Here is a 54,479-nt window from a genome sequence, read left to right as displayed (position 1 = left end):
GTGTTTCCCGGCGTCGCCATTCTGATCTCCGTACTCGGGCTGAACCTGATCGGCGAAGGCCTCAACGACGCGCTCAATCCGCGCCTGTCGCGGGAGGGCCGCTGATGATGACCGCCCCGCCCGCCGTCTCGATCAAGAATCTGCGAATCGCGCTGCCCAAGGGCGCCGAGCGTCCGTTCGCGGTCGACAGCGTCTCGCTGGATTTGCGGCCCGGCAAGATCGTCTGCGTCGTCGGCGAGTCCGGCTCCGGCAAGTCGATGTGCGCGCATGCGCTGATGGGCCTGCTGCCTGATACGGTCACCGTCACCTCCGGCGAGATCCAGTTCGAAGGCCGCGACCTGCTCAAGCTCGATGACGACGGCTGGCGCGATCTGCGCGGCCGCCGCCTCGCGATGATTTTTCAGGAGCCGATGACCGCGCTCAATCCGTTGATGCGGATCGGCGACCAGATGGCGGAGATGTTCGAGGCCCACGGCCTGCTGACGCCGAAGGAGCGGCGCGCCAAGGCCCTGTCGCTGGCGCGCGAGGTCGGCCTGCCCGACCCCGAGCGCATTGTCCGCGCCTATCCACACCAGCTCTCGGGCGGCCAGCGCCAGCGCGCCATGATCGCCATGGCGCTCGCGCTCGAGCCTGCGGTGCTGGTCGCGGACGAGCCGACCACTGCGCTCGACGTCACCACGCAGGCGCAGATCCTGAAACTAATCCGCAACCTCCAGCGCAACCGCAACATGGCGGTGATGTTCATTACCCATGATTTCGGCGTGGTCGCCGACATCGCCGACCAGGTCGTGGTGCTCCGGCATGGCAAGGTCGTCGAGGAAGGCCCCGCTAGCTCCGTCTTCAACAATCCGCAACACGACTACACCAAGGCGCTGCTCGCCGCCGTGCCGTCGATGGACCCGCCGGCGCGTGAGCCGCTCGACGACCAGGCCAGGGCCGTCGAGGTAATCGGGCTGAACAAGACCTATGTCACCTCGGGCGGCTGGTTTCGCGAGGACCGCCGCGTCGATGCCGCGCGCGAAGTCAACTTCAACATCCTCAAAGGCGAGACGCTCGGCCTCGTCGGTGAATCCGGCTCCGGCAAATCGTCGGTGGCGCGCCTGGTGATGCGACTGATCGAAGCCGACCACGGCACGGTGCGGATCGGCGAGACCGATCTCACGCAGCTCTCGGGCAAGGCGCTCCGCGCCGAGCGCCATCGCATCCAGATGATCTTCCAGGATCCGTTCGCCTCGCTCAATCCGCGCCGCAAGGTCGGGCACATCATCGCCGACGGTCCGATCGCAGCCGGCATCGACCCGAAAGTGGCGTTCGACCGCGCCCGCGATCTGCTCAAGATGGTGGGCCTAGATGCCGGCGCGCTCGACCGCTACCCGCATGAATTCTCCGGCGGCCAGCGTCAGCGCATCGGCATCGCGCGCGCGCTCGCGCTCGAACCGGAGATCATCGTCGCGGATGAGGCCGTCTCCGCGCTCGACGTCTCCGTGCAGGCGCAGGTGCTGCGACTGCTCGAAGACCTCAAGGCGCGCCTTGGCCTCTCGATGCTGTTCATCACCCACGATTTGCGCGTCGCCGCGCAGATCTGCGATCGCATCGCGGTGATGCAGCGCGGCGCCATCGTCGAGCTGAAGCCGACCGCGCAACTGTTCGCCGCACCGGAGCACGCCTATACGCGCGAGCTGCTGGCGGCGGTGCCCGGGCGGAACGAACGCGCGCCGGCGGCGTGAGTCGGCCGATCCCGGTTGCTACCTGGCCGGAGGGTTGGTGTTTTTCCAGGTGGGGACTGAGTTGGTCACGCCGACCGATGGCTGATTGGACGTTCCGATCGACGGCGCCGTGACGGTTCCGACGGTCTGTCCGGAGCTTCCATAAGTTGTGCCTTGCGTTGTTGGCGCTCCGGAAAGACCGCCCGTGTTGCTTTGGGTGCCCGCCGCAGACGTCTGCGCGCCTGCAGCGAATGGCGATGCCGCAAATCCAACCGCGATAAGTACCGCAATCGAGCGTCTCGTTCTTGTCATGGCTGATCCTTTCGGGCGCGGTGTCTCAGTCGCGTCGGCCGTTCGCTCGTCGAACCACCCGTGCACTGAGCAATCCTACAACTCCACGCGCGCGAAAATGTGCCGCAAGACGATCACACTGCAGGGCCTGGCGCTCCATCACGATGGCGCGACGAGCAGCTCTGGTCGAACAGGGGCGCACTCCCCGCCCCTTAACTCGCTGCCGCGCCGCGGTGCCGGGACACAAGCAGCGCGCGCCGGCAACGTCAGGCCAGCTCATGGCTAAGGTATTCCGCTCCTCTTCGTGCAACGGAGCAGTCACGGGCTTTTTATCCCTCGTGACCGACCGCACAGATGCGAAACAGAGGCCGACACCCCAGATTCGCATGGAATGATTTCCATCATCTGATGATGGATTTCCGATCCATTGGAGCCGATATGGGCCAGGTTATTCAGTTTGTCTCGAAATCCGACCGCGAGCGCATTCGCCTCATTCAGGAGGCTCGCGCGATCTACGACAGCATTTTTCCGCCAGCTGATCCGAGCGAGCGGCAGGACAAGGCGACGATCGGCCGCGCGGCCAGCGGCGACGCAGGAAATCTGGCGTGATCAAGATCATCGCGGTGCTCTGCAGCCTCTCCTCTCCGACAAATTGTCACGAGCAGATCGTCACCACCTCGGACTTTGCCAACGTCTCGATGCAGTCCTGCATGATGGGCGCGCCGCAGCTCGCTGAATGGATGAACCAGCATCCGGCTGAACGCCTGGCTGGATGGCGCTGCGTGTTCGGTCAACAGACCGGCAGGGGCGCCTGAGGCCACAGGCCGCCTGATCGGGGGCGGCGCCATCCAGTTGAACCGTGACGAGCATGCATCGCCAGGCTAGAATGGCGGCGCTGCTTGGCAGAGGGGGACGCCGGATGGAGGTCGCCAGCCTCGTTCTTCCCGTGTTCGCAATCATCGTCACCGGCTGGCTTGCCGGCGAAGTCGGATATCTCTCCCGCTCGCTTGCGGACGCGCTGGTGCATTTTGCCTACAACGTGGCGATGCCGGCGCTGCTGATCGTCACGATCGCCCAGGAGCCGGCGCGCAACCTGCTGGAATGGCGCTTCCTGCTCGCATTCGGCGGCGGCTCCCTGCTCTGCTTCGCGCTGGTGTTCCTGGCGGTCCGCGCAGGCGGCAAGCACGATCTCGCCAGCAGCACGATCCATGGCATGGCGGCGGCCATGACCAATACCGGCTTCGTGGCGCTCCCGATCCTGCACGCGATCTACGGCCAGCCCGCCGTCTTGCCCGCCGCGGTAGCGACCGTGTTCGTCGCCGGCGTGATGTTTCCGCTCACGGTCATCCTGCTGGAAAGGGACGTGCGCGGCCCTGCGCATTCGGCCGGACTGGTGAAGCAGATCCTGCTCAATCCGATGGTCCTGTCGACGCTGATCGGTCTCGTCTGGGCGATCACAGGCTTGCCGATTCCGGCGCCGGTCGCGGCCTATCTGAACATCATTGCCGCCGCGCTCACGCCCTGCGCGCTGTTTGCCATCGGGCTTGGCCTGTCGCTCGATGGTCTGCGATCCAACCTGAAGGCATCGTTCGCGCTCGCGACCGTGAAGCTGGTGGTGATGCCGCTGATCGTCTACGGACTTTGCGTGGTCACTGGTCTCAATCCGCTCTACACGGTCGCCGCCGTCATATGCGCGGCCGTGCCGACGGCGAAGACCGTCTATGTGCTGGCGCACGAACACAAGGTCGAGGAGAAGCTGGTCGCGGCCACCGTCTCGGTCACGACGATGCTGTCGGTCGCGACATTGCTGGTCGCGCTCTACCTGCTCTCCGACCTCGCACCCGGCACGCGTTGACGGTCACCGGCGCGCCTGGCGACGTGTCCTCTATCTCGTGGTGTTGCTCCAGGTCGGCACCGCATTGGTCACGCCGACCGACGGCCAATTGTACGATCCGATCGAGGGCGCTGTGACAGTCCCGACCGTCTGTCCGGACGATCCGTAGGAGGCCCTGGGCTGCGCGACCGGCAATGCGGCGGCGCCATAGGTCGGGGCCACCACGCCCGTGCTGTAGTGATGCCGGCTCGGCCGGGCCTTCTTCGCTTCGGCTGCGAAGGGCGCGGCAAGCAGTCCGATGGTGATGAGTGCGGCAATGGCGGGTTTGATGCTTGTCATGACTGTTCCCTTCATTGGCTGCGAGCCCATTGTGGCAGGTGTTCATTCAACGCAAAATTTCCATAGGCACCCGTTCATAACTTCGTGCACGCCCGAATGGGCAACGCCGCCGTGGCTATCGTCGCTTCGGGCGACACGCCTTGCGGCCATGTCGCTCCTTGACTGTCGCGACAGAGTGCATCAGCTCCTTGAAGGCGACTATCGCCGGATCGTCAGCGAGCGCGTGGTCGGACCGCGACTCCAGATGCTCGACCACGGCCAGCAGCGCGTCCGCGATCTGTCCGATCTGCTTGCCGTAACCGGCGACATCCGACAGCACGTCCTTCTCGACATCTGGCGCCGAGGATTGCCCCACCGTGATGTTGACGAGGCCGAACTGGCCGCCGGTGGGACTGAAGAACGACGGATAAATGGACTGGACGACATCCCCCGACAGGGGCAGCTTGAACACAGGCATGCGATTTCGCCTCGCTGATGCTCGACCGGCACGGACACACTATCACGAGCACCCGCCTTCGGATGGACCCGAATCAGCGCTAGTGGATTGCCTTCGGTGACTTCCCTGGACGCAAACAGCATGACCGGCCCCGAACTGAAGCAGCTCCGCAACGACCTTTCCGACGCGCTCGAGCGCAAGCTCACCGCGGCCGACATGGCCAGGCTTTGCGGACTGCCGGCGCAGGGCGGCGCCGATACCATCCGGCGCTGGGAGGTTCGTGGACCGACGCCGTCCGCGACCAAGGTGCTGCGCGTGCTCGCGATGGCGAGCGAGCGCTATCCGATCATGGAGAAGTTCGACGTCTTCGATCGCCACGACGTCCGCGAGGAGGACCGGCCCGCAAGGCGCGCGGCCTTCCGCGCGCAGATGCGCGATGAGGTTCGGCGGCGGCTTGGTTAACGACGGACGTGCGCAAGTTACCCGAGACGTGCGACGTTAAGCCTTCCTTCACCACTTCTTAAGCCGACATTAAGCACGAAAATCATTTACAGCCCAATAAGTTAGGTTGGCTGTCGTTGTGCCATGCATGTGACAGCATTTTCGTCAAAAGCGAGCTATCTGCAAAACCAACGACGGCGCGGACAGCGCGCCTGCCGGGGACCAAAGTGCTGGAGTTCAAGACGATGAAGAAGATTTTGTTTGCGACCGTTGCCCTGCTCGTGGTGGGCGCTGCCGCGCCGGCCGTCGGCGCCGATCTCGGCAACCGCAACTATTACAAGGCACCCGCGCCGGCCTATGCCGCGCCGATCTACAACTGGACGGGCTTCTATATCGGCGGCCATGTCGGCGGCGCGTTCTCCAGCGACAACAATTTCAACGGCCTCTCCACCGGCAACAACGGCAACGGCCGTTTCCTCGGCGGCGTGCAGGTCGGTGCGGACTGGCAGTTCAACCCGAACTTCGTGGTCGGCGTCGAAGGCCAGTATTCCTGGCTTTCCGGCAGCGTCGGCGCTGTGTTTCCGGGCGGCATCGCCTACAGCAACGACCAGCGTGGCCTCGGCTCGATCACCGGCCGCGTCGGCTACACCTGGGGTCCGGGCCTGCTCTACGTGAAGGGCGGCTACGCCTATTCCGACAACAACGAGAAGGTGACCGTCGGTGGCGTGCCGACCGCCTTCCTCATCACCGGCGATCACCGCAACGGCTACACCGTCGGCGCGGGCCTCGAATACATGTTCGCCCCGAACTGGTCGGCCAAGGCCGAGTACCAGTACTACAATTTCGGCGACGCGAGCTTCACCGGCGGTCCACTGGCGGGCACCGGCAGCTTCACCACCGACGACCACACCATCAAGGCGGGCGTCAACTACCGCTTCAACTGGGCCAACTCGTCGGTCGCGCGCTACTGATCGCGCCTCAAAAATCTCTTCATCATCAAGGGCCGGCAACTTTGCCGGCCCTTTCTTTTTTCGCTGTGCGGAACCAGCGCAACCGATTGTGCAACTTGCGATTTTTTAACCCGACCCAGGGATACTCCGCGGCGAAAATATAAAGATCACGCGTGGGGGAATTTCGATGGCGATCCGTCTGGGTGCTGGCCGTGTCCTTGGCCGTCTCAAGCCTCGTTTCAAGATGCCAAGGTGGGGCGTGCGCGGCAGCCTGTTCGCCGCCTTCGCATTGATCGCGGGCATGGGCCTCGTGATCGCAGCCGGCGCCGGCTTCGTCTTCAATCACCTCGGCGCGACCATGATGGATCTGAGCGGCCGCGACATCCCGCGCCTCTCCGCCAGCCTGCAGCTCGCCTCGCAAAGCGCGACGCTCGCGGCGCAAGGCCCGGGCCTGCTGGCATCGCCCTCCGACGAGGCGCTGAAGGAACGCACCAAGAGCGTGAAGGACATCCAACAGCTCGCCATGGCCAAGCTCGGCGAGATCATCGAGCTCGGCGCCGACAAGCAGATCGCAACCGCGCTGCGCGACACCGCCAAGAGCATCGACGAGGCGACCCAGAGCCTGGTGTCGGCCGCGCGCGAGCGGCTCGAGACCGGCGCGTTGCATGACAAGCAGTATGAGGCGCTGCGCAAGGCGCAGCTCACCTTCGTCGGCGCGGCCGGTCCTGCGATGCTGGACGCACAGACGCGCCTGAACGCGATCCTCGGCGCGGCGGAAGTTTCCGCCGATGATGCGACTGAGGCCGCCCGCACCGTCTCCCAGGTCGCGACAATCTCCGCCAACGGCAATCTGATGGCCGCCGACATGATGGCGGCGCTGTCGGCCAACAACAGCGACACGCTGGAGGCGATCGAGAAGGAGTTCAAGGCGACGCGCGACCGCGTCAAGTCGAACCTCGAGGACCTCCCGAACATGCCCTCGATGCAGACGGTGCGCGACGCCGTGCAGAAGCTGTTCGCCTTCGGCGAGGGCAAGACCGGCGTGTTCAAGATCCGCCAGAAGGAGCTCGACGCCATCGACTACGGCCAGACCATTCTGGACGAGACTCGCAAGCTCAATGTCGGTCTCGGCATCAGCGTGCAGCAGCTCGTCGACGGCGTGCAGAAGGAGACCAACGCGTCGACCTTCCAGGCGCGCCAGGAGATCTCGCTCGCCACCACCGCGATGCTGGCGCTGGGCGCGCTGATGCTGGTCGGCTCGGCGCTGTTCGTCTGGCTCTATGTCGGCCGCAACATCCTGCGGCGGATCGGCGCGCTGCATCAGTCGATGCAGCTGCTCGCGAACGGCGACCTCGAGACCGAGATCTACCGCTCGAAGCACCACAATGACGAAATCTCGGTGATGGCGAACACGCTGCAGGTGTTTCGCGAGAGCATGATCGAGGCCCGCGCGATGTCGAGCGAGCAGGACAAGGACCGTGTCGCCAAGGCCGAGCGTGCCGGGCGCATGGAAGCGAAGATCGCCGAGTTCGAGGGTGCGGTACGCAACGCGCTCGACAATCTCGCGCAGTCGGCCAATTCGATGCAGTCCACCGCGCAGAGCATGTCGAACACCGCCGACCAGTCCAACGCGCTGGTAAACGCGGTCGCCTCCGCTGCCGAGGAGACCTCGGTCAACGTGCAGACCGTGTCATCAGGCACCGAGCAGCTGTCGTCCTCGATCGAGGAGATCAGCAAGCAGGTCGTCACCTCGGCCGCGATCGCCAGGAAGGCGGTCGACGAGGCCGGCGCCACCGACACCACGGTGCAGAGCCTCGCCGACAGTGCGAGCCGCATCAGCGTCGTGGTCGACCTGATCCAGACCATCGCCTCGCAAACCAACCTGCTCGCGCTCAACGCCACCATCGAGGCGGCGCGCGCGGGCGAAGCCGGCCGCGGCTTCGCGGTGGTCGCCTCCGAGGTGAAGAGCCTCGCGAACCAGACCGCCAAGGCGACGGAAGAGATCCGCACCCAGATCGCCAGCATGCAGCAGGTCACCACCTCGGCGGTGGGCGCCATCCAGGGCATCGGCCGGATCATCGGCGAGATCAACGACGTGACCACGACGATCGCCGCCGCGGTCGAGGAACAGGGCGCAGCCACCCGGGAAATCGCCCGCAACATCCAGCATGCCGCCGGCGGCACCAGCGAGGTCTCCAGCAACATCATCGGCGTCTCCACGGCTTCGGCCGAAGCCGGCGCGGCGGCGAGCGAAGTGCTGGGCGCCTCCGACGCGCTCCGCCGCGAAGCCGACATGCTGCGCGGAGAGATCGACGCGTTCCTCAACAATATGCGGGCGGCGTAAGCCGCCGGCCCGTGGCCCGGATGGAGCGCCGCGTAATCCGGGCTACGGAAAACTGCAGGTATGACCGCCATGCGGAGACCACGGCCCGGCCTTTTTCGGCTGGCGCCCCGCGCCCGGCGGGTTTAAGCCGGTAGCATGAACCCGAAAACCGACACCGTGCAGTCCTCGGCCGAGGCCCTGCGCTATCCCTGGGAACAGCATCCCGGCCCCGAAGAGGTCGTCGAGGTGCGTCCCGGTGTGTTGTGGGCGCGGCTGAAACTGCCGTTCCGCCTCAACCACGTGAACATCTACCTGCTCGCCGACGGCGACGGCTATGCCATGGTCGATGCCGGCTTCGGCAATGAAGAGACGATCGAGGCCTGGACCAAACTGTTCGAGGGGCCGCTGAAGGGCGTCAACATCACGCGCCTGATCGTCACGCATTCGCACCCCGATCACGTCGGCCTCGCGGGCTGGATCGTCGAGCGGTTCAACTGCCCGCTGGTGATGTCGCAGGTCGAATATCTGCAATCGGTCTACCACCAGAACCGCGGCACCGAGGAGCGGCGCGAAGCCCAACGGCTGTTCTTCCGCCGCCACGGCATGGACGAGTCGCTCACCGAAAAGCTGCTCGGCCGCGGCCAGGACTATCTCAAGCGCGTCTCGGTGCTGCCGCCGTCCTACCGCCGCATCTCGCACGGCGACGAGATCGTGATCGGCACCCGCCGCTTCAAGGTCATCACCGGCGGCGGGCACGCGCTCGACCAGGTGATGCTGTATTGCGCCGGCGACAAGCTGTTCCTCTCCGCCGACCAGGTGCTGAGCAAGATCTCGCCCAATGTCAGCGTCTGGGCGGTCGAGCCCGACCAGAACTCGCTCGGCGAATATCTGGCCTCGCTCGCGAGCCTCACCACCACCCTGCCCTACGATCTGCTGGTGCTGCCCGGCCACGGCGTGCCGTTCTATGGTCTGAAGACCCGCATCAAGCAGCTCGCCGACCATCACGAGGAGCGCTGCCGCCTGATCGCGGAAGCCTGCAGCGAGGTGCCACAGACTTCGCGCGCCCTGGTGCCTGTCGTGTTCAACAAGCACGTGCTGGACGAGCATCAGATGGGCTTTGCCGCCGGCGAGCTCGTTGCCCACGTCAACTACATGATCGTCGAGGGCCGTCTGACGGCGGAGACGAAAGACGGCGTGCTGCAGTTCCGGACGACGTGAGCCACGGCGTCATGGCCGGGCTTGTCCCGGCCATGACGAGTTTGTGGAAGCGGCTCACTTCATATTGGCGATCGCGTGCAGCGCCGCGATGTAGCCGAACGGGCCAAGCCCGCAGATCACACCGGTCGCCACGAACGAGATCTTCGAATGCCGGTGATATTCGTCGCGGGCGTGGATGTTGGAGATGTGGACTTCCAGCACCGGGCCTTCGAAGGTCTTGATCGCGTCCATGATCGATACCGAGGTGAAGGAAAGACCGGCCGGATTGATGATGATCGCATCGGCATCCTGCCGCGCCGACTGGATCAGATCGACCAGCACGCCTTCATGGTTGGACTGGTGGAAGGCGAGCTTGAGCCCGAGCTTGGCAGCCGCTTCCTCGCAGCTCGCATTGACCTCCGCGAGCGTGGTGGTGCCGTAGATGTGCGGCTCGCGGATGCCGAGCATGTTGAGGTTGGGACCGTTGAGGATCATCACGCGCTTCATGGACAGGTCTTTCCAAAAGTTAGCCACCGAACCACTTGGCCGGGCCGGTGACGAGAACGGGAAACAGCGTCAGCAAGGCTAGCACGACGAGCTGCGCGATCATGAAGGGCCAGACGCCGCGGATCAGATCATCCATCGAGACGCGGGCAACGCCGCAGACGACGTTGAGCACGACGCCGACCGGCGGCGTGATCAGGCCGATCGCATTGTTGATGATGAAGAGCACGCCGAAATAGACCGGGTCGATGCCGGCCTGCTTGACGATCGGCATCAGGATCGGCGTCAGGATCAGGATCGTCGGCGTCATGTCCAGCGCGGTGCCGACGATGACGACGATGATCATCAGAATGAAGGTGAGGAGTGTCTTGTTGCCCGCGAACGGTTGCACGAGCGCCACGATCTGGTCGGAGATCTCGGCAACCGTGATCAGCCAGGACGATACCAGCGCCGCGGCGACGAGGAACATCACGACAGCCGTGGTCTGCGCGGTCGAGACCAGCAGTGCCGGCAGTTGTGCCGGCCTGAGCTCGCGATAGACGCCCATCGCCACCACCAGCGAGTAGACGGCGACGACGACGGCCGCTTCCGTCGGCGTGAAGATGCCAAAGCGCAGGCCGAAAATGATGATCATCGGCAGCATCAGGGCCCAGAAGCCGTCGATCAGCGCGCGCCAGATCTCGGTGAGGCTCTTGCGCGGCAGGCGCGCCGGATTCTCCTTGCGTACGACCCACCACCAGGCAAAGCACAGGCCGGCGCCGAGCAGCAGGCCGGGCACGATGCCGGCCAGAAACAGCTTCGAGATCGAGACATTGGCGGCGACGCCGAAAATGACGAAACCGATCGACGGAGGAATGACGGGCGCGATGATCCCGCCGGCAGCGACGAGGCCAGCCGCGCTGGCGCGATTGTGGCCGGCGGCGGCCATCATCGGCACCAGGAGCGCACCGAGCGCCGCGGCGTCCGCGACCGCCGAGCCCGACAGCGAGGCCAGGATGCATGACGTCAGGATCGCGACATAGCCGAGCCCGCCGCGGAAATGGCCGACCAGGGCGATGGCGAAGTTGAGGATGCGGCGCGCCAGGCCACCGGTGTTCATGACCTCGCCGGCGAGGATGAAGAACGGCACGGCCATCAACGGGAAGGAATCGACGCCGTTGATGACGTTCTGCGCGATGATCTGGGAGTCGAACATCGCGAGATAGGTCATCAGCGCGATGCCGCAGATGATCAGCGCAAACGCGATCGGCAGGCCGATCGCCATGGCGCCGAGCAGCGAGAAGGTGAAGACGGCGATAGTCATGCCTGCGGCTTTCCGCTCGCGGCGCCAGGAGAATGCGGGAGCTCCTCGGACTCGCTGATGGCGATCAGATCGGCATCGGCGATCTGCCCGGTCACGAGCCGATAGAGCTCATGCACGATGATCACGCAGGAGGAGGCGCCGAACACGATCCCGGCAGCGTAGAACAGGCCGACCGAGAGCCCCGAGGCGGGCGCCACCGTATCCCAGTTCAACACCGTCTGCTTCCAGGAGCCCTCCGTCAGCAGCACGGAGGCATAGAGCATCAGCGCGTGGCTGAGGCCGTAGCAGACCTTGCGGCCGAACGGCGACAGCACCTTGACGAGGCTGTCGACGCCGAGATGGGCATGCTCCTTCAGGCCGATGATCGCGCCCAGAAACACCATCCACACGAACAGCCAGCGCGACAGCTCTTCCGAGATCGCTATCCCGGAATTGAAGCCGTAGCGCAGCACGACGTTGCCGAACACCAGCACCACCATGGCGACGAGCAGCACCGCGATCACCGCGCGGAGCAGCCGGAAATAGGCGTCGACCATCGTTTTCATCATGTCCGTCCTGCTGCGCGTCGGCTTACGGCTTCAAGGCGTGCACGCGGTCGAGCTCACTGTTGAACAGCTTGACGATGGCGGGGTCGTAGTCGGCGGAGAATTTTTCCGCGATCGGCTTGGTCTTCTCGCGCATGCGGTCGAGCTCGACGGGTGCGATCTCGTTGACCGCCATGCCCTTGGCCTTGAGCTCGTCGATCGCGGCCTTGGCCTGCTCGCGGCTGACCTTGCGCTGGTAGTCGCGCGCCTCGATCGCGGCGTCCTGCAATATCTTCTGCTCGTCAGGCGAAAGACCGTCCCAGAATTTCTTGCTGATCAGGATGATGTTGGTCGAATAGGTGTGGTTGGTGACGCTGAGATACTTTTGCACCTCGAAGAACTTGTTCGACAGGATCACCGAGAACGGGTTCTCCTGGCCGTCGACGGTGCCCGTCTCCAGCGCGCTGTAGAGCTCCGAGAAACTCATCGGCACCGGGTTGGCGTTGAAGGCCTTGAAGGTCTCCAGATAGACCGGGTTCGGGATCACACGGATCTTGATGCCGCCGAGGTCCTCGCCCCTGGTGATGGCACGCTTGCTGTTGGTGACGTTGCGGAAGCCGAGATCCCAATAAGCGAGACCAACCAGCCCCTTCTCAGGCAGCTTTGCCAGCAGCGCCGCGCCGAGCGGACCATCGAGCAAGGCGTCGGCCTGCTGCGGCGTCGAGACGATGAAGGGGAAATCAATCAGGCCGTAATCCTTGACGATGCCGACCAGCGACGTCGTCGCCGGCGACTGCATCTCCTGGGTGCCGGCGCGCAGCGCCGATTGCTGCTGCATCTCGCTGCCCAGCTGGTTGGCCGGATATTCGCGCACCTTGATCTTGCCGCCACTTTTCGCCGCGACGATCTCGGCGAATTTCTGCACGCCCTTGCTGACGGGATGGTCGGTGTTGTTGAGGTGCCCCCAGCGGATGGTGCGCTCCTGAACGGCCTGCGCCGAGGCCGGCCCCATCGCGCCCAAGGCGACCGCGCCGATCGCCGCCACCAAAGCCAGACCTTTGAACCGAACGGGCATCGCCCCCTCCCCTGTTGATCTCGTTCTTAGGGACGGGAACGTCTTATATGACGAATTATAAATCAACCTATATTTTTAATTTTGTCTGATATTAAAAGAAACACTTGATAAAATTACGAAATTTGGCAAAACGCACGTCCAACGCGCTAGGATGAGGCATGGACACCCTTCCCGACACGACCGCCGAGACGGTGGGCGATAGCGCCTATCGCCGCATCCGCACCGACCTGATCTTCGGCAAGCTGACGCCGGGGCAGAAGTTGAAGCTCGAGCGGATGAGCAGCGCCTATGGCACCAGCATCTCGACGCTGCGCGAGACGCTGAACCGGCTGTGCTCGGAAGGTTTTGTCGTCGCCGAAGGCCAGCGCGGCTTCGAGGTCGCGCCGATCTCGGCGACCGAATTCCAGGAGATCGCTGAGCTGCGCGAGCTGCTCGAGGGCCACATGATCGAGAAGTCGTTTGCGGCCGGCGATCTCGACTGGGAGGCGCATATCGTCTCAGCGCACCACAAGCTCGCGGCGATGGAGCGGATGCTGCTGTCAGGCGAGCGATCCGATGCGGAGAGCTGGAAACAGTGCGATTTCCAGTTTCACCGCGCGCTCGTCGCGGCCTGCGGCTCGAAGGTGCTGCTCGATGCGCATGCCGCGGTCTATGACCGCTATCTGCGCTACCAGATGATCGCCGTGGTGTTCCGCGGCGAGATGGCGGCAGCCGAGCATCGCGAGTTGAAAGAGCTGGCGCTGAAGCGCGACGCCGAGGGCGCGAACAAGGTGCTGCACACCCACATCCATGATTGCGTGGCGCATGCCTTGCGCAATTCGGATTGGTTAAAGCCGGTGGCCGCCGTCAAGGAGGCGCGTGCCGAGCCGCGCAAGAAGGCCAAGGCCGGGTAGGCCAGCACCTCGACGGATGGTGCAAAGCAACATTGCCTCTCGCGCGAACTTGATCGGGATCAAGTTTCAAATCGCACGATAGGGCATTTTGCCCAAATGCTCCCCATGCCCAAATGTGGGAAAGCGCATAGACTCTAGAGCTGGAAAAGCTCTAAGAAGATGCGCCCTTTTTGGTCAGTTCCGTCTTAGGTTTTGCCGATGGATTACGCCCAGTTCTTCAATACCGCCCTCGATCGTCTCCACACCGAGCGGCGCTACCGCGTGTTCGCCGATCTTGAACGCATCGCCGGCCGGTTCCCGCATGCGCTGTGGCACTCGCCCAAGGGCAAACGCGACGTCGTGATCTGGTGCTCCAACGATTATCTCGGCATGGGCCAGCACCCGAAGGTGGTCGGCGCCATGGTCGAAACCGCGACCCGCGTCGGCACCGGCGCAGGCGGCACCCGCAACATCGCCGGTACGCATCATCCGCTGGTGCAGTTGGAGGCCGAACTCGCCGATCTCCACGGCAAGGAAGCGTCGCTGCTGTTCACCTCGGGCTATGTCTCGAACCAGACCGGCATCGCGACCATCGCGAAGCTCATTCCGAACTGCCTGATCCTGTCGGACGAGCTCAACCACAATTCGATGATCGAGGGCATCCGCCAGTCCGGCTGCGAGCGCGTCGTGTTCCGCCACAACGACCTCGCCGACCTCGAAGAGAAGTTGAAGGCCGCAGGTCCGAACCGGCCGAAGCTGATCGCCTGCGAGAGCCTCTATTCGATGGACGGCGACGTCGCCCCGCTCGCCAAGATCTGCGATCTCGCCGAGAAATATGGCGCGATGACCTATGTCGACGAGGTCCACGCCGTCGGCATGTACGGCCCGCGCGGCGGCGGCATCGCCGAGCGTGACGGCGTCATGCATCGCATCGACATTCTCGAAGGCACGCTGGCCAAGGCGTTCGGCTGCCTCGGCGGCTACATCGCCGCCAACGGCCAGATCATCGACGCCGTGCGCTCCTACGCGCCGGGCTTCATCTTCACCACGGCGCTGCCGCCGGCGATCTGCTCGGCCGCAACCGCCGCGATCAGGCATCTGAAGACCTCGAACTGGGAGCGCGAGCGCCACCAGGACCGCGCCGCCCGCGTCAAGGCGATCCTCAACGCCGCCGGCCTGCCCGTGATGTCGAGCGACACCCATATCGTGCCGCTGTTCATCGGCGATGCCGAGAAGTGCAAGCAGGCGTCCGACCTGCTGCTGGAACAGCACGGCATCTACATTCAGCCGATCAACTATCCGACGGTAGCCAAGGGCACCGAACGCCTGCGCATCACGCCCTCGCCCTATCACGACGACGGCTTGATCGATCAGCTCGCCGAAGCGCTCCTGCAGGTGTGGGACCGCCTGGGTCTGCCGCTCAAGCAAAAGTCGCTGGCGGCGGAGTAGGCTTGCTTCCACCCTCCCCTCGAGGGGGAGGGTCGGCTCACATTGAGCGCAGCGAAATGGGAGACGGGGTGGGGTGACAGTCTCTCCACGTCCGACGCTGCTGGTGCGGAAAGATTACCCCGCTCGCGCTTCGCGCGATCGACCCTCCCCCTCCAGGGGAGGGTAAGTGCCAGTGCCCGCCCGCTTCACCTTAACGACAACCCCAGTTCCCGCCCCGGTACGGCATTTCGCTGTCGCTTGCGCCCGCCCAACGCGCTAGATTTGCAGGGGAAATGAGTTCGGGCGCCCTCGCGCCCAGGGAGAAGCGCGCTCGCCATGCTGCACGACTGGGGCGTGATCGCTGCCGCCTTCGGCTATATCGGCTTCCTGTTCCTGGTGGCGAGCCACGGCGACCGCCGCTCGCCGGCCGGGCGCGGCCGTGCGTCCGGGCTGATCTACCCGCTGTCGCTCGCGATCTATTGCACCTCCTGGACCTTCTTCGGCTCGGTCGGCTTCGCCACCCGCGCCTCGACCGACTTCCTCGCGATCTATGTCGGCCCGATCCTGATGATCGGGCTCGGCGCCGGCGTCCTGCGCCGCGTGATCCAGCTCGCCAAAGCGCACAACATCACCTCGATCGCCGACTTCATCGGCGCGCGCTACGGCAAGAGCCAGGCGGTGGCGGCAACGGTGGCGCTGATCGCGATCATCGGCTCGGTGCCCTACATCGCGCTCCAGCTCAAGGCGGTCGCCTCCTCGCTCGAAACGATCCTGAGCGAGGACCAGGCGTTCTCCCACATCCCGATCCTCGGCGACATGGCGCTGATGGTGACGCTGGCGATGGCCGCCTTCGCCGTGCTGTTCGGCACGCGGCAGACCGACGCCACCGAGCACCAGCACGGACTGATGCTGGCGGTCGCAACCGAATCCATCGTCAAGCTGATCGCCTTCCTCGCCGCAGGCATCTTCGTCACCTTCTGGATGTTCTCGCCGCACGAATTGATCGAGCGCGCGATGAAGACGCCGGAGGCGGTGCGCGCCATCAACTATTCGCCGTCGATCGGCAACTTCCTGACCATGACGCTGCTGTCGCTCTGCGCGATCATGCTGCTGCCGCGCCAGTTTCACGTCAGCGTGGTCGAAAACTCCTCGGATGCAGAGGTCGGCCGCGTGCGCTGGCTGTTTCCGCTCTATCTCGTCGCCATCAATCTGTTCGTGATCCCGATCGCACTCGCCGGCCTCGTTACCTTTCCGTTCGGCGCGGCCGATCCCGACATGTATGTGCTGGCGCTGCCTATGGAGGGCGGCGGGGAGCTGCTCAGCGTCGCCATTTTCGTCGGCGGCCTGTCGGCGGCGACCGCGATGGTGATCGTCGAATGCGTCGCGCTCTCCATCATGGTCTCGAACGACCTCGTGGTGCCCCTGGTGCTGCAGCGGCGGCCGGAGGGGCGCACCGGCGGCGCCGATTTCAGCGACTTCCTGCTGCGCTCGCGGCGCCTTGCGATCTTCGCCATCATGGTGCTGGCCTATTTCTACTACCGCGCGCTCGGCAACACCCAGCTTGCGGCGATCGGCCTGCTCTCCTTTGCCGCCATCGCCCAGCTCGCGCCAAGCTTCTTCGGCGGGCTGCTGTGGCGGCGCGCCACCGCGCGCGGTGCGATCGGCGGCATGCTGGTCGGCTTCGCGGTGTGGCTTTACACGCTGTTCATCCCGAGCTTCATGGATTCCTCGACGGCGGGAATCCTGCTGCTCCAGCACGGCCCGTTCGGCATCGAGGCGCTGCGGCCGCAGGCGCTGTTCGGCGCCGACCTGCCGCCGCTGATGCACGGCGTGATCTGGTCGCTGTCGCTCAACATCCTGACCTATGTGCTGCTGTCGCTGGCGCGCCGGCCATCCTCGATCGAGCTGGTGCAGGCCGATCTGTTCGTACCCAACACGCTCGCGCCGATCTCCCCGAACTTCCGCCGCTGGCGCACCACCGTCACGGTGCAGGACATCCAGACCACGGTCGCGCAATATCTCGGACCCGACCGCGCCCGGCATTCGTTCGAGGCATTTTCGGTACGGCGCAATGTTCGCCTGGAATCCGGGGCGCCAGCCGATTTCGAGCTGCTGCAGCACGCCGAGCACCTGATCGCCTCTTCGATCGGCGCGGCCTCCTCGCGGCTCGTGATGTCGCTGCTGCTGCGCAAGCGGACGGTCTCGGCGAAAGCGGCGCTGAAACTGCTCGACGATTCCCACGCGGCGCTGCATTTCAATCGCGAGATCCTCCAGACCGCGCTCAACCATGTCCGCCAGGGCATCGCCGTGTTCGACGCCGATCTGCAGTTGATCTGCTCCAACCGGCAGTTCGGCGATCTCCTGAACGTGCCGCCGCATTTCATCCAGTTCGGCACGCCATTGCGTGAAATCCTGGAATTCATGGGTGTGAGCGAGCCGGACAATCCGGTCGAGCGCGAAGGCATGCTGGAGCGGCGGCTCGCGGCCTACACCACCGACAGCGAGCCTTATCTCGAGCGCCTGCCCGACCGCCACATGGTGATCGAGATTTTGACCAACCGCATGCCCGGCGGCGGCTTCGTCATCACCTTCACCGATGTCACGCCCACGTTCGAGGCCGCCGAAGCGCTGGAGCGCGCCAATGCGACGCTGGAAAAGCGGGTGCGCGACCGCACCGAGGAACTGACCCGGCTGAATTCCGAGCTGGCGCTGGCCAAGAGCGCGGCCGAGGACGCCAGCATCTCCAAGACGCGCTTCCTGGCAGCAGCCAGTCACGACATCCTCCAGCCCCTGAACGCGGCGCGGCTCTATGTCACCAGCCTGGTCGAGCGCCAGCACAGCGGCGAGGAGACGCGGCTGGTCGAGAACATCGACGAATCGCTCCAGGCGATCGAGGAGATCCTCGGCGCACTGCTCGACATATCGCGGCTGGATGCCGGCGCGATGACGACCTCGATTTCGAGCTTCAAGATGGCCGATTTGATGCGCTCGCTGGAGATCGAGTTTGCGCCGATCGCGCGCGCCAAGAACCTGGAGCTCGCCTTCGTGCCCTGCTCGCTGCCGGTCGAGTCAGACCGGCTGTTGCTGCGGCGCCTGCTCCAGAACCTGATCTCAAACGCGATCAAATACACCCCGCGCGGACGCGTGCTGGTCGGCTGCCGCCGGCAGGGCCCTTCGCTGAAAATCTGCGTCTACGACACCGGCGTCGGCATCCCGCCGGTCAAGCGCGGCGAGATCTTCAAGGAATTCCACCGCCTCGAACAGGGAGCGCGGATCGCCCGCGGCCTTGGACTCGGCCTCTCGATCGTCGAGCGTCTTGCACGCGTGCTCAAGCACGGCATCGCCATCGACGGCAACAAGAGCGGCGGCTCGGTCTTCTCCGTGACAGTGCCGACAGCCAAGGCGATCACCCACACCGCCGCCGTCACCAGCGCGACGCCGCTGGCGCGTAGGCCGATCTCGGGCGCTCTCATCGTCTGCATCGAGAACGACGCGGCGATCCTCGACGGCATGCGCACGCTGCTGAAGGCCTGGGACGCCGAGGTGATCGCGGTCGCCGACCCCGAGGGCGCGATCGCCGCGATCGAAGGCGCTGGCCGCCGCGTCACCGGTCTGCTGGTCGATTATCACCTCGACCGCGGCAACGGCATTGCCGCCATCCGCGACATTCGCCGCCGCTTCGGCGACGGCATCCCTGCGATCCTGATCACCGCCGACCGCAGTCCCGCGGTGCAGGTCGCCGCGCGCGAGGAAAAAATCGCGGTGCTCAACAAGCCGGTGAAGCCGGCCTCACTGCGCGCCCTGCTGGGACAATGGCGCACGCAGCAGATGGTGGCGGCGGAGTGAGACGCGGTCAGTAGTCGGTCGAGACGCTGAGTGCGCGCCACCTCTCGAGCTCGTCGAGGCGTTGCCGATCCGTCGCCGCGATGGCGTTCACGGCGTCGCTGCCGAGCGCGATCCGCAGCGGCGGGCTGTCCATGTCGACGAGCTCCAGCACGACGGCGGCGGCCTTCGCCGGATCGCCAGGCTGGCGGCCATCGTAATCGCGCTGCATCCTGACGGCCGCGCCAACGACGGCGTCGTACTCCGCCCGCCCTTCGCCGGTCGCATGCGCGGACTGCGCAAAGCCCGTACGGAAGCCGCCGGGTTCGACGATCGTCACGTGCACGCCGATCAACGCCATCTCGCGCGCCAGCGATTCCGAAAAGCCCTCGATGCCCCATTTCGCGGCCGAATAGGCCGCGCGTGCGGGGGCTCCGATCCGTCCGCCGACGGATGAGAATTGCACGATATGCCCGCGGCGCTGCCGGCTCAGCACGGGGATCGCCGCCTTGGTGACGATGATGGTGCCGAGCAGATTGACCTCGATCTGCTGACGGAACGAGGCCAGGCTCGTGTCCTCGACCGATCCGAGATCGCCATAGCCGGCATTGTTCACGACCACATCGACGCCGCCGAATGCCGCCACGGCGAGGCCGATGGCCGCTTGCGCGGCAGCCTCGTCGGTGACGTCGAGCCTTGCGAGCCGCAGTCTCTCGCCAAAGCGCTCACTCAACGGTTCGAGCGGCTTCGTGTCCCGGGCCGTGGCCACCACGCGATCTCCCGCCGCAAGTGCGGCTTCCGTGATGGCGCGTCCGAGCCCGCGCGAGCTGCCGCTGATGAACCAGATCTTTGACACGGTGGGCTCCTGATTACTCAAGGCGCAAGCCGGGTGAAAACGTAGTCGCGGCCCTTGGCGCGGGCATCATGGCAGGCGAAGCAGGTGCGGTGCTGGGCCTCGTCAACCGGCTTGCCATTGACGAAGCGCCCGAACCCCCAGCCGCCGGTGGACGCATATTTCCTGGAATCCTTGACCATCACCTGCACCGTGGTGGCCGCGCCGGGGATCGTCGCGGATGCGAATTCCGGTGACTGTTTCCGCTTCCATGCGCGCTTGACCAGAATGGTGCCGTCCGGGAACGGAAGTTTTCCGGCCTGATAGGCCTCGATTGCTGTCTGATTGCCGACCACCGCGCGAAGCTCGTCGAGCGGTGCCGCCTCTTCGGCGGGCGCGATCAGCTCCCACTGCTTGTAACCCGCAGGAATCGTGACGCCGAAGATCGGCGAGGCGTCTGCCGCATTGCCTTGCACCGGCCCCTCGGCGAGAGCGATCGAGACCAGGTAGGGCACGCAAGTCAGGAGAACGACGAGAAGGAGCGCGGCAACCGTGATAGCCGTCGCATAAGAGCGCTTCTTCTTTTCAGGTTCGATGGACGTCATGACGTTCCTTCATGCTGGGATCGTGGCATCCTCGGTCCAGCCGCGCTGGACCGAGGCATCGAATGAACGCTCAGGCGCCGTCGGCATCGATGACGGCCTTGGCGAAGGCTTGCGGCGCTTCCTGCGGCAGATTGTGGCCGATGCCGCCGGTGATCAGGCGGAAGTCGTACCGGCCTGAGAACCTCTTGGCATAGGCGCTGGGGTCGGGATGCGGCGCACCGTTGGCGTCGCCCTCCATCGTGATCGTCGGGACGCTGATCACCGGAGCTGCGGCGAGCTTCTTTTCGAGCTCCTCGTATTTCGCTTCGCCCTGGGCGAGCCCGAGCCGCCAGCGGTAATTGTGGATCGTGATCGCGACATGATCCTTGTTGTCCAGCGCCGCCGCGCTCCGGTTGAAGGTCGCGTCATCGAACTTCCATTGCGGCGAGGCGAGCTTCCAGATCAGTTTGGCGAAATCATGCGTGTACTTCTCGTATCCGGCGCGGCCGCGCTCGGTCGCGAAATAGAACTGGTACCACCATTGCAGCTCGGCCGACGGCGGCAGCGGCGCGTTGCCCGCGGCCTGGCTGGAGATCAGGTACCCGCTGACCGACACCAGCGCGCGGCAGCGATCCGGCCACAACGCAGCGATGATATCGGCGGTGCGCGCGCCCCAGTCGAAGCCGGCGATGACAGCCTTCTTGATGTCGAGCTTGTCCATCAGCGCGATGATGTCGACGGCCATGGCCGCGGGCTCGCCGTTGCGCGGCGTCTCGCTGGAAAGGAAATGCGTCGAGCCGTAGCCGCGCAGGTACGGGATGATCACGCGATAGCCCGCCTTTGCCAGGATCGGCGCGACATCGACGAAGGCGTGAATGTCGTAAGGCCAGCCGTGCAGCAGGATCGCCACGGGACCGTTCGAGGGACCTGCTTCAGCATAGCCGACATTGAGAACGCCGGCATCGACCTGCTTGATCGGACCGAACGACGCATTCGATGCGGACGACTTCGACGCGTCCGTCTCGGCACGGGCGAGGTCGATGACGCCGAGACCGACGGCGACGGTGCCCGCGGCGACGCCAAAGAACTTGCGGCGATGCTGGTCGATGAGCTGCTTCATGATGGTGCTTCCTTTTTGATGGTTGGCGATGGTGATCAGATCAGTGCGACCGCGACGTCGATGTTGCCGCGCACGGCCTTGGAATAAGGACAGGTCTGGTGCGCTTCATCGACGATGCCGCGCGCGACCTCGCGATCGAGGCCCGGCAGGCTGACATTGAGGCGCGCCCGGAGAGCGTAAGTGCCCTCATCGAGAAGAAGGTCGATTTCCGCATCGATCGCGCATTTTCTCGGAAGCACGATTTTCCGCCTGCGCGCGGCCATCTCCATGGCGCCTTCGAAGCAGGCCGACCAGCCGGCCGCGAACAATTGCTCGGGATTGGTACCGATGCCCGCGCCGCCCGGCGGCGACAATTTGACATCCAGGCGGCCGTCGGAGCTGCGCGATATGCCGTCCTGTCGTCCACCGCTGGTGTGGGTCTTGCCCGTGTAAAGCAGTCTTGCCGCTTGCGTCATGAAGGTCTCCTTGCCGTCGCGCAATTGACTATCAGCCGTCCTCGCCAGACACCCGTTGGGACTTGTGAGAAGTTGTGAGGCCGGCAGGGAACTCGGTGACGAGACCTGCAAGCGCGGTCTGAGGCCGATGCAAAGCCGGCCTTGCCGGATCGCCCTCCGCTGGCTATGCGGTTTCCAAATGAGCAAGATTTCGCGATGACTGAGCCGGCCGCGCCCGCGGCATCGACATTGTCGTTCGGGCCATTCACCGTGACGCCGCATGAGCGGCTCGTGACGCGCGACGGTGTCGCGCTGCCGATGGGTGCAAAGAGCTTCGATACGCTGATTGCGTTAATGTCACGGCCGAACGAGGTCGTCAGCAAATGGGATCTGATGGCGGAGGTCTGGCCCGGCATGACCGTCGAGGAAACCAATCTGCGTTTTCACGTCGCAGCCCTGCGCAAGTCGCTCGGCGACGGCAAGGACGGCGCCCGCTATATCACCACGCTCTCCGGCCGCGGTTATTGCTTCGTGGCGCCGATCTCGCGAACGGACGCTGCAGCGGAACCGCATCCCGCACCGCGGGTGAACCTGCCGCCCGTAAAACTACCTAACCGGCTGCAACGCATGGTCGGCCGCGACGATGCGGTCACCGCCGTCTCCGACAAGCTCATCGGCTCGCGCTTCGTCACGATCGCCGGCCCGGGCGGCGTCGGCAAGACCGCCGTTGCGGTGGCGATCGCGCACGACCTGCTCGAGACTTTCTCCGACGCCGCGCATTTCGTCGACCTCGCCGCGCTCAGCGATCCCGATCTCGTGATCACCTCGATCCTGCTGATGCTGGGCTTGCCGGCGCAGACCGACGATCCCCTGCCTGCACTGCTCGCCCATCTCGGCGACAAGCGGATGCTGCTGATCCTCGACAATTGCGAGCACGTCATCGCCGCCGCAGCGCCGCTGGCAGCTGAAATCTTTCACGCCGCACCGCATGTCCATATCCTCGCCACGAGCCGCGAAGCCCTGCGCGTCGAGGGCGAGCAAGTCTACCGGTTGGCGCCGCTCGCCGTTCCCCCTGACAATCCCGGGCTGACCGCGGCTGCCGCACAGACCTATCCCGCGCTTCAGCTCTTCCTCGAACGCGCCATGGCCGGCGGCGCGCAGATCGCGCTCGACGATGCCAATGCCGCAATCGTCGCCGGGATCTGCCGCAAGCTCGACGGCATGGCGCTGGCGATCGAGCTCGCCGCCGGCCGGGTCGAGGCCTACGGCCTGGAGCAGACGGCCGCCCTGCTCGACGAACGCCTCAATCTGCTCTGGCAGGGCCAGCGCACCGCGCCGCCGCGGCAGAAGACGTTGCAAGCGACGCTGGACTGGAGCTACGGGCTGCTGTCCGACACCGAGCGCCTCGTGCTGCGCCGGCTTGCCGTCTTCGCCGGTCACTTCACCATTGACGCCGCGCTCGAAATCGTGCCGGACGAGCGCGTCGACCGCTCGCGCCTGTTCGATGCCATCGACAGCCTGGTCGCCAAGTCCATGGTCGCGCCGCGACCGGTCGGCGCCATGATGCGCTACCGTCTGCTCGACACGACGCGCGCCCATCTGCTCGAGATCGAGCCGGACGAGACCGCGCTTGCCGCCCGCCACGCAACCTACTACCGGCGATGGCTGGAGCAGGCCGGCACGACATGGGCGACGGTGCCGAGCGCCGACGAACGCGCGATTCATTTCTCCGCGCTCCACAACGTGCGCGCCGCGCTGGACTGGTGTTTTGGCGCGAACGGCGACGCGAGCATCGGCATTGCGCTCGCCGCCGCGGCGGCTCCGATCTTTCTCGCGATGTCGCTGCTGATCGAATGCCGGCGCTGGTCGGAACGGGCGCTGCTTGCGATCGATCCACCCGCGCGCGGCAGCGCCGAGGAAATGCACATCCAGGCCGCCCTCGGATTGACCTTGATGTTTACGCGTGGCGGCAGCGAAGCTGCGCGTGCCGCCCTGAGCCGCAGCCTGGCGATTGCCGAGGCGCGCGGCGACGCGCCGAACCAGCTCCAGCTGCTCGGCCGCATGCACATCTTTCACGAGCGGATGGGACAGTTTGGCGCCGCGCTCGGTTATGCGCAGCAGAGCCTCACGGTCGCCGAGACGCTCGGCGATGCCGCCTCCATCGCCCTCGCCCATTCGCTGCTGGGTGTCTCCTTGCATCTGGCCGGCGAGCATCGCGACGCCCTGAGCATGCTGGAGGCCGCCTGGCACGGGCCGGGCACGGAGCGGATCAGCACGGTCCACGGCTTCGATCACCGCAACCGGGCCGGCATCTCGCTCGCCCGCGAACTTTGGTTGCAGGGCCGGCCGGCGGCTGCGCGGCAACTGGCGCGGCGGACGGTCACCGAGGCCGCGCAGATGGACCATCCGATCACGCTCTGCATCGCGCTGATCTGGGCGGTCTCGATCGATCTCTGGAGCGGGGATCTCGACGGCGCGGAAGAGAACATCGACCGTTTCATCGCACATGCCGAAACGCGCTCGATGGGCCCTTATCTCGCGGTCGGCCGCGGCGTCAAAGGCGAGCTGGCGATCCGGCGCGGCGACGCTGCTGGCGGGGTCGAGACGATACGGGCCTGTCTGCGCGAGCTCCACGACGCCGGCTACGAGCTGCTCACCACGACGTTCAACATCGCGCTCGTGCATGGCTTGCTGGCGCTTGGGCAGATCGAGCGGAGCGCGCGCCTGATCGACGACGCGATCGGCCTCGTCGAGCAAGGCGGCGATCATCTCTACATGCCCGAGCTGCTGCGCATGAAGGGCAATGTGTTGCTGTCACTGCCGCAACCTGCCGCCGATGAGGCCGAGAACCAGTTCAGGCGATCGCTTGACCTGAGCCGCCGCACGGATGCGAGAGCCTGGGAGTTGCGAGCGGCGATCGATCTCGCGAAATTGATCGCCGGGCGCGGCCAGCGCGCGGACGCGAAGGGGTTGCTTCGATCGGCGCTCGGAGGATTCTCCGAGGGCTCACAGACCTCGGATATCGGGATCGCCAACAAGTTGTTGGAGACACTCTAGGAAGAGCACCGTCGGCCAGGCGCTGACCGAAACGGTATCTCGATGTTCGAGGTTTGCGCCGCGTATCCCTGCGACATCCTCTCTCGTTGCAACTCCCGGCAAATGGACTAGCATCAACCATTGCGAGCATTTTATCGCATGTTGAACCTATTCAGTTGATTGCCTTTAGCACGTCCATTTCAATCATCCGGAGCCACGACAATGGCAGGGTCCAGCCTCGAGGATACACTGGCCGCGATTGGCTATGTCAAAGTGATTGTCACGATGAAGGACAGGGCGGCGGTCGCCGCCACGTCCGAGACCGCGATGCAGGATCATTTCATCGCGCCGGACACTGCCCAGACACAGAGTCTCGTGGCGGCGGCGACGCGCTCCGCTGGCCGCCAGATCAGACGAGCGGAGAGCCTGGCCGAGCGCCGCGTGCGCATCTACCCCAACCTTGGACTCGCGGTCGGCAGCGTGGATGCCAGCGGCCTCGTTTCGCTCCAGGCTGATCCGCAGGTGGGCAAGGTCGACAAGGCTCCGGAGATAAGTCTGATCAAGCCGGTCGAAGCCCGTCCAATCAAGACCGGAGTCGGTCCGACTTGGGGCATCAAGCGCTTGAACGTGGAACGCCTTTGGCAGGCGGGATTCACCGGCCAAGGCGTGGTGGTCGGTCACCTCGATACCGGCGTCGACGGCAAGCATCCGGCATTGGCCGGAGCCATCAAGAAGTTCGCCGAGTTCGACCTGGCGGGAGATCAGGTTCCGAACGCACCGGCCCGCGACAGCGGCGTACACGGCACTCACACCGCGGGGACGATCGTCGGCCGGCCGGTCAGCAAGGGGCGGTTCGGCGTCGCACCGGAAGCCCAGCTCGCGAGCGCGATGGTGATCGAGGGCGGGCAGGTGATCGAACGCATCCTGGCCGGCATGGACTGGGTGATCGGCGAAGGCGCCCGAGTCCTGAGCATGTCACTCGGACTGCGCGGCTTCACGCCGGCATTCCAGACTGTGATCGATGCCTTGCGCGCGGCCAACGTTCTGCCGGTCATTGCGTCCGGCAATGAAGGCCCCCGGACGAGCCGCTCGCCGGGCAATTACGCGAACGTGTTGTCGATCGGCGCGATCGACGTGCACGACGTCGTGCCCGATTTCTCCAGCAGCCAGAGCTTCAATCGCGCGATCAGCCCATTGTGCCCGGCGATCGTCGCACCGGGGGTCGCGATCACGTCCTGCGTTCCCGGCAAAAAATACGAGACCATGAATGGGACATCGATGGCGACGCCCCACGTCGCGGGTCTTGCAGCCCTCCTGCTGCAAGCCAGGCCGACCGCAACGGCGGACCAGCTCGAAGCCGCCATCATCGGCTCCTGCGCGCGCCCCGAGGCGATGGAAGAGGCCCGCGCGAACCATGGGGTGCCCGATGCCGTCAGGGCCTACGAACTCCTGACCGGATCGCAGCTTCCCGCCGCGCAGGTGAGCGTCGCGCCCCGGCGGCGCACGCCCGCGAAAAAGCGCTCTGCGAGGGGGCGCTCGTCGTCGCATCCGCCGCGTAGCGTCGCCAAGAAGATGGCACGCCGGCCGAAGGTTGCCGCATCGCGGCGCACCGCGCGCAAGAAGAGCCCTTCGAAGCGCCGGCCCGCCTGACTTCGCGGCAATTCTTGTTGCGGCCAGCTAAAAGCCGGCCGCAATAAGCGCTATATTGGCCGGGCCGTCAGGGATTCCCGCACAGGAGCCGGCCATGACCGACAAGACAAAGCCTTCGCCCGAATGGGAAGGGAAGGCTGTCGTCAATCGATTGCGCCAAGCCACCAAGCCCGGCCAGCCTTCGTCAGTTCAGGTGTTCCTGAACGATGACGTTGCCGCGAGCGACCTGCAGGAGAAGGCAAGGGAAATCGTCACTGACATGAGCGCCAGTCTCGATCTGCCGGCCAATGCGATCAAGCTCGGCAAGGTGTTTCGCTTGGCCAAGTCGTTTTCGGTGTCGACCGACGTGCCCGACGTCTTCGATGCCCTCGCAAGGCATGGCGACGTCAAGAGCATCCTGGAATCGGTACAGCCGGATATCCTGCCCAAGCCGACGCGCGAAAAAGGCGACTGACCCGATCGCGGTCTACGATCCGGTCGGGTTGCCCTGCTTCCACTGGCCGCCGGCGATCTTGGCCGCGGCAATCACCGCCTGGGTGCGGCTCTCGACGCCGAGCTTTTGCAGGATCGCCGAGACATGCGCCTTGATGGTGGCTTCGGAGACGCCGAGCTCGTAGGCGATCTGCTTGTTGAGCAGCCCTTCCGACAGCATCATCAAGACCCGGACCTGTTGCGGCGTCAGCGTCACCAGGCGGTCGCGCAGGCGCGTCATGTCGGGATCGGCGGCGGCCGATAGATCGGTGTCGGTGGGAACCCAGACGTCCCCCTCCATTACCTTGAGGATCGCGTCGCGCAAGGTCTCGACGCCGAATCGCTTCGGGATGAAGCCGGAGGCGCCGAAATCGAGCGAGCGGCGAATCGTGGCGCTGTCGTCGGAGGCCGAGACGATCACCACCGGGATGGCCGGGTACTGCGCGCGCAGATAGATCAGCCCGGAAAAGCCGGAGATCCCGGGCATCGAGAGGTCGAGCAGAACCAGATCGACGTCGGATGTCTGTTCCAGCAGCTTGGTGAGATCCTCGAACGATCCGGCCTCGTCGATCCTGGCCGAGGTCAGGACGCCCGCCACCGCTTGCCGCAACGCGTCGCGGAACAGGGGATGGTCATCGGCAATGACGAGATGGGTCGAAGGAGCGCTCATCGTTCTCTTGCTGGCATTCGCACCGGGCCAGTAGGCCGGCCCGGGGCCTTGGTCAATTCTTTCCCGACCGGCCGTGGCATGCAAGTGGGCATTATCCCTTTGCGGGAACGGGGTTAACCCATGGTCGAGCGCGATCGTGCCGGATTGAAAGGTCCGCGGCGTCAGGTGCGCGTCAGTGCGCAAGGCCGAAAGTCGTATTGGGGCGGGTTTCACGCCGATGTTACCTTGGAGCCAAGACCTGGGTTGATCCGGCATGACCGGATATCCGGGGCGCGAGGAAACGCATTTCGGGGAGCGACTCAACATGTCGACAATGGCTGTGTCTCAGGCGGGCGCGGGAGGGATGACGAAGGACGAACGGTTCGTCATTCTCGCCTCCTCGCTCGGTACCGTCTTCGAGTGGTACGACTTCTACCTCTACGGTTCGCTGGCCGGCATCATCGGCGCGCAGTTCTTCTCGGCCTATCCGCCGGCAACTCGCGACATCTTCGCGCTGCTGGCCTTCGCCGCGGGCTTCCTCGTCCGTCCGTTCGGCGCCATCGTGTTCGGGCGCGTCGGCGACATCGTCGGCCGCAAATACACCTTCCTCGTCACCATCCTGATCATGGGTCTGTCGACCTTCATCGTCGGCCTGCTGCCCAATGCGGCGACCATCGGCATCGCGGCCCCGATCATCCTGATCGCGCTGCGCCTCGCCCAGGGCCTGGCGCTCGGCGGTGAATATGGCGGTGCGGCGACCTATGTCGCGGAGCATGCTCCGAACGGCAAGCGTGGCTACTACACCTCCTTCATTCAGACGACCGCGACGCTCGGCCTGTTCCTGTCGCTGCTGGTGATCCTGTTCACCCGCACCGCGACCGGCGAAGCCGACTTCGCGGCCTGGGGCTGGCGCATTCCATTCCTGGTCTCGGTGCTGTTGCTCGGCATCTCGGTCTGGATCCGTCTCCGCCTCAACGAATCCCCGATCTTCCAGAAGATGAAGGACGAGGGGAAGAGCTCGAAGGCGCCGCTGACGGAAGCCTTCGGCAACTGGCAGAACGGCAAGCTCGTGCTGCTCGCGCTGCTCGGCGGCGTGATGGGCCAGGGCGTGGTCTGGTACACCGGCCAGTTCTACGCGCTGTTCTTCCTGCAATCGATCCTGAAGGTCGACGGCTACACCGCCAACCTGCTGATCGCATGGTCGCTGCTGCTCGGTACTGGCTTCTTCATCGTGTTCGGCGTGCTCTCCGACAAGATCGGCCGCAAGCCGATCATCCTCGGCGGCTGTCTGATCGCGGCGCTGACCTTCTTCCCGATCTTCAAGATGATCACCACCAACGCCAACCCGGCGCTGGAAAAGGCGATCGAGTCGGTCAAGGTCGACGTGGTGGCGGATCCCGCGGGTTGCGGCGACCTGTTCAACCCGGTCGGCACCCGCGTCTTCAGCGCGCCCTGCGACACCGCACGCGCCTACCTGTCGGGCGCGTCGGTCAAGTACTCGACCGTGCCCGGCCCGGCGGGCTCCGGCGTGAAGGTGGTGGTCAACGGCAAGGACGTTGCCTACGCCAACGCCAAGGACGGCAATCCGGCGCTGCTCGCCGCCGTGCAGGCAGCCGGCTATCCGAAGCCGGGCGATGCGGGCATCGTGAAGATGTCGCATCCGTTCGACATCTTCCGTCCGCAGGTGGCCGCGACCGTCGGGCTGCTGTTCATCCTGGTGATCTTCGTCACCATGGTGTACGGCCCGATCGCCGCGATGCTGGTCGAACTGTTCCCGACCCGCATCCGCTACACCTCGATGTCGCTGCCCTATCACATCGGTAACGGCTGGTTCGGCGGCCTGCTGCCCGCGACCGCGTTCGCGATCGTGGCCTCGACCGGCGATATCTATGCGGGTCTCTGGTATCCGGTCATCTTCGCATCGATTACCGTCGTGATCGGCTTCTTCTTCCTGCCCGAGACCAAGGACGTCGACATCAAGGCGACCTGATCGACAGCAGCGATCGACAATACGAACCGGCCGCGGTCTCCGCGGCCGGTTTTGTTTTGGGGCCTAATGATTGCTGCCGATGAATTGCAGCACCACCTCGCGCCGGTGCGGGCGGGCGCGATGCTCGATCAGGTAGATCGCCTGCCAGGTGCCGAGCGTGAGCGTGCCGTTCAGCACCGGCACGCTGATCGAAGTCTGCGTCAGCGTGGTCTTGACGTGCGCCGGCATGTCGTCGGGCCCCTCGGTGTCATGCGTCCACCCGGCATTCTCGGGCGCGAGCCGCGACAGTGCCGTGGTGAGATCGACGAGCACGGACGGATCGGCGTTCTCCTGGATCGTCAGCGAAGCCGAGGTGTGCCGGATGAACAGCGTCAGCGCGCCATCGCGCGCGTGAACCTCATTGATGAACTTCGCGGCTTCGCTGGTGAGATCGGTGAAGCCGCGGCCGGGCGTTTGCACGGTCAGCAGTGACGATGCGACGGTGGTGGCTTGCACTGACGATGGCGTCGAACGCGTGACGGATTTGCCTGATGTCATGAAATGTCTCGATTGATCGAACACTGCCGTCGGGTGGGCAAAGGCGCATAGCGACGTGCCCACGTCTTCTTACGTCACGGTGGAAACATGGCGGGCACGGCGTAGGAACGCCTTTGCCCACCCTACGGCAGCTCAACGCATGGATGGCGCGAACGGGTCCTCAAATCTTCCCCGAGACGTCCTTCTGCACGCGGTTGGCCATGTCGATCAGCCGGCGCCAGGCCTTTTCAAGGAACGACATCACCCGATCGACATCCTGGTCGCTGGGCAGCGGAATCTCGATCTTGCGGTCCCCCTCGGCGACCTTCGGGTCCTTCTTGAGCGGATCGGATTTCGGCAGCGCCTCGTCGATCTTGCCTGATACGGTCGGCCCCGCCGCGATCTGCCCCTTCAGCTTCTCGACCTCGGCCTGGAGCCGGCCGATCTCGGCGTCAAGCGCGGTGCGTTCGTCGGGCACCGCGTAGCAGGCCCAGCCGGCGCCGTTCCTGCTGCAGGTCGATACCGTGCCGGTGCGGGTGTCGAGCCGCAGCACGCCTTCGGGGATGGGCGTCATGCTGTAGCGGCCGTTTTCGCTGTCGGGCGCGGACTGTGCGGCAACCAGGCCGCCGCCGATGGTCATCACCGCAGCGAATACCGCCGCTGCAAGCCATGATGCTGTGGATGAATTTGCTGGTCTCATCGCGCTCTCCGCCATGGCGCTTCTGCGGCTTCTCTTCAATTCTACACCCCGGCGAGGCAATCCGCCGCCCAAAACGCGCCACCGATATCAATGATCGCGGCAATCCCTTTGATCCCGCCGGCAGGACGAAATGGTGGTCGCATTCGCCGATCATGAAGAGAGCTGCTGCGGTGCGGCGTCACGCTGTGTGCGGCGCTGCCGCGCGCGCCAATATCATCAAGTAAATCAGATACATAATAGAACGCGACGCAATCGTGACTTGGCTTGACTTGATTATGGGCCATCAGTATGGTCCGCGCGGCTTTTGAGGGTGGCGGGCGTAATTTCCATTCAGCCGCGGCGTTTCGGGTCTTCGTTGCATGACACAGGGCACGGGGCACGGCGAGAATGGGGATCGCGATAGATCGTCCGAGGAAGCTGCGCTTTCCGAACGGCTCGGGAATCTTGATCAGCGGTTGTCCGAATTCCGGGACCGACGAACCAAGACCGAGCAACCCGCAGGTGACGGTGAAGACAGAGCGGCCAGAGCCTCGGCGATGGCGCTTGGTTTCCGGTTATCCTCCGAGTTGATCGCCGGGGTCGTTGTCGGAGCGGGGATTGGCTGGGGTTTCGACCGCTTGCTGTCGACGTCGCCTTTCGGATTTATCGTGTTCCTGCTGCTGGGCTTCGTGGCCGGCGTGGTGAATGTGGTGAGAACGGCAGGCGCGGGTCAAAACAGGCGCGGTGGTTCTTAAGCGGTCCGCACCAACAGAGGAATGATCGTGCCGGCCATGCCGGTACGGGCCGGCCCGGCCGGCAGACCGAGACCCGCCGGCATTGCCCGGCAGACCAAGAGATGCCGCGCTGATGAAAATCGACCCGATCCACCAGTTCAACATCGAGCCTCTCTTCACGATCGGCCATATCGGCAGTCACACGATCGCCTTTACCAATTCATCGCTCTACATGCTGGTGGCGGTCGCGATCATCTCGATCCTGATGCTCGCCAGCGGCACGCAGCTGGTTCCCGGACGCCTCCAGTCGGTCGCCGAAATCTCCTACGAGTTCGTGGCATCGACCATCCGCTCGACCGCCGGCGCGGAAGGCATGAAGTTCTTCCCGCTGATCTTCTCGCTGTTCATGTTCATCTGCGTCTCGAACCTGGTCGGCATCATCCCCTACACGTTCACGATCTCGAGCCATCTGATCGTGACGGCAGCGCTCGCGCTCCTGGTCTTCTTCACCGTGCTGATCTACGGCGTCGCCAAGAACGGCCTGAAATTCTTCTCGATCTTCGTGCCCCACGGCGTCCCCGGCTACATCCTGCCGCTGGTGATGTTCATCGAGATCCTGTCGTTCTTCCTGCGGCCGGTCTCCCACAGCGTCCGTCTGTTCGCCAACATGCTGGCCGGCCACATCGCGCTGAAGGTGTTCGCGGGCTTCGTCGCCATGCTCGGCTTCTCGCTTGGCGCCCTCGGCTGGGTCGGCGGCGTGCTGCCGCTGGCGCTCACGGTCGCACTGTACGCCCTCGAGATCCTGGTCGCGTTCCTGCAAGCCTATGTGTTTGCGATCCTGACCTGCATCTACCTCAACGACGCCATTCATCCGGGACACTGAGCGGTCCGGGGAATTTCCACCCAAAACCCAATCTTTCTTCCAAGGAGTCTAAAATGGATCCGGCAGCAGCAAAACTTATCGGCGCGGGCATCGCGTGCATCGGCATGGGCGGCGCGGGCGTCGGCGTGGGCGTGATCTTCGGCAACTACCTCGCCGCAGCCGTTCGCAACCCCTCGGCCGCTCAGGGCCAGTTCGGCAACCTGATCTTCGGCTTCGCCGTGACCGAAGCGCTCGGCATTTTCTCGCTGCTGATCGCGCTGCTGCTGCTGTTCGTTCCGCTCTGAGGACGACGTTTTTCGCGCCGTTCCATTCCATTGGGACGGCGCGTGTGACTGCAACAGGAGAACTCCGTGGCTGAAAGTCATGGCGGCGCAAAAGGTCCGGCGGCGGGCGCTCACACCGAGGCTGACGGTGGTCACCACGGTGGCGGTTTTCCGCCGTTCGAGAGCAGCAACTACGCTTCACAGCTGGTGTCGCTCGCGATCTTCTTCGTCCTGCTTTACGTGATCGTGTCCAAGCTCGCTCTGCCGCGCGTCGGCGGTGCGATTGAGGCGCGTCAGAACAAGATCGAGGGTGACCTCGCCGAAGCGCAGAAGCTGAAGGACCAGTCCGACGCGGCGCTGAAGGCCTATGAAACCGAGCTCGCTTCGGCGCGCGCGCGGGCACAGGCGATCGGCAACGAATCCCGCGACAAGGCGAATGCGCAGGCGGAAGCCGAGCGCAAGGCGCTGGAAGAACAATTGGCGGCCAAGCTCGCCGGGGCGGAGAAGACCATCGCCTCGACCCGCGCCACCGCCATGAGCAACGTCCGCGGCATCGCGGCCGATGCGGCAGGCCAGATCGTGCAGCAGCTCGCCGGCGTCGCTCCTGACGCCGCGTCGGTCAATGCCGCGGTCGATGCGTCCTTGAAGGGTTAGTCGATATGTTCTTCGATCCTGAAACCTGGGTCGCCATCGCCTTCGTGATCCTGATGGTCGTGTTCGGCTATCTCGGCGTGTTCAAGTCGGCGATGACCGCTCTGGATCATCGCGCGGCCCGTATCAAGGCCGAGCTCGACGACGCAACACGCCTCAAGCAGGAAGCTGCCAAGGTGCTGGCCGACTACAAGGCGCGCAGTGCCACGGCCGAGCGCGAGGCTGCCGAGATCATCGCCAACGCCAAGTCCGAAGCCGAGCGCATCGCGACCGAAGCCAAGGCGAAGATGGAAGACTTCGTCGCCCGCCGCACCAAGACCGCGGAGAGCAAGATCGCGCTCGCCGAGGCCCAGGCGCTGGCCGATGTCCGCGCCGCAGCCGCGGAAGCCGCCGTCCAGGCCGCCTCCACGATCCTGTCGCAGTCGGTCAAGGGCCAGGTCGCCGACGACCTGCTCGCCAAGGGCATCAACGAGGTTCGGCAGAAGCTGAACTGAGGGGCTTTGCGTTCACCAGTCAAAAAGCCGGCGCGAGAGCGCCGGCTTTTTTGTTTGACGGTGTCTGTAGCCAGAAATTGGATGTCATCACCCGCGAAAGCGGGTGATCCAGTACGCCGCGGCATCTCGATTCTGGCCTCACTGTCTCGGAATACTGGATTGCCCGCCTTCGCGGGCAATGACAGTTGAGATTGCCGCGAGATCTTGCCCTACTTCTTCTTCCTTGCCTTCGGCTCGGGCGAGAGCGCCTGCGGGTCGAAGCCGACATAGAAGATGTAGGAATCGGCGACCTTGGCCGAAGGCATCGGATAGACCAGATCCTCGGCGACGAAGGTGAAGGGCACGCTGCCGCCCTCCGACATCTCGACCGTGGTCCGGTAGGCCTTCGAGGCGATCACCTTCTCACCGACGCCGCCCTGCACCACGGCGATGCGCAAGGGCACCTCGACGGTCGCGGGCGCACCGGCGGGACCTGCGATCACCCGCCCCTGGATGCCGATCCGGGCCGTGATGCCCTCGGCACTGCGGGCGCATTCGCGCGCCATCTTGGTGATCGAGGCCTGGAAGCGGATCTCGTTGCCGACGGCCGGCTTGCCGGCGGCACCGACCGCATAGGTCGAGGCCCCCGCGCGCACCGTGACCTGCGGGCAATCGACCTCGTCCTCGGCCGGCTGGCCGGGCGCAGGCGGCGGCTTGGGCTGGGCCGGCTCGTCGGACTTGCCGCCGAACAGGCTCTTGAAGCGGTCGGTGAGCGACTGGGCCGCCACCGGCGAGACCGAGGCGAGCGCAACCGACAACGCCAGCGCGATCCCCGTCCCCCGCCGCAACGCATTCCGCGATGACCGAAGCTTCTTCACCATCAACGCCGATACTCCATGACCATCTTCCGGCCGATTGCCGGCCGGCCAGCGGTTTATATCGCCAAAATCGGCGAACCCAAGGCAGCAAACAAGGAGACTTTGGCAGCAGGAGCGGCAGCTCAGCCGCGGAAATCCTCGTGCAGCAGGCCGAACAGCAGGTGGTCCTGCCAGACCCCGTTGATGCAGAGATAGCGGCGCGCCAGGCCCTCGCGGGAGAAGCCGCACTTCTCCAGCACCCGGATCGACGGCGCATTGGTGGGAATGCAGGCGGCCTCGACCCGGTGCAGATTGAGCTCGCCGAACAGCGTCGGCAGCAACACCCGGAGCGCCGCCGTCATGTAGCCGCGATGGGCATGAGGCTTGCCGATCCAGTAGCCGATGGTGCCGGCCTGGACGATGCCGCGGCGGACATTGGCGAGCGTGATGCCGCCGACCATGGCGCCGTCGAGCTCACGGAAAATCAGGAAGGGATAGGAGCGGTCCGCGGCGATGTCCTCGGAATAGCGCCGCAGGCGGCGGCGGAAGCCGGACCGGGTCAGGTCGTCCGACGGCCAGATCGGCTCCCAGGGCGTGAGATAGTCGCGGCTGGACTCGCGCAAATGCGCCCACTGTATGAAGTCCGACATCTGCGGCGCGCGCAGCAACAGGCCGTTGCCGCGCGGCGCGAGGGCGGCGGGTCCACTGGATGGCAGGCGAAACAGGGCCATGGTGATGCTTCCCGGGGCAGATCAGCCCGTGCGCGGCTCCTAATGCAGCCGCGCCTTGGCACGTGCCCGGGTCAATCCTTCCGCAAAAGACACCGCCGTGTCCAGACCCCTGCCACTGCCCAATGCGACAACTGCAGGGCGGCTCCGCGAAAGCAGCGCACGCGCCGCATCCCGGGTCGATTCGACGCTGACGGCGTCGATCCGGGCCACCAGTTCCTCGACCGTCTGCGGCCGGCCATAGGCCAACACATGCCGGGCCAGCTGCTCGGCGCGGGACGAGCAGCTCTCCAGCGCCATCAGGAGGCCCGCCTTCATCTGCGCCTTGGCCCGCGCGATCTCGGCCTCGGTCAGCGTCTCCACCGAATCATTCATGATGTCGACCACGACCTCCATCATCTCCGGCGCGTCGGCCGGATCGGTGCCGGTGTAGAGGCCGAAGAAGCCCGTGTCGGTATAGGGCGCGTGGAACGAGTAGATGGAGTAGCAGAGGCCGCGCTTCTCGCGCACCTCCTGGAACAGCCGTGACGACATCCCGCCGCCGAGGATGTTGGTGAAGACCTGGAGCGAGAACAACGACAGATCGCTCTGCGGCACGCCTTCCAGCGCCAGCGTCAGATGCGCCTGCTCGAGCTCGCGATGCACCACCTTGGCGCCGCCCTTGCCGAACTGGGCGGCTTGCGGCTTCGGACCCGGCGTCCCCTCGAAACTCGCAAAGCGCTTCTCGACCTCGGCGACGACCTGCTTGTGATTGACCGCGCCGGCTGCCGCCACCACCATGTCGGGCCCGCGATAATGCGTCGACAGATAACCGCGCAGCATGTCGCGGTTGAAGGCGCGCAGGGTCTTGGCGGTGCCGAGCAGCGAGCGGCCCATCGGCTGGTCGGGATAGCAGAGTTCGTTGAGATGCTCGAACACGACGTCGTCGGGCGTGTCCTGCGCGGCACCGATCTCCTGCACGATGACGTTCTTCTCGCGCTCGAGCTCGTCGGGCTCGAAAGCGGGATTGGCGAGGATGTCGGCGAGCACGTCGAGCGCGAGCGGCACGTCGGCCTTCAGCACCCGCGCATAATAGGACGTAGTCTCGGTCGAGGTGCCGGCATTGAGGTCGCCGCCGACCGCCTCGATCTCCTCGACGATCTCGCGCGAGGAGCGCTTGGTCGTGCCCTTGAACGCCATGTGCTCGAGCAGATGCGAGATGCCGTGCTCGTTCGGCTTCTCGTCGCGCCCGCCAACGCCGGCCCAGACGCCGAGCGCCGCGGTCTCGAGATGGGGCATCTCGTCGGTAACGACGGTCAGGCCGGAGGCAAGCTTGGACATCTCGACACTCATCCGGCAACTCCCTGTTTTGCGGCCCGGCTGACCGACAGCACGAACCGCTCGACCTCGGCCTGATCGTTCTTCATCACCTTCATGTGTTCGGATTTGGTCATGAGACCGTCGAGCCAGGCGGGCAATTGCGGCCGCTGGCCGCAGGCTGCCTCGACCGCATCGGGGAATTTGGCCGGATGGGCGGTGGAGAGCACGACGCTCGGCACCGTCGTGTCGGTGGTGTCGCGGTCGGCGACCGCGAGCGCGACCGCGGTATGGGGATCGACCAGCTCACCCGCCTCGCGCCAGGCGGCGCGGATCGCTGCCGCGGTTTCGGTCTCGTCGGCGCGGCCGGCGTCGAATTCTTCACGGATTGCGGCCAGCATCGCGTCAGGCAACACGAAGCGCCCCGACTGCTTCAGCGAGTCCATCAGACGGCGCACGCCGGCCGCATCGCGCCGGCCGGCCTCGAACAGCAGCCGCTCGAAATTCGAGGAGATCTGGATGTCCATCGATGGCGACGCGGTGGCGTGCACCTCGCGCACCTCGTAGATCCCGGTCTTGAGCGTGCGCGCCAGGATGTCGTTGACGTTGGCGGCGATGCGCAGCGTGCGCACCGGCAGCCCCATGCGCTTGGCGACATAACCGGCAAAGATGTCGCCGAAATTTCCGGTCGGCACGACGAAATCCACCGTGCGCGCCGGCGCACCGGCGGCGACGGCGGAGGTGAAGTAGTAGACCACCTGGGCGACGATGCGCGCCCAGTTGATGGAGTTGACGCCGGAGAGCGAGGTCGCATCGCGGAAGCGATGGTTGTTGAACATCCCCTTCACGAGCGCCTGGCAGTCGTCGAAATTGCCCTCGATGGCGAGCGCATGGACGTTGGCCGCGCCTGTGGTCGTCATCATCCGCTGCTGCACTTCGGAGATGCGGCCGTGCGGGAACAGCACGATGAGATCGACATTCTCCAGGCCCGCGAACGCGTCGACCGCGGCGCCACCGGTGTCGCCGGAGGTCGCGACCACGATGGTGGTGCGCTGGCCGCGCTTGGCGAGCACGTGGTCCATCAGCCGCGAGATCAGCTGCATCGCCACGTCCTTGAAGGCGAGCGTCGGGCCGTGGAACAGCTCCAGCACGAATTGATGCGGCGTCATCTGGCGCAGCGGCACCACCGCCGGATGGCGGAAGGTGGCATAGGCTTCGTTCGCCATGCGGCCGAGCTCGGCATCCGAAATCTCGCCGCCGGCGAACGGACGGATCACGTCGACTGCGACCTCCCAATAGGGGCGGCCGAAGAAGCCAGCGATGGCCTCGGTCGAGAGCTGCGGCCAGGTCACCGGCACGTACAGGCCGCCGTCACGGGCAAGCCCGGTCAGCATCACGTCGCAGAAGCCGAGTTCTGGGGCCTCGCCCCGGGTCGAGATATAGCGAGTCAAACTGCCCTCCAAAGGCCGGCCGGCCTTGAGCCAGATCCATAAGCCTTTGATTTTATGAAACTACTTGTTAACGGCCAGAGGCGTTGCGCCACCATAAAGTGTTTTGCGGCATCGGGAAACCGCTTCCCGTCCGTGCCCCGCTCAACGAAAAAGGGCTGCGGCGATGCCGCAGCCCTTCTCTTGGAAGGTCTGTCGTTGATTTGTGCAGACCGGTTTGCCTCGTGCGGGTTGCCGACCCGCCAAAACTGTCAGCCAAGTTCTCGGCGCCCGTCACGAAATCGTCAAGAGCCAAAACGGCGGGGGCAAGAAAACGTTCCTATTTTTCCCGGCACGGTTCGAGCTTCGCGAAGGCATACCGGCGAGCTCTCGCCCGCAATTGCCGTTTTTTCCCGAAATTCTTGGCAATTCAGGAACGAATATCAGGCCGGCCCATTGTGTCGGCGGATGGTGTCGGCGTGGTGCAAGCATTGCCCGGCTACGCGCCGAGACCCGATCCGCCCGGCCGGACCGGCTGCATCCTGGAGCAGCCGGTTCGGCGCCGGGACCGGGCATCAGCTCATCCCGATTTCCACCGCGATCCTGATCAGGTCGGAATGGTTCTTGGCGCCGAGCTTCTGCTTCAGCAGGGACGTGGTGTTGGCGACCGTCTTGTAGGAGATGCCGAGCGCCTCGGCGACCTCGACGATCTTGTCGCCACGGCCGAGCAGGCGGAGAATCTCGAGCTCCCGCGGCGTCATCTGCGAGGCCGGATTGGCCTTGATCGCCGCACCGGAGAACGTGACCGCCTCCGCGAGCTGCGGCGAGATGAAATTGTCGCCGGCGACCACCTTGCGCACCGCCTTGAGCAGAATCCGGGGATCGTCGCCCTTGGAGACGTACCCCTGCGCGCCAAGCTCGACCGCCCGCACCACGAAGGCCGGATCGTCGTTCATACTGAACATGATGATCTTGGCATCAGGGTCGTCCTTGCGGATCCGCCGCATCAGCTCGAAGCCGGAGACGTCGGGCAGGCTGATGTCGATGACGGTGACGTCGGGCCGCTTGCTGATATAGGCGCGATGCCCGGATTTGGCGTCGGTCGCCTCGTCGATACGGATCGAGTGGTCGGACGCGAAAAGGGTGCGGCATCCTGACAGCACCACAGGATGGTCGTCGACGATCAGAACTCGGGTCGCCGGTTTGGCGGTATCTTGCATCGCGCGCTCTCTTGTTTTTCGACTCATAGACCGGCGGGAACAAATGGAAAGAGCAAATCCCGTCAATGCGCGTTAGAATTGACCTAATGTGGCAGCGGCTCTCATTCAGAACACAATTGTTTCTCCCGCTCGGCTTGAGCTTCCTTGCCGCGCTGGTCATGGGCGGCGTGCTGCTCCAGAGCTTCGCGACGGGTCAGCTTGCCGACGAGAATGAGCCGGGCCGACGCTCGACCCGGACGGTCGCCGAGGCGCTCAACAACAGCCTGAGGGCCTCGGACGACCCGCGGAAGATACTCGATGCATTTGTCCATTCTTTGGACAGCTCCTCGGATATTCAATTCCGTTCAACGGAAGCGGGTCCCGCGCCCCCTCCAAAGGACAGCCTGCGTGATCTGCATGGCGTGCCGCATTGGTTCGTGGACCTGATCGCCATCCCGGAGATGGACGCGGCATCTCCCGTCATCATCGACGGCAGGCGCGTCGGCGACATCGTGTTCATGCCGGACCTGTCAGCCGATCTGTTCGAGAAATGGGTCGGCTTCCTGGCACTGACGAGCCTCATCGCCGTGCTGACGATCCTGACTGGGATCATTGCCTATCTCTTTGCGGGATCGGCGCTGCGTCCCCTGCAAGATCTCGGCGCAGGCCTCACGCGAATCCGGCGCGGCGACTATGCAACGCCTATCCCGGTCGCAGGACCGCAGGAGATCCGGCAGAGCTGCGAGGAAGCCAATGCGCTGGCGATGACGCTCGCGCAATTGAGTCAGGATAATCGCGACCTGCTGCACCGCCTGGTCTCGCTCCAGGACGATGAGCGGCGCGATCTCGCGCGCGAGCTGCACGACGAGCTCGGACCGCTATTGTTCGGCATCCGTGCCAGCACGATCGCTCTGAGCGAGGCATTGCCGGCGGGAAATCTCGGCAATCCGGCGCAGGAGGTGATGCGATCGGTCGAGGCGCTCCAGCAGACCAACCGCCGCATCCTCGACCGGCTGCGGCCGCTCTACATCGAGGAATTGGGGCTCGAGACCAGCGTGCAGACGCTGCTCCAGAACTTTCGCAGACAGGCGCCGCATATCAGTCTGACGGCCGCGATCGATCCGGGTCTGAACGAGATCGACCGACCGCTGGCCCAGACCGTCTATCGCCTGATCCAGGAGGCGCTGACCAACGTGCTGCGCCACGCCGGGGCGAACACTGCCCATGTGCTGGCGACCATTGCCGGCGAGGTGCTCACGATTGAGATCTCCGACGACGGCGGCGGCTTTCCCGCGGACAACGTCTTCGGCCGCGGCCTGACGGGCATGCACGAGCGCGTGCGCGCGCTCAGCGGATCGCTGTCACTGCTGCGCGCGGACGAGCGAACCTATGTGCGCTGCCGCCTGCCGGTCGGAGCGGCTAGGGACGAGCCTGCGGCCGACTAGCACGCACCATCGGCATCGGGAGTCTGCTCCGCCGGCTCGCACAGGGTACTGTAGATCTTGCCTTCGGGACTGAAGCGAAACGAGGCATGGATGCGCAGCGAGCCCGCGACGGAATATTCGAGATCGATGCCGTGCGGCACCGGATTGATCTCCTCCAGGCCGAAGCCTGCCGACGAGAAGGTGCTGAGCCGCGGCCCCCAATAGGTTTCGAGTTCGCGCCGTCCGCGATAATGTCGCTCGCCGTTGCACATGCATTCGACCCGGGCGTCGTCCGCGTAGAGATCGAGCAGCGTCGCGAGGTCGCCCTTCCGGCAGGCGTCCACCCAGTCGACGACAATTCCCATCTGGTCGAAATCGCTCACACCAAAATCCTGTCTGCCGCGAAAATTTGCGTGCGGCTTAGGACCACCCTCGTGAATATGTCCTGAATAATAAACCCCGGGCGATACCGGATTCCCTCCGGGAACCCACGGAAATTTCACGCCCGGCGCCGTCCCCTCGCCCAGACTCCGAATGCGATCAGCACCGCGCCGGCGAGCGCGAACCAGGTGATGGCGTATTGCAGATGATCGTCCTTCAGATGCACGTCGAGCGGGCCGGGACGTGGAATGCCGTTCTCGGGCACCGGCCGCTCCAGGTCGATGTAGAACGGCGCGACCGTGCCCCAGCCGAGCGCCCGGGACATGGCGAGATGATCGCGGGTGAACCACAGCCGTTTGTCACGCTCAGCGTCAGGCATCAGCACGCTGGCTGCTTCGGGGAAACGGACGTAGCCGGTCAACATCGCCGGCTTGTTGGTAATGAGTCGCGCGACCGCCCGATCCTGCAGGGCGCGGTCCTGTTGGGTGTTCGGCACGAAGCCCGCGTTGACCGCGACCATATCGCCGCCAGGCAGCCGTGCGGGAAGGAAAGCCCAGGTGCCGGGGCCGGAAATGTCGGAGCGGATGGCGGAGCCGGAACTGTAGACCATCGCATCCAGACGGGACTCGTAGGTCGCCGTAAATGTGACCCGACGGAATTCGTCCCGCTCCGGCGTCAGCGTGCTCCATTGCGACGGCGGCGGCAACGCAACAGGTGCCGCCGCGAGACGCTCGGTCAATGCGGCGATCAACTGATGTTTCGCGACGCGGCGTTGCAATTGCCAGACGCCGAGCGCGACCAAGACGGCGGCCAGGAAAAGCGTGAACAGCGCGAAGCCGGCCACGCGGGGCTTGCGCGCGGTCTCGTTCATTTCGCGCGGTCGACCAGCCGGCCCGGCGCCGCCTTGTGGTGGAATTGCAGCGCGATCAACAGCGACTTCATCGCGCGCAACGGCAAGAGCGTGGTCGCGAGGATCAGCGGCAGCCACAGCACCGCATGCAGCCAGTACGGCGGCTGGTATTTGACCTCGACGATCAGCGCGCACGCAACGACGATGCCGCCGGCCAGCATGATGATGAAGATCGCAGGACCGTCGCCGGTGTCGATGAAGGCATAGTCGAGGCCGCAGCGGTCGCAGCTGGGCGCGAGCGTCAGGAAACCCGCATAGAGCTTACCCTGGCCGCAGCGCGGGCACTTGCAGGCGAGCCCGCGCAGCGCGCTTTGCAGGACGGTCGTCTCGGGCTCGGTTGGGCCGGCGGTATCGTTCATGATGACGGACTCTAGAGCATTATCGGTTCTGATTGAATCAGAACCGAAGCTCCAGATTCTTGTTTTGACGCGTTTTCTTCACGCGAACCGGTATCCACTTCGCTCGAAAACGCTCTATCACGGTTTCCGCCGAAGCTTCCGGCGGCCCAAAAGCGAAAGGGCGGCCCTGCGGCCGCCCCTTCTGATCGGTCCAATGCGGCTCAGTGCGCACCGTGGGCCATGGTCTCGGCGCCGTGTCCCCACACATAGATGCAGAGGAACAGGAACAGCCAGACCACGTCGACGAAGTGCCAGTACCAGGCGGCGAACTCGAAGCCGAGGTGCTGTGTCGGGGTGAAGTGGCCGGCATAGGCGCGAAACAGGCAGACCAGCAGGAAGATGGTGCCGACCAGCACATGGAAACCGTGGAAGCCGGTCGCCATGAAGAAGGTCGCGCCATAGACGTTGCCGCCGAACGAGAACGCCGCGTGGCTGTACTCATAGGCCTGCACGCAGGTGAAGAGCGCGCCGAGCACGACGGTGAGAATCAGGCCGTATTTCAGGCCCTGGCGATCGTTCTCGAGCAACGCGTGGTGCGCCCAGGTCACGGTGGTGCCCGATGTCAGCAGGATCAGCGTGTTCAGGAGCGGCAGATGCCAGGGATCGAAGGTCTCGATACCATGCGGCGGCCAGGTGCCGGGCACGGAGCAGGCGCCAGCCGCGGTGCCGAGACCGCAGCCGAACACGGCGTCGCGCGTGGCGTGGACGGCGTCGGCCGGGAACAGCGCCGCGTTGAAATAGGCCCAGAACCAGGCGACGAAGAACATCACCTCGGAGGCGATGAACAGGATCATGCCGTAGCGGTGATGCAGCTGCACGACGCGGGTGTGATCGCCCTTGTACTGGGCTTCCTTGATCACATCGGCCCACCAGCTCGCCATGGTGTAGATCACGCCGATGGTGCCAGCACCGAAGATGATCGGCGCGGCCGCGAACATGTGGTGCATCCAGGTGATCGCACCGACCGCCATGATGAAGGCCGAGAGGGAGCCGACGACGGGCCACGGAGAGGGATCGACCAGGTGGTAGTCGTGATGCTTGGTGTGCGCCGTTGCCATTTGCGGTCTCTCTCCTCAATCCCGTGCCTGTCCGGCACTTATCCCCTTGTGTCCAACCCCCGCGGCATGAGCCCGGCGGTCAGAGATTTCCCTTGCGTTTGTCGTCCTCGCCCGACGCCAGCGGCTTCACCACGGGATCGCGCACCGGATAGAACGTGTAGGACAACGTGATCGTGTTCAGCCCGTCGTTCTCGTGATCGTCGGCAATCGACGGATCGACGTAGAACACGACCGGCATCTCGCGCTTCTCGCCGGGCGCCATGGTCTGTTCGGTGAAGCAGAAGCAGTTGATCTTCTGGAAGTAGGAGCCGACCGTCAGGGGCGCGACGTTGTAGGCCGCCTGGCCCGCGGTGGTGCGCGCGGCCTGGTTGGTCACGGTGTAAAAGACGGTCACGACCTGGCCGATATTGACCTCGATCTCGCTCTGCTCCGGCTCGAACTTCCAGGGCAGGCCGGGCGCGACGTTGGAATCGAAGCGCACCGCGATCTTGCGCGCGATCGGGCCGGTGGCGGGCGCGGACGTCGCGACCTGCGTCGTGCCGTTGAAGCCGGTGGCGCGGCAGAACCAGTTGTAGAACGGCACCGCCGCGTAGGAGGCACCGACCATCAGCGCCACCACGCCGCCGCAGATCGAGGCGACCAGCACGTCGCGGCCAAGCCCCCTGGAAGGCCCACGGCCCTGCCTGGCCGTCCGGCTCTGATCCCGCGATATGGTGGGCTCTCGATCCATGTTTGCTACATCGGCCGGACGAGGACTGCCGGTCCCTTGACGATGGTGACGGCGAAGAACAGCACCACGAGCACGCCGAGCGCGAGAGCGATCGCGATCGAGCGCTGGCGGCGGCTCTTCTTCTGCGCCTCCGTGAGGACGATTCCATTCATCTCAGGTTTGTCGGCCATTCCAGCGATCATGCGCCCCCTACCATCGGAGCAAGTGCCCGGAACACGACTTCGGCCAGCAGGGTCGCAAACAGCGCGAACAGATAAAGGATGGAAAAGGCAAACAGCTTGCGGGTCGCGCGCAGCGATTGGCTGCGCTCGCGGCGCACATAGACGTTGATCGCGAGCACAAGCATGCCGGCACCGAGGATCAGCGAGACGACGCCGTAGACGGCGTCGAAATAGCCGAGCGCCCACGGGGCGGCGGCGACCGCGATCAGCACGATGGTGTAGAGCAGGATCTGAAGCCGCGTCGCGTCGGGGCCGGCGACGTTGGGCAGCATCGGAATGCCGGCACGCGCGTAGTCGTCGGAGCGAAACAGCGCCAGCGCCCAGAAGTGCGGCGGGGTCCAGAAGAAGATGATGGCGAACAGCAGCAGCGGCTCGACGTCGACGGTGCCCGTGACCGCGGCCCACGCCACCACCGGCGGCAGCGCACCGGCGGCGCCGCCGATCACGATGTTCTGTGCGGTCCGGCGCTTCAGGATCATCGTGTAGATCACGACGTAGAAGAAGATGGTGAAGGCGAGCAGCGCGCCCGCGATCCAGTTGACGAGGATGCCGAGCGTCATCACCGAGAAGAAGGCGAGCGTCATGCCGAACGCCATCGCCTCGGGACGGGTGATGCGGCCGCGCGGAATCGGCCGGTTTGCCGTGCGCGACATCTTGGCGTCGATATCGCCTTCGAGCGCCATGTTGAGCGCTCCGGAAGCGCCGGCACCGACCGCGATGCAGAGCAGCGAGGTGATGGCCAGCACCGGGTGGAAATGCCCGGGCGCCATCGCCATTCCGACCAGCGCGGTGAAGATCACCAGCGACATCACCCGCGGCTTGAGCAGCGCAATGTAGTCGCCCACCTCCGCTTCGGAGATGCGGGGATCGATGTCGATGGCGTGGTGGTCGAGGACGGACACTAGTTTGACTCGCTTCGTTATAGAGCCGCGGCGCCCGTCACGGGCGCCGCGAGCGTTGGTTTACTGCACGCGGGGCAGCACTTCGAACTGATGGAAGGGCGGCGGCGAAGGCAGCGTCCATTCCAGCGTGGTCGCACCTGCACCCCACGGATTGTCGCCGGCCGGCACCTTCTTCATGAAGGCGTCGAGCACGCAGTAGAGGAAGATCAGCACCCCGAAGCCGGAGATGTAGGAACCGATCGAGGAAACCAGGTTCCAGCCCGCGAACGCGTCGGGATAATCGACGTAGCGGCGGGGCATGCCCGACAGGCCGAGGAAGTGCTGCGGGAAGAACACGAGGTTCACACCGATGAAGGTGACCCAGAAGTGCGCCTTCGCGAGCGTCTCGTTGTACATGTAGCCCGACATCTTCGGGAACCAGTAGTACCAGCCGGCGAAGATCGCGAACACCGCACCGAGCGACAGCACGTAGTGGAAGTGCGCGACGACGTAATAGGTCTCCTGGAGCACGCGGTCGACGCCCGCGTTCGCCAGCACGACGCCGGTGACGCCACCGACCGTGAACAGGAAGATGAAGCCCACCGCCCAGATCATCGGGGCGCGGAATTCGATCGAGCCGCCCCACATCGTGGCGATCCACGAGAAGATCTTCACGCCGGTTGGAACGGCGATGACCATCGTCGCGGCGACGAAATAGGCCTGCGTCGCCGAGGACATGCCGACCGTGTACATGTGGTGCGCCCACACCACGAAGCCGATGCCGCCGATCGCGACCATGGCGTAGGCCATGCCGAGATAGCCGAACACGGGCTTGCGCGAGAAGGTGGAGATGATCTGGCTGACCATGCCGAAGCCGGGCAGGATCAGGATGTACACCTCGGGGTGACCGAAGAACCAGAACAGATGCTGGAACAGCACGGGGTCGCCGCCACCGTCAGGAGCGAAGAACGTCGTGTGGAAGTTGCGGTCGGTGAGCAGCATGGTGATCGCACCGGCGAGCACCGGCAGCGACAACAGCAGCAGGAACACCGTCACCAGGATCGACCACACGAACAGCGGCATCTTGTGCAGGGTCATGCCCGGCGCGCGCATGTTGAAGATCGTGGTGATGAAGTTGATGGCGCCGAGAATCGACGAGGCGCCTGCCAGATGGAGCGACAGGATCGCGAAGTCGACGGCCGGACCCGGGTGACCCGAGCTCGACAGCGGCACGTACATGGTCCAGCCGGCGCCGACGCCGTTGGCACCCGGCTCGCCCTCGACGAAGGTCGACATCAGCAGTAGCGCGAACGAGGCCGGCAGCAGCCAGAACGAGATGTTGTTCATGCGCGGGAACGCCATGTCCGGCGCGCCGATCATCAGCGGCACGAACCAGTTGCCGAAGCCGCCGATCATCGCGGGCATGACCATGAAGAAGATCATGATCAGGCCGTGCGAGGTCACGAACACATTGTAGGTGTGCGTCTCGTGAAAGATCTGCACGCCCGGATACATCAGCTCGGCACGGATCGCGATCGACATCGCGGCGCCGATGACGCCGGCGATGACCGCGAAGATCAGGTACATCGTGCCGATGTCCTTGTGGTTGGTCGAATAGACGTAGCGACGCCATCCGGTCGGATGGGCGTGCTCGTGGTCATGCGCGTGATCGCCGTGTGCCGCTGCGCTCGTTGCCATTTTCAAATCCTGCCTTGCGTCCCGTTCGGACCTTATGAGGTCCCGCCCTTTATGTCGCTTTCAGTCCCTCGAGCCTCGACCCGGCGCTTACTGCGTCGGGCCGGCCGCGGAGGCGAAAGTGCTGGTGCCGCCGCTCGCAAATTTCTTCTTCGCCGTCTCGACCCAGGAGGCGAATTCCTGGTCCTCCACCACGCGAATCGCGATCGGCATGAAGGCGTGGTCCTTGCCGCAGAGCTCCGAGCACTGGCCATAGAACATGCCGGTCTTGGTGGCCTTGAACCAGGTCTCGTTCAGCCGCCCCGGAATGGCGTCGATCTTGACGCCGAAAGCCGGCAGCGCGAAGGCGTGGATGACGTCTGCGCCGGTAACCTGGACACGAACCACCTTGTTCACCGGCACGACCATCTCGTTGTCGACACCGAGCAGCCGGGGCTGCTTGTCCTGGGCCATCAGCGAGTCGAACTCGAACTTGCCGTTGTCCGGATAGGCATAGGACCAATACCACTGCTTGCCGGTCGCCTTGATGGTGATATCCGCCTTCGGCACGTCGAGCTCGAGGAACAGCAGGCGGAACGACGGCACCGAGATACCGACCAGGATCAGCACCGGAATGAGCGTCCACGCCACCTCGATCAGCGTGTTGTGGGTGGTCCGCGACGGCACCGGATTGGCCTTCGCGTTGAACTTCATGACCACGATGACCAGCAACGCCAGAACGAAAAGCGTGATCAGCGTGATCAGCACGAACAGGAAGTTGTGGAACCAGACGATATTATCCATCACCGGGGAGGCGGATTGCTGAAGCGTCCACTCCCACGGCGCCGGTTGCCCGAGCTCGGCGGCGAATGTCGCACCGCCCGTCGCCAGCGTCAGACCCGCCACGGCCAATCCCAGCAAGTGCCGGCCGACCCGGCCCATCGACATCTTCATGCCGTCGCGCTCCCCTTACGAAATCACCCCAAGTGCGTTCCCCTATTTTTGGGAAACGCTTATTCGATCCGCCCGTCTGACAAACCGCCGCGCAAGAATACCTCTAAGAGGAATCAGGGCCAGATCGTGAGAACGCCGAAATCAAGCCTCTCAAACCATAATTCTTGATCTATCGCAATGCAGTCTTGAGGCCCGTCTGTCAGCCATCACCCGCAAGATATTTCCTAGTAACATCAGAGAAAAATACCGTTTCCCGGGATGCCGCGGCTTGACAGCGGAATTGCCCGCGGTAGGCACTTGCAGACAGCCGCGCAGGAACCTGATTCGTGCGGGCGATGGCGGTGAGGGCGGCGCGGAATTTGCTTGCGAATTGCCTTCAAGACGCCGTCATTCCCGTATCAGTCCGCCAGGCGCGAGCGACCCAGGCGAGCAGAGGGACCGACCCGATGGGGTTTTCGAGAGGCATGGCAAGGCGGGCTAAAAGGCAGGCGAGCGGCCTCACGATGCTGGCTGCCCTCTTGGCCGCGGTCGTCGTCATGGCGCTGCCGGGCCTCGCCCATGCGCAGGGCGCGGTGCGCTCCGTCCATGGCGACTGGCAGATCCGCTGCGACACCCCGCCGGGCGCCCAGACCGAGCAATGCGCCCTGATCCAGAGCGTGGTGGCCGAAGACCGCTCCAATGCCGGCCTCACCGTGATCGTGCTCAAGACGGCCGACCAGAAGAGCCGGCTGATGCGGGTGGTGGCGCCGCTCGGCGTGCTGCTGCCCTCCGGCCTCGGGCTGAAGCTCGACAATCAGGACGTCGGCCGCGCCGGCTTCGTGCGCTGCCTGCCCAATGGCTGCGTCGCCGAGGTCGTCATGGACGACAAGCTGCTCGGCCAGCTCCGCACCGCCAAGACCGCGACCTTCATCATCTTCGAGACCCCGGAAGAAGGCATCGGCTTCCCGCTCAGCCTGAACGGGCTCGGCGAGGGTTATGACAAGCTGCCGTAGAGCGGGAGGCGCGTCCGCGCGCGGCGAATCCTATCGTTTCGTAATGTGGCACCTGGCACCCTCGCGGAACCGCCGGGAAACCATTATCTTGCCCTACATCTTCCGATAATGGACGCACCCATGACCAATCCAGCCACCACCTCCCTGCTCGACCGCGCCAATCTCGACCGCGACCAGGTCCGCAACGAGGTCGCGCGCGGGCTTGCCGGTGCCGACGACGGCGAATTGTTCCTGGAATACAGCCAGACCGAAGCGCTGATGTTCGACAATGGGCGGCTGAAGCAGGCGACCTATGACACCTCGCAGGGCTTTGGCCTGCGCGCCGTCAAGGACGACGCGGTCGGCTATGCCCATTCCTCCGACGTGTCGCTGCCGGCGCTGATTCGCGCCGCCGACGCAGTCGCTGCCGTGCGCGGCGGCTATTCGGGCAGCTTCGCGGCCCCGCCGGCGCATACCAACGTGCGGCTTTATAGTGACGACAATCCGCTGGATGCGCCGGGCTTCGAGACCAAGGTGAAGCTGCTCGCCGAGATCGACGCCTATCTGCGCGACAAGGATCCGCGGGTGCGGCAGGTCAGCGTCAGCCTGGGGGCGACCTGGCAGGTCGTCGAGATCCTGCGGCCCGACGGCGAGAGCTATCGCGACATCCGCCCGCTGGTGCGCGTCAACGTCTCCGTCGTCGCCGGTCAGGGCGACCGCCAGGAGAGCGGCAGCAAGGGCTATGGCGGCCGCGCCGGCTATGCCGAATTCATCGAGACGAAGTCCTGGCGCGATGCCGCCGACGGCGCACTGCGCGAGGCCCTGGTCAACCTGGAATCGATCCCCGCCCCCGCCGGCGAGATGGACGTCGTGCTTGGAGCCGGCTGGCCCGGCGTGATGCTGCATGAGGCGGTCGGCCATGGCCTCGAAGGCGATTTCAACCGCAAGAAGACGTCGGCCTTTGCCGGCCTGATGGGCCAGCAGGTCGCGGCCAAGGGCGTCACGGTGGTCGACGACGGCACCATTGCCTCGCGCCGCGGCTCGCTGTCGATCGACGACGAGGGCACGCCGACCAACCGCACGGTGCTGATCGAGGACGGCATCCTCGTCGGCTACATGCAGGACCGCCAGAACGCGCGCCTGATGAACATGAAGCCGACCGGCAACGGCCGCCGCCAGGGCTACGCCCATGTGCCGATGCCGCGCATGACCAACACCTACATGCTCGCGGGCGACCGCGACCCGGCCGAGATCCTGGCGTCCGTGAAGAACGGCGTCTTCGCCGCGAATTTCGGCGGCGGCCAGGTCGACATCACCTCGGGCAAATACGTGTTCCAGTGCACCGAGGCCTACAAGATCGAGAACGGCAAGATCGGCGCGCCGCTGAAGGGCGCCATGCTTATCGGCAACGGGCCGACCGATTTGCACCGCATCCGCATGATCGGCAACGATCTCGCGCTGGATACCGGCATCGGCACCTGCGGCAAGAACGGTCAGGGCGTGCCCGTCGGCGTCGGCCAGCCGTCGCTTTTGATGGAACGTATTACTGTAGGTGGAACAGGCGCATGAGCGTTGAGAAGGTAACTGTCCCCGCCAAGCGGAAGAGCAGCGGCTGGGCTGGTCAGCTGATGCAGCTCGCCGGCATCGTCGCCGCCGTGTTCATCGCCAAGGGCGCCCTCGCCGAGCCGTTCTACGTGCCGTCGGGCTCGATGGAGCCGACGCTCCTGATCGGCGATGCGCTGCTCGCCTCGAAATTCCCCTATGGCTACGGCACCTCGTCGCTGCCGATCCAGATCAACCTGCCCGAAAGCGGCCGCGTCTTCGCGGAGACGCCGAAGCAGGGCGACGTCGTCGTGTTCCGCTGGCCCGGCGACCGCTCGCAGGCCTGGGTCAAGCGCGTCGTGGGTCTGCCCGGCGACCGCATCCAGATGCGGCAGGGACAGCTCTTCATCAACGACCGTCCCGCCGAGCTGAAGCCGGATGGTGTCGGCGCCGCCGAGGACGACAATGGCGGCAGCGAGCCCGCCTACCGCTATATCGAGACCCTGCCGAACGGCGTGTCGCATCTGATCTTCAAGATGCGCGACAACGGCCCGCTCGACAACACGCCGGAAGTGACGGTGCCGCCCGGCCACCTCTTCGTGCTCGGCGACAACCGCGACAATTCCGCGGACAGCCGCGTGCCTTTGCGCTCCGGCGGCGTCGGCCTGCTGCCGATCGACAATCTGGTCGGACGCGCGGATGCCGTGCTCGGCTCCTGGGATCTCGGCATGCGCGGCCAGCCGGTGTGGACCTGGCTCTCCGGGTTCCGGCTCGCACGGTTCTTCACCGCCGTGCACTGAGCCGGTCCCAAGGTCTTGATCAAATGACCTTCGACGACGTCAGAGAATTTGCGCTGACGTGGCCGGAGGTCGAGGACGGCACCTCCTACGGCACGCCTGCGCTGAAACTGCGCAAGAAGATGCTGGTGCGTCTGAAGGAGGACGGCGACAGCCTTGTCATGCCCGACGTTCCGATCGACGAGCGCGCGATGCTGATCGAGAGCCAGCCAAAAATCTTCTATTTCACCGATCACTATGCCGACTATCCGATCGTGCTGATCCGCCTGTCCAGGGCGAAGCGCGCGATCGTCGAGCCGCTCCTGCGGCGGCGCTGGCGCGGCCTTGCCTCGAAGGCAGCGCGCGCCGCATTCGATGCCGGCGCGTGAGCGATGGCCGCGATGGATCGCGACCGCTTCCTCGCGCTGGCGCTGAAGAACCCGGTCAACGTTGCGATCATCGATGAGCTCGCCTCGCTCGCACTGCCCGATGCGTTGCTGGTGTCGGGATGTCTGGTGCAGACGGCGTGGAACGTGCTCACCGGCCGAGCGGTCGATCACGGCATCGCCGATTACGACGTGTTCTATTTCGACCCTGACACGTCATGGGAAGCGGAGGATGCGGTGATCCGCACGCTGCAAGCGCGGCTCGGACACCTCGGCGTGAAGATCGAGATCCGAAACCAGGCGCGCGTGCACCTGTGGTACCCCGGCAAGCACGGCCTGCCCTACCCGCCCCTGACCTGCTCGACAGACGGCATCGACCGCTTCCTCACGCAGAACACGCAAATTGGGGTGAGACGCGCCGGCGGCGGCTTCGAGGTCTACGCACCGCAAGGCTTCGACGACATCGCGGGGCTGGTCGCGCGGCCCAACCCGGGGGCGAATTTCTCAGCAGCGAGTTACGCGGTGAAGGCCGCGCGATGGAAGGCGCTGTGGCCGGAGCTCACCGTGATTGCGGCGGAGTGATCACGCCGCCTTCGCCTGCACGTTGTCGCAGAACTCGGCGAGCCGATCCGCCAACCGCAGCGTTGCGGGGCTCGCGCCGGGCGAGGCCATCAGCGCCACTTCGGTCCGGTTGATCGGCTCAAATCCGTCCTTCGCCGTCAGCACGCGATGATCGGACTGGATCGACATCTCCGACAAGATGCTCAAGCCCATGCCGGCAGCGACTGCGGCCTGAATGCCCGCGAGACTCGATGACGAGTAGGACATGTGCCAGGCGCGGCCCGCGCTTTCCAGCGCGTGGATGGCGCCGGCGCGGTAGAGGCAGCCGGTCGGGAATCCGATCAGCGGCACCGACGACACATTGACGTCGACCGGATGGCTCTTGCTGGTGACCCAGTGCACCCGCTCCGGCCACACCGCGATGCCACCCTTCGCGCCGGCCTCGCGCTTGAACAGCGCCAGGTCGAGCTCGCCGCGTTCGAGGTCGCGGGACAGGTTCTTGCTCTGGTCGGCGCGCACATCGAGCCGAAGGCCCGGATGCGAGCGCGAGAACGCACCCAGCAACTTTGCGAGACGATAGGCCGCAAAATCCTCGGGGATGCCGAGCCGAATCGCGCCCTCGCTGTCGGGCTCGCGCAGCACGTCGCGCGCCTCCTCGGCGAGCGTGAGCAGCCGCCGCGCGTAGGACAGCAGCCGCTCGCCGGCCTCAGTGGGGCGCACGTCCTTGCCGTCGCGATGCAAGAGCAGCTGGCCGACGTCCTCCTCCAGCCGCTTGATCTGCTGGCTGACGGTCGACTGCGTGCGGTGGACGCGCTCGCCGGCGCGGGTGAACCCGCCGGCCTCGACCACCGAGACGAAGCTGCGCAGGAGCTCCAGGTCGAGCATGGCCGCCTCCATTCGAAAATCCACTGCCCGGAAGTTAATCATTTAATTTCCAAATGGCAAGCCGTCTCCCTAGATCGAGGGCTCAGGAGAATGCCCTCATGTCGCTCGCCACCTCGCTTCCCGCAGCCCCCAGCCGCTTCAACACGCTGCCGCTCGCCATCGGGCTGTTTTGCCTGCTCTGGAGCTATGCCTTCGTCGCCGGCAAGATCGGCGTCACCCATTGCCCGCCGCTGATCCTGCTCGCCGCGCGCTTCTCGCTCGCCGGCCTCCTGATCCTCGGCGCCACGCTGATCCGCGGTGATGGCTGGTCATTGTCCTGGCGCGATGCCGCGATCTTCGCTGTGCTCGGCATCGCCAACAACGCGCTCTATCTCGGGCTCGGCTATACCGGCCTGCAATCGGTCTCCGCCGGCCTCGGCGGCCTGATCGTCTCGGCCAATCCGGTATTCACGGCGGCACTCGCCGCGTTGCTGCTTGGCGAAGGCATGACCTGGCGCAAGGCAGGCGGTCTCCTGCTCGGCATCATCGGCGTGACCCTGATCGTCTGGCATCGCCTGTCGGTCGGTACCGACTCCCTGCACGGCATCGTCTTCACCCTGGCCTCGCTCGCCTCCATCGTCGCCGGTACGATTCTGTTCAAGCTGCTCGCGCCGAAGGGAAGCCTGTGGATCGGCAACGGCGTGCAGAACCTCGCCGCCGGCATCGTGCTGACGCCGGTCGCGCTCACCTTTGCCGACGTCCACGCAATCGATTTCACCCCGGGCCTGGTCGGCGCCTTCGCGTTCCTCGTGCTCGGCGGCTCGATCCTCGCCTACTGGCTCTGGTTTCATCTCCTGAAAGTGTGTGGCGCGACGGCTGCGAGTGCCTATCATTTCCTCATGCCTCCGCTCGGCATGCTGTTCGCCTACATCGTGCTCGGCGAGCATGTCGAGGCCCGCGACCTGCTCGGCATCATCCCGGTCGCGCTCGGCATTTACCTGGTGACGCGCCCCGCAAAGCCCGTCGCGTAAGAGGAGCTTTCTCATGCCCATTTCCATCACCCTGATCGGCGGCCCTACCGCGCTGATCGAGATCGACGGCTTTCGCCTGCTCACCGATCCGACCTTCGATGCGCCGGGCGCCTATCAGCTGCCGCATGTGACGCTGGAGAAGACGATCGGTCCCGCCGTGAGGCCCGACGCGATCGGCCCGATCGATGCCGTCCTGCTCA

The 54,479-nt window shown here is 65.0% G+C and carries 59 protein-coding genes (2 of these 59 only partly in view); 29 read left to right on the top strand and 30 right to left on the bottom strand.

From position 1 onward, the window contains the following. A protein-coding gene (locus AB7008_RS04735; protein ID WP_028160040.1) for an ABC transporter permease crosses the window boundary here: on the top strand, positions 1-105 show its 3' portion. 735 nt of this gene lie to the left of the window's left edge; the window shows 105 of its 840 coding nt (coding positions 736-840); its start codon lies beyond the left edge, outside the window; it ends in the stop codon at positions 103-105. Positions 106-107: 2 nt separating this feature from the next. Further along, positions 108-1,727 carry an ABC transporter ATP-binding protein gene (locus AB7008_RS04730; RefSeq protein WP_441261185.1) on the top strand — a complete coding sequence of 540 codons (1,620 nt, stop codon included), beginning with the start codon at positions 108-110 and terminating at the stop codon, positions 1,725-1,727. Positions 1,728-1,745: 18 nt separating this feature from the next. On the opposite strand, the gene AB7008_RS04725 is transcribed toward AB7008_RS04730, so the two are convergent. Then, positions 1,746-2,018 (bottom strand): hypothetical protein, encoded by a 273-nt coding sequence (locus AB7008_RS04725; RefSeq protein WP_441258524.1) that lies wholly within the window; start codon positions 2,016-2,018, stop codon positions 1,746-1,748. Positions 2,019-2,405: 387 nt separating this feature from the next. Between AB7008_RS04725 and AB7008_RS04720 the strand changes: the two genes are divergently transcribed. The 3 genes from AB7008_RS04720 (at position 2,406) to AB7008_RS04710 (ending at position 3,852) form a co-directional block, all read left to right on the top strand. Then, positions 2,406-2,606, top strand: a complete 201-nt coding sequence (locus AB7008_RS04720) for a hypothetical protein (protein WP_441261298.1) — start codon at positions 2,406-2,408, stop codon at positions 2,604-2,606. Then, entirely contained in the window at positions 2,603-2,812 is a 210-nt protein-coding gene (locus tag AB7008_RS04715) for a hypothetical protein (protein WP_014498468.1), read from the top strand. The genes AB7008_RS04720 and AB7008_RS04715 overlap by 4 nt, the downstream gene beginning before the upstream one ends. 104 nt (positions 2,813-2,916) lie before the next feature. Then, complete coding sequence (locus tag AB7008_RS04710) at positions 2,917-3,852, top strand: AEC family transporter (protein ID WP_441258523.1); 936 nt, start codon at positions 2,917-2,919, stop codon at positions 3,850-3,852. 30 nt (positions 3,853-3,882) lie between these two features. Here the strand turns inward: AB7008_RS04710 and AB7008_RS04705 are convergent, their stop codons facing one another. Next, entirely contained in the window at positions 3,883-4,170 is a 288-nt protein-coding gene (locus tag AB7008_RS04705) for a hypothetical protein (protein ID WP_028160037.1), read from the bottom strand. Positions 4,171-4,285: 115 nt separating this feature from the next. Next, a complete protein-coding gene (locus AB7008_RS04700) occupies positions 4,286-4,627 on the bottom strand; it encodes a hypothetical protein (protein ID WP_014498471.1) in 342 nt (113 codons plus the stop codon). A 120-nt stretch (positions 4,628-4,747) separates the two neighbouring features. Between AB7008_RS04700 and AB7008_RS04695 the strand changes: the two genes are divergently transcribed. From AB7008_RS04695 to AB7008_RS04680, 4 genes are all read left to right on the top strand, one after another. Then, entirely contained in the window at positions 4,748-5,068 is a 321-nt protein-coding gene (locus AB7008_RS04695) for a hypothetical protein (RefSeq protein ID WP_038933676.1), read from the top strand. A 224-nt stretch (positions 5,069-5,292) separates the two neighbouring features. Next, positions 5,293-6,018, top strand: coding sequence for an outer membrane protein (locus tag AB7008_RS04690; RefSeq protein WP_441258522.1), 726 nt, complete (start codon positions 5,293-5,295; stop codon positions 6,016-6,018). Between the two features lie 166 nt (positions 6,019-6,184). Continuing rightward, entirely contained in the window at positions 6,185-8,341 is a 2,157-nt protein-coding gene (locus AB7008_RS04685; protein WP_441258521.1) for a methyl-accepting chemotaxis protein, read from the top strand. 135 nt (positions 8,342-8,476) lie between these two features. Next, complete coding sequence (locus AB7008_RS04680) at positions 8,477-9,538, top strand: MBL fold metallo-hydrolase (protein WP_028160033.1); 1,062 nt, start codon at positions 8,477-8,479, stop codon at positions 9,536-9,538. Positions 9,539-9,592: 54 nt separating this feature from the next. On the opposite strand, the gene aroQ is transcribed toward AB7008_RS04680, so the two are convergent. From aroQ to AB7008_RS04660, 4 genes are read right to left on the bottom strand one after another with little or no spacing between them, the layout of a single operon-like run. After that, a complete protein-coding gene (gene aroQ / locus AB7008_RS04675; RefSeq protein ID WP_264621823.1) occupies positions 9,593-10,024 on the bottom strand; it encodes a type II 3-dehydroquinate dehydratase in 432 nt (143 codons plus the stop codon). A 19-nt stretch (positions 10,025-10,043) separates the two neighbouring features. Further along, complete coding sequence (locus tag AB7008_RS04670; protein WP_441258520.1) at positions 10,044-11,324, bottom strand: TRAP transporter large permease subunit; 1,281 nt, start codon at positions 11,322-11,324, stop codon at positions 10,044-10,046. Beyond that, on the bottom strand, positions 11,321-11,869 hold the full coding sequence (locus AB7008_RS04665) for a TRAP transporter small permease (RefSeq protein ID WP_441261184.1): 549 nt from the start codon (positions 11,867-11,869) through the stop codon (positions 11,321-11,323). Before AB7008_RS04665 ends, AB7008_RS04670 begins: the two co-directional genes overlap by 4 nt. Positions 11,870-11,894: 25 nt before the next feature. Further along, a complete protein-coding gene (locus tag AB7008_RS04660) occupies positions 11,895-12,923 on the bottom strand; it encodes a TRAP transporter substrate-binding protein (protein ID WP_441258519.1) in 1,029 nt (342 codons plus the stop codon). A gap of 158 nt (positions 12,924-13,081) precedes the next feature. Here AB7008_RS04660 and AB7008_RS04655 point away from each other — a divergent pair, with 158 nt between their 5' ends. The 3 genes from AB7008_RS04655 (at position 13,082) to AB7008_RS04645 (ending at position 19,069) form a co-directional block, all read left to right on the top strand. Beyond that, entirely contained in the window at positions 13,082-13,816 is a 735-nt protein-coding gene (locus tag AB7008_RS04655) for a GntR family transcriptional regulator (protein WP_441258518.1), read from the top strand. A gap of 198 nt (positions 13,817-14,014) precedes the next feature. Continuing rightward, positions 14,015-15,244 carry a 5-aminolevulinate synthase gene (hemA, locus tag AB7008_RS04650; RefSeq protein WP_014498481.1) on the top strand — a complete coding sequence of 410 codons (1,230 nt, stop codon included), beginning with the start codon at positions 14,015-14,017 and terminating at the stop codon, positions 15,242-15,244. 315 nt (positions 15,245-15,559) lie between these two features. Beyond that, positions 15,560-19,069, top strand: coding sequence for a PAS domain-containing hybrid sensor histidine kinase/response regulator (locus AB7008_RS04645; protein ID WP_028160027.1), 3,510 nt, complete (start codon positions 15,560-15,562; stop codon positions 19,067-19,069). Positions 19,070-19,076: 7 nt separating this feature from the next. Here the strand turns inward: AB7008_RS04645 and AB7008_RS04640 are convergent, their stop codons facing one another. The 4 genes from AB7008_RS04640 to AB7008_RS04625 all read right to left on the bottom strand — a co-directional run bounded on the left by AB7008_RS04640 (position 19,077) and on the right by AB7008_RS04625 (position 22,036). Next, entirely contained in the window at positions 19,077-19,901 is an 825-nt protein-coding gene (locus AB7008_RS04640; RefSeq protein ID WP_304492620.1) for an SDR family NAD(P)-dependent oxidoreductase, read from the bottom strand. Positions 19,902-19,918: 17 nt separating this feature from the next. Next, positions 19,919-20,482, bottom strand: coding sequence for a cytochrome P460 family protein (locus tag AB7008_RS04635; RefSeq protein ID WP_304492619.1), 564 nt, complete (start codon positions 20,480-20,482; stop codon positions 19,919-19,921). A 70-nt stretch (positions 20,483-20,552) separates the two neighbouring features. Beyond that, positions 20,553-21,581, bottom strand: a complete 1,029-nt coding sequence (locus AB7008_RS04630) for an alpha/beta fold hydrolase (protein ID WP_304492618.1) — start codon at positions 21,579-21,581, stop codon at positions 20,553-20,555. A gap of 35 nt (positions 21,582-21,616) precedes the next feature. Beyond that, complete coding sequence (locus tag AB7008_RS04625; RefSeq protein ID WP_304492617.1) at positions 21,617-22,036, bottom strand: organic hydroperoxide resistance protein; 420 nt, start codon at positions 22,034-22,036, stop codon at positions 21,617-21,619. Positions 22,037-22,231: 195 nt separating this feature from the next. Here AB7008_RS04625 and AB7008_RS04620 point away from each other — a divergent pair, with 195 nt between their 5' ends. The 3 genes from AB7008_RS04620 (at position 22,232) to AB7008_RS04610 (ending at position 27,155) form a co-directional block, all read left to right on the top strand. Further along, on the top strand, positions 22,232-25,072 hold the full coding sequence (locus AB7008_RS04620; protein WP_441258517.1) for an ATP-binding protein: 2,841 nt from the start codon (positions 22,232-22,234) through the stop codon (positions 25,070-25,072). A gap of 201 nt (positions 25,073-25,273) precedes the next feature. Next, positions 25,274-26,701 carry a S8 family peptidase gene (locus tag AB7008_RS04615; RefSeq protein ID WP_441258516.1) on the top strand — a complete coding sequence of 476 codons (1,428 nt, stop codon included), beginning with the start codon at positions 25,274-25,276 and terminating at the stop codon, positions 26,699-26,701. A 94-nt stretch (positions 26,702-26,795) separates the two neighbouring features. Beyond that, positions 26,796-27,155, top strand: a complete 360-nt coding sequence (locus tag AB7008_RS04610) for a hypothetical protein (protein ID WP_014498489.1) — start codon at positions 26,796-26,798, stop codon at positions 27,153-27,155. A 12-nt stretch (positions 27,156-27,167) separates the two neighbouring features. Here AB7008_RS04610 and AB7008_RS04605 read toward each other — a convergent pair whose 3' ends face one another. Further along, positions 27,168-27,842 (bottom strand): response regulator transcription factor, encoded by a 675-nt coding sequence (locus tag AB7008_RS04605; RefSeq protein ID WP_441258515.1) that lies wholly within the window; start codon positions 27,840-27,842, stop codon positions 27,168-27,170. A gap of 343 nt (positions 27,843-28,185) precedes the next feature. On the opposite strand from AB7008_RS04605, the gene AB7008_RS04600 reads away from it, so the two are divergent. Further along, entirely contained in the window at positions 28,186-29,811 is a 1,626-nt protein-coding gene (locus AB7008_RS04600) for an MFS transporter (RefSeq protein ID WP_196236586.1), read from the top strand. 63 nt (positions 29,812-29,874) lie between these two features. Here AB7008_RS04600 and AB7008_RS04595 read toward each other — a convergent pair whose 3' ends face one another. The 3 genes from AB7008_RS04595 to AB7008_RS04585 all read right to left on the bottom strand — a co-directional run bounded on the left by AB7008_RS04595 (position 29,875) and on the right by AB7008_RS04585 (position 31,311). Then, positions 29,875-30,348 carry a secondary thiamine-phosphate synthase enzyme YjbQ gene (locus tag AB7008_RS04595; protein WP_028160019.1) on the bottom strand — a complete coding sequence of 158 codons (474 nt, stop codon included), beginning with the start codon at positions 30,346-30,348 and terminating at the stop codon, positions 29,875-29,877. 160 nt (positions 30,349-30,508) lie between these two features. After that, on the bottom strand, positions 30,509-31,027 hold the full coding sequence (locus AB7008_RS04590) for a hypothetical protein (protein ID WP_028160018.1): 519 nt from the start codon (positions 31,025-31,027) through the stop codon (positions 30,509-30,511). Positions 31,028-31,068: 41 nt separating this feature from the next. Next, entirely contained in the window at positions 31,069-31,311 is a 243-nt protein-coding gene (locus AB7008_RS04585) for a hypothetical protein (protein ID WP_196236585.1), read from the bottom strand. Between the two features lie 75 nt (positions 31,312-31,386). On the opposite strand from AB7008_RS04585, the gene AB7008_RS04580 reads away from it, so the two are divergent. The 5 genes from AB7008_RS04580 to AB7008_RS04560 all read left to right on the top strand — a co-directional run bounded on the left by AB7008_RS04580 (position 31,387) and on the right by AB7008_RS04560 (position 34,031). After that, positions 31,387-31,761: an AtpZ/AtpI family protein gene (locus AB7008_RS04580; RefSeq protein ID WP_304492614.1), complete on the top strand. Its 375-nt coding sequence runs from the start codon at positions 31,387-31,389 to the stop codon at positions 31,759-31,761. Between the two features lie 112 nt (positions 31,762-31,873). Next, on the top strand, positions 31,874-32,623 hold the full coding sequence (locus AB7008_RS04575; protein WP_014498496.1) for a F0F1 ATP synthase subunit A: 750 nt from the start codon (positions 31,874-31,876) through the stop codon (positions 32,621-32,623). Between the two features lie 53 nt (positions 32,624-32,676). Continuing rightward, positions 32,677-32,907, top strand: a complete 231-nt coding sequence (locus AB7008_RS04570) for a F0F1 ATP synthase subunit C (protein ID WP_007599451.1) — start codon at positions 32,677-32,679, stop codon at positions 32,905-32,907. Between the two features lie 66 nt (positions 32,908-32,973). Beyond that, complete coding sequence (locus AB7008_RS04565; RefSeq protein ID WP_014498497.1) at positions 32,974-33,540, top strand: F0F1 ATP synthase subunit B; 567 nt, start codon at positions 32,974-32,976, stop codon at positions 33,538-33,540. Positions 33,541-33,545: 5 nt separating this feature from the next. Further along, positions 33,546-34,031 (top strand): F0F1 ATP synthase subunit B family protein, encoded by a 486-nt coding sequence (locus tag AB7008_RS04560; RefSeq protein ID WP_441258514.1) that lies wholly within the window; start codon positions 33,546-33,548, stop codon positions 34,029-34,031. A 209-nt stretch (positions 34,032-34,240) separates the two neighbouring features. Here the strand turns inward: AB7008_RS04560 and AB7008_RS04555 are convergent, their stop codons facing one another. From AB7008_RS04555 to AB7008_RS04535, 5 genes are all read right to left on the bottom strand, one after another. Then, positions 34,241-34,891 carry a hypothetical protein gene (locus tag AB7008_RS04555; protein WP_028160015.1) on the bottom strand — a complete coding sequence of 217 codons (651 nt, stop codon included), beginning with the start codon at positions 34,889-34,891 and terminating at the stop codon, positions 34,241-34,243. A gap of 119 nt (positions 34,892-35,010) precedes the next feature. Beyond that, positions 35,011-35,598, bottom strand: coding sequence for a GNAT family N-acetyltransferase (locus AB7008_RS04550; protein WP_028160014.1), 588 nt, complete (start codon positions 35,596-35,598; stop codon positions 35,011-35,013). A 39-nt stretch (positions 35,599-35,637) separates the two neighbouring features. Then, positions 35,638-36,927, bottom strand: coding sequence for a M16 family metallopeptidase (locus AB7008_RS04545; protein ID WP_028148714.1), 1,290 nt, complete (start codon positions 36,925-36,927; stop codon positions 35,638-35,640). Then, positions 36,924-38,342 carry a threonine synthase gene (thrC, locus tag AB7008_RS04540; protein WP_441258513.1) on the bottom strand — a complete coding sequence of 473 codons (1,419 nt, stop codon included), beginning with the start codon at positions 38,340-38,342 and terminating at the stop codon, positions 36,924-36,926. Before thrC ends, AB7008_RS04545 begins: the two co-directional genes overlap by 4 nt. 551 nt (positions 38,343-38,893) lie before the next feature. Beyond that, positions 38,894-39,538, bottom strand: a complete 645-nt coding sequence (locus AB7008_RS04535) for a response regulator transcription factor (protein ID WP_014498503.1) — start codon at positions 39,536-39,538, stop codon at positions 38,894-38,896. Positions 39,539-39,624: 86 nt separating this feature from the next. On the opposite strand from AB7008_RS04535, the gene AB7008_RS04530 reads away from it, so the two are divergent. Next, positions 39,625-40,962 (top strand): histidine kinase, encoded by a 1,338-nt coding sequence (locus AB7008_RS04530; RefSeq protein ID WP_441258512.1) that lies wholly within the window; start codon positions 39,625-39,627, stop codon positions 40,960-40,962. On the opposite strand, the gene AB7008_RS04525 is transcribed toward AB7008_RS04530, so the two are convergent. The 9 genes from AB7008_RS04525 to coxB all read right to left on the bottom strand — a co-directional run bounded on the left by AB7008_RS04525 (position 40,959) and on the right by coxB (position 48,148). Further along, complete coding sequence (locus AB7008_RS04525; RefSeq protein WP_028160012.1) at positions 40,959-41,324, bottom strand: nuclear transport factor 2 family protein; 366 nt, start codon at positions 41,322-41,324, stop codon at positions 40,959-40,961. The genes AB7008_RS04530 and AB7008_RS04525 overlap by 4 nt on opposite strands. A 116-nt stretch (positions 41,325-41,440) precedes the next feature. Then, positions 41,441-42,193 carry an SURF1 family protein gene (locus AB7008_RS04520; protein WP_441258511.1) on the bottom strand — a complete coding sequence of 251 codons (753 nt, stop codon included), beginning with the start codon at positions 42,191-42,193 and terminating at the stop codon, positions 41,441-41,443. Next, the gene (locus AB7008_RS04515; protein ID WP_041956429.1) at positions 42,190-42,591 is read right to left on the bottom strand and encodes a DUF983 domain-containing protein; all 402 of its coding nucleotides are present in this window, start codon (positions 42,589-42,591) and stop codon (positions 42,190-42,192) included. The genes AB7008_RS04520 and AB7008_RS04515 overlap by 4 nt, the downstream gene beginning before the upstream one ends. 200 nt (positions 42,592-42,791) lie before the next feature. Then, positions 42,792-43,688, bottom strand: coding sequence for a cytochrome c oxidase subunit 3 (locus AB7008_RS04510; RefSeq protein WP_028160009.1), 897 nt, complete (start codon positions 43,686-43,688; stop codon positions 42,792-42,794). A 79-nt stretch (positions 43,689-43,767) separates the two neighbouring features. After that, positions 43,768-44,418: a cytochrome c oxidase assembly protein gene (locus AB7008_RS04505; protein ID WP_028160008.1), complete on the bottom strand. Its 651-nt coding sequence runs from the start codon at positions 44,416-44,418 to the stop codon at positions 43,768-43,770. Between the two features lie 5 nt (positions 44,419-44,423). After that, on the bottom strand, positions 44,424-44,600 hold the full coding sequence (locus tag AB7008_RS04500) for a hypothetical protein (RefSeq protein WP_014498510.1): 177 nt from the start codon (positions 44,598-44,600) through the stop codon (positions 44,424-44,426). Then, positions 44,597-45,541 carry a heme o synthase gene (locus AB7008_RS04495; protein ID WP_212453084.1) on the bottom strand — a complete coding sequence of 315 codons (945 nt, stop codon included), beginning with the start codon at positions 45,539-45,541 and terminating at the stop codon, positions 44,597-44,599. Before AB7008_RS04495 ends, AB7008_RS04500 begins: the two co-directional genes overlap by 4 nt. A 60-nt stretch (positions 45,542-45,601) precedes the next feature. Continuing rightward, on the bottom strand, positions 45,602-47,218 hold the full coding sequence (ctaD, locus tag AB7008_RS04490) for a cytochrome c oxidase subunit I (RefSeq protein ID WP_014498512.1): 1,617 nt from the start codon (positions 47,216-47,218) through the stop codon (positions 45,602-45,604). A gap of 87 nt (positions 47,219-47,305) precedes the next feature. Continuing rightward, entirely contained in the window at positions 47,306-48,148 is an 843-nt protein-coding gene (coxB, locus tag AB7008_RS04485; RefSeq protein WP_028160006.1) for a cytochrome c oxidase subunit II, read from the bottom strand. A gap of 446 nt (positions 48,149-48,594) precedes the next feature. Between coxB and AB7008_RS04480 the strand changes: the two genes are divergently transcribed. The 5 genes from AB7008_RS04480 (at position 48,595) to AB7008_RS04460 (ending at position 52,405) form a co-directional block, all read left to right on the top strand. Further along, positions 48,595-49,140 (top strand): invasion associated locus B family protein, encoded by a 546-nt coding sequence (locus AB7008_RS04480; RefSeq protein WP_304492609.1) that lies wholly within the window; start codon positions 48,595-48,597, stop codon positions 49,138-49,140. Between the two features lie 120 nt (positions 49,141-49,260). Further along, positions 49,261-50,688: a metalloprotease TldD gene (tldD, locus tag AB7008_RS04475; RefSeq protein WP_014498515.1), complete on the top strand. Its 1,428-nt coding sequence runs from the start codon at positions 49,261-49,263 to the stop codon at positions 50,686-50,688. Continuing rightward, positions 50,685-51,461 carry a signal peptidase I gene (gene lepB, locus AB7008_RS04470; protein ID WP_028160003.1) on the top strand — a complete coding sequence of 259 codons (777 nt, stop codon included), beginning with the start codon at positions 50,685-50,687 and terminating at the stop codon, positions 51,459-51,461. Before tldD ends, lepB begins: the two co-directional genes overlap by 4 nt. A gap of 23 nt (positions 51,462-51,484) precedes the next feature. Continuing rightward, positions 51,485-51,826 carry an MmcQ/YjbR family DNA-binding protein gene (locus AB7008_RS04465; protein ID WP_304492608.1) on the top strand — a complete coding sequence of 114 codons (342 nt, stop codon included), beginning with the start codon at positions 51,485-51,487 and terminating at the stop codon, positions 51,824-51,826. Between the two features lie 12 nt (positions 51,827-51,838). Beyond that, a complete protein-coding gene (locus AB7008_RS04460; RefSeq protein ID WP_304494320.1) occupies positions 51,839-52,405 on the top strand; it encodes a nucleotidyltransferase family protein in 567 nt (188 codons plus the stop codon). Here the strand turns inward: AB7008_RS04460 and AB7008_RS04455 are convergent, their stop codons facing one another. Continuing rightward, positions 52,406-53,269: a LysR family transcriptional regulator gene (locus tag AB7008_RS04455; protein WP_304492607.1), complete on the bottom strand. Its 864-nt coding sequence runs from the start codon at positions 53,267-53,269 to the stop codon at positions 52,406-52,408. Positions 53,270-53,367: 98 nt separating this feature from the next. Between AB7008_RS04455 and AB7008_RS04450 the strand changes: the two genes are divergently transcribed. Both AB7008_RS04450 and AB7008_RS04445 read left to right on the top strand, forming a co-directional pair. Continuing rightward, entirely contained in the window at positions 53,368-54,279 is a 912-nt protein-coding gene (locus tag AB7008_RS04450) for a DMT family transporter (RefSeq protein ID WP_441258510.1), read from the top strand. A gap of 13 nt (positions 54,280-54,292) precedes the next feature. Then, positions 54,293-54,479: the 5' portion of an MBL fold metallo-hydrolase gene (locus AB7008_RS04445; RefSeq protein ID WP_304492605.1), read on the top strand. The gene runs 587 nt beyond the window's last position; the window shows 187 of its 774 coding nt (coding positions 1-187); its start codon is at positions 54,293-54,295; its stop codon lies beyond the right edge, outside the window.

The sequence above is a fragment of the Bradyrhizobium sp. 521_C7_N1_3 genome (assembly GCF_052075975.1).
Lineage (GTDB): Bacteria > Pseudomonadota > Alphaproteobacteria > Rhizobiales > Xanthobacteraceae > Bradyrhizobium > Bradyrhizobium japonicum.
The sequence above is the reverse complement of the archived record's forward strand: the minus strand, read 5'-3'. Positions and strand labels throughout refer to the sequence as shown.

Excerpts from the sequence above, each read along its gene's own strand:
- AB7008_RS04730 (WP_441261185.1), top strand. The coding sequence starts at position 108 with ATGACCGCCCCGCCCGCCGTCTCGATCAAGAATCTGCGAATCGCGCTG.
- AB7008_RS04725 (WP_441258524.1), bottom strand. The coding sequence starts at position 2,018 with ATGACAAGAACGAGACGCTCGATTGCGGTACTTATCGCGGTTGGATTT.
- AB7008_RS04720 (WP_441261298.1), top strand. The coding sequence starts at position 2,406 with ATGATGGATTTCCGATCCATTGGAGCCGATATGGGCCAGGTTATTCAG.
- AB7008_RS04710 (WP_441258523.1), top strand. The coding sequence starts at position 2,917 with ATGGAGGTCGCCAGCCTCGTTCTTCCCGTGTTCGCAATCATCGTCACC.
- AB7008_RS04705 (WP_028160037.1), bottom strand. The coding sequence starts at position 4,170 with ATGACAAGCATCAAACCCGCCATTGCCGCACTCATCACCATCGGACTG.
- AB7008_RS04700 (WP_014498471.1), bottom strand. The coding sequence starts at position 4,627 with ATGCCTGTGTTCAAGCTGCCCCTGTCGGGGGATGTCGTCCAGTCCATT.
- AB7008_RS04695 (WP_038933676.1), top strand. The coding sequence starts at position 4,748 with ATGACCGGCCCCGAACTGAAGCAGCTCCGCAACGACCTTTCCGACGCG.
- AB7008_RS04690 (WP_441258522.1), top strand. The coding sequence starts at position 5,293 with ATGAAGAAGATTTTGTTTGCGACCGTTGCCCTGCTCGTGGTGGGCGCT.
- AB7008_RS04685 (WP_441258521.1), top strand. The coding sequence starts at position 6,185 with ATGGCGATCCGTCTGGGTGCTGGCCGTGTCCTTGGCCGTCTCAAGCCT.
- AB7008_RS04680 (WP_028160033.1), top strand. The coding sequence starts at position 8,477 with ATGAACCCGAAAACCGACACCGTGCAGTCCTCGGCCGAGGCCCTGCGC.
- aroQ (WP_264621823.1), bottom strand. The coding sequence starts at position 10,024 with ATGAAGCGCGTGATGATCCTCAACGGTCCCAACCTCAACATGCTCGGC.
- AB7008_RS04670 (WP_441258520.1), bottom strand. The coding sequence starts at position 11,324 with ATGACTATCGCCGTCTTCACCTTCTCGCTGCTCGGCGCCATGGCGATC.
- AB7008_RS04665 (WP_441261184.1), bottom strand. The coding sequence starts at position 11,869 with ATGAAAACGATGGTCGACGCCTATTTCCGGCTGCTCCGCGCGGTGATC.
- AB7008_RS04660 (WP_441258519.1), bottom strand. The coding sequence starts at position 12,923 with ATGCCCGTTCGGTTCAAAGGTCTGGCTTTGGTGGCGGCGATCGGCGCG.
- AB7008_RS04655 (WP_441258518.1), top strand. The coding sequence starts at position 13,082 with ATGGACACCCTTCCCGACACGACCGCCGAGACGGTGGGCGATAGCGCC.
- hemA (WP_014498481.1), top strand. The coding sequence starts at position 14,015 with ATGGATTACGCCCAGTTCTTCAATACCGCCCTCGATCGTCTCCACACC.
- AB7008_RS04645 (WP_028160027.1), top strand. The coding sequence starts at position 15,560 with ATGCTGCACGACTGGGGCGTGATCGCTGCCGCCTTCGGCTATATCGGC.
- AB7008_RS04635 (WP_304492619.1), bottom strand. The coding sequence starts at position 20,482 with ATGACGTCCATCGAACCTGAAAAGAAGAAGCGCTCTTATGCGACGGCT.
- AB7008_RS04630 (WP_304492618.1), bottom strand. The coding sequence starts at position 21,581 with ATGAAGCAGCTCATCGACCAGCATCGCCGCAAGTTCTTTGGCGTCGCC.
- AB7008_RS04625 (WP_304492617.1), bottom strand. The coding sequence starts at position 22,036 with ATGACGCAAGCGGCAAGACTGCTTTACACGGGCAAGACCCACACCAGC.
- AB7008_RS04620 (WP_441258517.1), top strand. The coding sequence starts at position 22,232 with ATGACTGAGCCGGCCGCGCCCGCGGCATCGACATTGTCGTTCGGGCCA.
- AB7008_RS04615 (WP_441258516.1), top strand. The coding sequence starts at position 25,274 with ATGGCAGGGTCCAGCCTCGAGGATACACTGGCCGCGATTGGCTATGTC.
- AB7008_RS04610 (WP_014498489.1), top strand. The coding sequence starts at position 26,796 with ATGACCGACAAGACAAAGCCTTCGCCCGAATGGGAAGGGAAGGCTGTC.
- AB7008_RS04605 (WP_441258515.1), bottom strand. The coding sequence starts at position 27,842 with ATGAGCGCTCCTTCGACCCATCTCGTCATTGCCGATGACCATCCCCTG.
- AB7008_RS04600 (WP_196236586.1), top strand. The coding sequence starts at position 28,186 with ATGACGAAGGACGAACGGTTCGTCATTCTCGCCTCCTCGCTCGGTACC.
- AB7008_RS04595 (WP_028160019.1), bottom strand. The coding sequence starts at position 30,348 with ATGACATCAGGCAAATCCGTCACGCGTTCGACGCCATCGTCAGTGCAA.
- AB7008_RS04590 (WP_028160018.1), bottom strand. The coding sequence starts at position 31,027 with ATGAGACCAGCAAATTCATCCACAGCATCATGGCTTGCAGCGGCGGTA.
- AB7008_RS04585 (WP_196236585.1), bottom strand. The coding sequence starts at position 31,311 with ATGGCCCATAATCAAGTCAAGCCAAGTCACGATTGCGTCGCGTTCTAT.
- AB7008_RS04580 (WP_304492614.1), top strand. The coding sequence starts at position 31,387 with ATGACACAGGGCACGGGGCACGGCGAGAATGGGGATCGCGATAGATCG.
- AB7008_RS04575 (WP_014498496.1), top strand. The coding sequence starts at position 31,874 with ATGAAAATCGACCCGATCCACCAGTTCAACATCGAGCCTCTCTTCACG.
- AB7008_RS04570 (WP_007599451.1), top strand. The coding sequence starts at position 32,677 with ATGGATCCGGCAGCAGCAAAACTTATCGGCGCGGGCATCGCGTGCATC.
- AB7008_RS04560 (WP_441258514.1), top strand. The coding sequence starts at position 33,546 with ATGTTCTTCGATCCTGAAACCTGGGTCGCCATCGCCTTCGTGATCCTG.
- AB7008_RS04555 (WP_028160015.1), bottom strand. The coding sequence starts at position 34,891 with ATGGTGAAGAAGCTTCGGTCATCGCGGAATGCGTTGCGGCGGGGGACG.
- AB7008_RS04550 (WP_028160014.1), bottom strand. The coding sequence starts at position 35,598 with ATGGCCCTGTTTCGCCTGCCATCCAGTGGACCCGCCGCCCTCGCGCCG.
- AB7008_RS04545 (WP_028148714.1), bottom strand. The coding sequence starts at position 36,927 with ATGAGTGTCGAGATGTCCAAGCTTGCCTCCGGCCTGACCGTCGTTACC.
- AB7008_RS04535 (WP_014498503.1), bottom strand. The coding sequence starts at position 39,538 with ATGCAAGATACCGCCAAACCGGCGACCCGAGTTCTGATCGTCGACGAC.
- AB7008_RS04530 (WP_441258512.1), top strand. The coding sequence starts at position 39,625 with ATGTGGCAGCGGCTCTCATTCAGAACACAATTGTTTCTCCCGCTCGGC.
- AB7008_RS04520 (WP_441258511.1), bottom strand. The coding sequence starts at position 42,193 with ATGAACGAGACCGCGCGCAAGCCCCGCGTGGCCGGCTTCGCGCTGTTC.
- AB7008_RS04515 (WP_041956429.1), bottom strand. The coding sequence starts at position 42,591 with ATGAACGATACCGCCGGCCCAACCGAGCCCGAGACGACCGTCCTGCAA.
- AB7008_RS04510 (WP_028160009.1), bottom strand. The coding sequence starts at position 43,688 with ATGGCAACGGCGCACACCAAGCATCACGACTACCACCTGGTCGATCCC.
- AB7008_RS04505 (WP_028160008.1), bottom strand. The coding sequence starts at position 44,418 with ATGGATCGAGAGCCCACCATATCGCGGGATCAGAGCCGGACGGCCAGG.
- AB7008_RS04500 (WP_014498510.1), bottom strand. The coding sequence starts at position 44,600 with ATGATCGCTGGAATGGCCGACAAACCTGAGATGAATGGAATCGTCCTC.
- ctaD (WP_014498512.1), bottom strand. The coding sequence starts at position 47,218 with ATGGCAACGAGCGCAGCGGCACACGGCGATCACGCGCATGACCACGAG.
- coxB (WP_028160006.1), bottom strand. The coding sequence starts at position 48,148 with ATGAAGATGTCGATGGGCCGGGTCGGCCGGCACTTGCTGGGATTGGCC.
- AB7008_RS04480 (WP_304492609.1), top strand. The coding sequence starts at position 48,595 with ATGGGGTTTTCGAGAGGCATGGCAAGGCGGGCTAAAAGGCAGGCGAGC.
- tldD (WP_014498515.1), top strand. The coding sequence starts at position 49,261 with ATGACCAATCCAGCCACCACCTCCCTGCTCGACCGCGCCAATCTCGAC.
- lepB (WP_028160003.1), top strand. The coding sequence starts at position 50,685 with ATGAGCGTTGAGAAGGTAACTGTCCCCGCCAAGCGGAAGAGCAGCGGC.
- AB7008_RS04465 (WP_304492608.1), top strand. The coding sequence starts at position 51,485 with ATGACCTTCGACGACGTCAGAGAATTTGCGCTGACGTGGCCGGAGGTC.
- AB7008_RS04460 (WP_304494320.1), top strand. The coding sequence starts at position 51,839 with ATGGATCGCGACCGCTTCCTCGCGCTGGCGCTGAAGAACCCGGTCAAC.
- AB7008_RS04455 (WP_304492607.1), bottom strand. The coding sequence starts at position 53,269 with ATGCTCGACCTGGAGCTCCTGCGCAGCTTCGTCTCGGTGGTCGAGGCC.
- AB7008_RS04450 (WP_441258510.1), top strand. The coding sequence starts at position 53,368 with ATGTCGCTCGCCACCTCGCTTCCCGCAGCCCCCAGCCGCTTCAACACG.